Below are 55822 nucleotides of genomic sequence, written 5' to 3'. Positions count from 1 at the left end.
CGAGCCGGCCGGGTACGGGCTGTTCGCCGCGGGGGCGGTCCTCGGCGGGCTCGCCGGTGGGCTAGGGGCGGGTCGGTTGGCCGCCCGGCTCGGCACAGTGCCCGCGTTGCGCGTCGTGCTCGCCGGCCAGGCCGTCGCGCTGACCGGGCTGGCGCTGGCCCGGCACCCGGTGCCCGGCGGGCTGGCGCTGGCCGTGTTCGCGGCCGGCACCACGGTGTGGAACGGCCTGTGGGCCTCGTACGGGCAGCGCCACGTGCCGCCCGCCCTGCTCGGCCGGGTGGGCGCCGCCCAGCGGATGGTCGGCCTGCTCACCGCGCCGGTCGGGGCGGCCCTCGCGGGCATGGCCGGCGCGGCGTACGGAGTCGGACCGGTGGCGGCGGCGGTGGCCGGGGTCTTCGTGCTGGTCACCCTCGCGGCGTGGCGGACGCTGCGACCGGCCGCGCCGGCACCGGCCGCCGGGCCCACCAGCGTCGCGACAGCAGCCCGGCCAGGGCGGCGCCCGTCGCGTTGAGCAGCACGTCGTCGGCCGAGGAGACCCGGCCGAGGTCGAGCGCGTACTGGAGGGACTCGACCAGCACGGAACCGGCCGCCCCGAGCAGGAACAGCCGGCCGACGCCGGCGAGCGCGGCCAGGCGTACCGGGGCGAAGAAGCCCAGCGCGGCGAAGACCAGCAGGTTGCCGACGACCTGGACCACGGCGGTCACCGGCGGCCCGGTCAGCAGGTCGGCCAGGTCGCGCAGCGGCACCGGGTCGACCTGCCGGGGCGCGGGCCGGGGGGTGAGGATCATCCACACCCACGGCAGGGTGCCGGCCACCGCGCCCACCTCGGCGACGCTGCGCCGCCACGACTCCCCGACCGTCGCGGCGTCGCGCCGGTGGCGCGCCAGCACGGCGGTGAGGAGGGCCAGCAGGGGCAGCCCGGCGGCCACGGCGAGCAGCACGCCACCCCAGTCACGCCAGACCTGACCCACCGGGGCAGCCTAGCCGCGCGCCCCCGTCGCGCCTGATCCACCGGGCGGCCCGGCCGCGCGATCCGCCGGGCAGGTCAGCCGCGCGTCCCGTCGCGGTGGTGCAGGCCGGAGAGGCGCATCGCGATCCGGTGCCGGGCCGGCGGCACGGCGCCGAGCAGGCGGAACAGCAGGTTCCGGGCCGGCCGGGCGGCCGGTGGCAGGGTGGCGAGCCGGGTCAGCCGGGCGGCGAGGGACACCACCTCCCCGGCCATCGGGCGGCGCCGGGCCGCGTACGCGGCGAGCAGCCCGTCGGGCGCGCCGGCCAGCACGTCGGCGAGCGTGTCACCGAGGTCGACCGCGTCCACGATGCCGAGGTTCATTCCCTGCCCGCCCGCGGGGCTGTGCACGTGCCCGGCGTCGCCAGCGAGCAGCACCGGCCCGTTGCGGAAGGTGTCGGCGATCCGGTGGTGGATCCGGAACCGGGAGCCCCAGAGCACCTCCGTCACCCGGTCGGGGCGGCGGGCCGGCCCGCGCTCGTCGAGCAGCGCCTGGAGGTGGGCCTGGTCGGGCGCGGCCGGAGCCTCCGCCACGGCCGCGACCAGCCGGACCACCCCGTCGGGCAGCGGCGCCCAGACCAGCGGGCCGGAGCGGGCCAGGAAGAGGGACACCCGGTCGCGGGGCAGCGCGCTCTCCAGTCGGACGTCGGCGAGGACGAACGACTCCTCGCCGCCGGCCGGGCCGGAGAAGCCGATCCCGGCCCGCTCCCGAACCGTGCTGTGCATCCCGTCGGCGCCGACCAGGTAGCGGGCCCGGACCGTCGCGCCGCCCGCGAAGTTGACGACAACGCCGGCCGCGTCGGGGGCCAGCCCGGTCATCTCGTACGGGCGCAGCACCGGGACGCCGAGCGCGGCGAGCTGCCCGGCGAGCACCTCCTCCGTGACCGACTGGGACACCATCAGCGCGTAGGCGTGCCGGGAGGGCAGCGTGTCGAACGGCACGGTGAGCAGCGCCCGGTCGCGGTCGCGGACCGTGAAGCCCGGCGACCGCAGGCCGCGCGCCACCAGCGGGGCGCCGGCGCCGATCCAGTCCAGCGTCTCCAGGGTGTACGCGTGCACCACCGCCGCCCGGGAGGTCCGCGCCGGCCGGTCCAGCCGGTCGACCACGGTCACGCCGACCCCGCGCCGGGCGAGGGTCAGCGCGGCGGTCAGCCCGGTCGGGCCGGCACCCACCACCAGGACGTCCGTGCTCGTGGGCAGCATCGCCGACCTCCGTCAGGTAATGCCAACGTCTGTTGGCAAACGCTTGTTGGCAACGGTAGTTCTCCCGGCACTGGAGTGTCAACAGGCGTTGGCTTACGGTCGTGGGCATGACCGACGCCGCGCCGACCCGTACCCGCCGCTCCGACGCCACCCGGGCGGCGATCCTCCGCGCCGCCCGCGAACGCTTCGCCGCCGACGGCTACGACCGGGCGACCATCCGGGCCATCGCGGCGGACGCGCGGATCGACCCGTCGATGGTGATGCGCTACTACGGCAGCAAGGAGGGGCTCTTCGCGGCGGCGGCCGAGTTCGACCTGCGGCTGCCCGAGCTGGCCGACACGCCACCCGAGCGGCTCGGCGAGCTGCTGGTCCGGCACTTCGTCGACCGGTGGGAGACCGACGGGACGATGGCCGCGCTGCTGCGTACGGCCGCCACCAACCACGCCGCCGCCGAGCGGATGCGGGGCATCTTCGCCGACCAGCTCACCACGGCGGTGGCCCGGGTCGTCCCGGAACCGGCGCAGGCCCCCCGGCGGGCGGGGCTGGTCGCCAGCCAGATGCTCGGCCTGGCGCTGACCCGGTACGTGCTCCGGCTGCCCCCGGTGGTCGACGCCGACCCGGCCGAGCTGGTCACCTGGGTCGCGCCGACCGTCCAGCGCTACCTGTGCGGTGCGCCCGACGCCTGACCGGGCGCCGCCCATCAGCGCGGGATCCGGGGCGTGACCGTCGGTACCGCGTCGGTCGCGCCGCCGCAGTCCGGATTCCGGCAAACGGCCACCCAACCTTCTCCGGCCCCGGTGCGTCTGTCTTGTGACACGCGACGGCCGGCCGGAGGGGAGGGCGGATGGGACCGCCGACGACCGACGACGGGCGGGACGGCTACGTCACCTTCGTCGAGTGCCACCAGCACCGGCTGCTGCGCGCGGCCTACCTGGTCTGCGGCAACCGGCACCAGGCCGAGGACCTGCTTCAGGACGCACTGCTCAAGCTCGCCCTGCGCTGGCCCTCGGTGCGGCACGGTGACCCGGCCGCGTACGTGCGGACCATCCTCTACCGCGACGCCGTCTCCTGGTGGCGCCGACGCCGCCGGGAGTGGCTGAGCGAGTACCCGCCGGAGCGGGCCACGACCGAGGGCGACGGGGCACTGCGGCTCGCGCTGCGCGACGCGCTCGGTCACCTGCCGCCCCGGCAGCGGGCCGTGCTGGTGCTGCGCTACTTCGAGGATCTCACCGAGGCCGCCACCGCCGAGGCGCTCGGCGTCACCGTGGGCACCGTCAAGAGCCAGTGCCACGCGGCGCTGCGCCGGCTCCGGGAGATCGCGCCGGAGCTGGGACGCGACGAGGGGCGGCCCGGCGGCGGCCTGGTCACCGGAATGGAGGTGAACCCGTGAGGGAAGAGGAACTGCACCGGCTGCTCACCGTCGCCGCCGAGGACGTCCGGCCGGCGCACCCGGCGGCGACCGGCTGGGAACGGGCCCGCCTGGTACGTCGTACCCGCCGTGCCGCCAGCGCCACCGTGCTCGCGGTCGCCCTGCTCACCGGCGGTACGGCACTGGCCCTGCGCCCCGCCGCGCCGCCACCATCGGCCACCACCGCGACACCGGACCGGAACCCGACCCCGCACCCCGTACCCGTGCAGACGCCCCCGGCCGACCTGGCCTATCCCGGGCACCCGCTGGGTCGCCTCGGCGACCCGGTCGGCGCGACGCTCTCGGCCCGCCCGGTACGCAAGGCGCTGGCGCTGCACCAGCCGATCGACCCCGGGACCGGCGTCGCCGGCCGGATCCGGGTGCTCGGCGACGACGGCGTCGTACGCGACCTCGACGTGGTCACCCCCGCCCCGACCCGCGACTCCGGGGGCAACGAGGCGGTGCCGCTGAAGAGCGGAAGCCTCTCCCCGGACGGACGGACGGCCGCCTTCGCCCAGACCGACGAGGTGATCGTGGTCGACCTGACCACCGCCGCCGTACGCCGCCACCCGCTCAAGGGTTACCTGGAGCACGTCCTCTGGTCCGGCGACCGGCTGCTCGTCGGCGACGACGACACCACGTACGAGCTGGACCGTGGCACGGGCGCCGCCCGGAAGCTGCCCGTGTCTCCCTGGGACGCGGTCACGCCCGACCCGGCGGCCCCGCCCAACGTCCCGCTCGAACTGGGCGGCACGCCGCCGAACCTGACGGAGATCCGGTGGAGCCACGACGAGACGTACCGGAGCATCCGCCGGGTCGACTTCCGCGCGCTACCGCCCGGTCACCGGGTCGACGAGTTCTACGGGCGGGGCTGGCAGCGCGGAAACCGGGTGACTCGCGCCGGCTGGATCACCACCGGCACGATGGGCGGGCTGGAGGGCGTCGCGCTGCTGAACGCCGACACCGGCATCGTGACCCATCTGCTCGACCTGGGCCGGGACCGCTGGAAGGGCTGCTGCGAGGTGCTCGGCTGGGACTCCGACGGCGCGGTGCTGCTGCGCCACAACCCGGGCGGACTGTTGCGCTGGCGGCCGGAGACCCGCGAGATCACGGGCGTGACGCGGAACCTGTTCGGGGCAGTGTCGCTCTCCGCCGGCTGACCTGTCCCGTACCACGGCACGGCCGATCCCCGTGCGACCGTGGCGGGCGCGCGGGGACCGGCCGACGCGTCAGCCCGCCAGGCCGCCGGGCTGGTCGCCCTTCACGACGGGGGCCCGGACCAGGTTGCCCCACTCGGTCCACGAGCCGTCGTAGTTGCGCACCTGCGGGTAGCCCAGCAGGTGCCGCAGCACGAACCAGGTGTGGCTCGACCGCTCGCCGATGCGGCAGTAGGCCACGATGTCGTCGTCCGGGCTCAGCCCGAGCTGGTCGGCGTAGATCGCGCGCAGCTCGTCCGCCGACCTGAACGTGCCGTCGTCGTTGGCGGCGGACTTCCACGGCTTGCTGACCGCGCCCGGGATGTGCCCGCCGCGCAGCGCGCCCTCCTGCGGATAGTCCGGCATGTGCAGCATCTCGCCGGTGTACTCGCCCGGCGACCGGACGTCGACCAGCGGGCGGCCCGCCGCCACGTGCGCCATCACCTGCTCGCGGTAGGCCCGGACCGGCGCGTCGTTGCGCTGCGGCACCGGATAGTCGGCGCGGGTCCGGGCCGGCTTGTCCCGGGTCGTCTCGCGGCCCTCGGCGACCCACTTCTGCCGGCCGCCGTCGAGCAGCCGCACGTCCGGGTGGCCGAAGAGCGTGAACACCCACAGGGCGTACGCGGCCCACCAGTTGAAGTTGTCGCCGTAGAAGACGACCGTGTCGCCCCGGCCGATGCCCTTTGCGGCGCACAACTCGGCGAAGCGCTCGGCGTCCAGGTAGTCCCGGGTCACCTGGTCGTTCAGCTCGGTGTGCCAGTCCACCTTCACGGCGCCCGGGATGTGGCCGGTGTCGTAGAGCAGCACGTCCTCGTCGCACTCGACGACGACGAGCCCTTCGTCGCCCAGGTGCTCGGCCAACCATTCGGTGGTGACCAACCGCTGCGGGTCCGCGTACGACTGGAGTCGGGGATCGGGATCGCTCGGCACAGACATGATCCCCAAGGTACGCCGCATCCCGGGCCAGTGACCGACCATCGGGAACGGCGTCGCCGGACGGTCAGGCGCGGCGGTGGGCGATCCGGCCGGCGACCACGGTCACCAGGCAGGCGCCGTCGGCGGCGAGGACCGCCAGGTCCGCGCGCCCACCGGGAGCCAGCGTCGGCGGTGCGGTGGCGGGCAGCACCAGCAGGTCGCTGCGCTCCACGGCGGCCCGCAGCGCCGGATCGGTCAGGTGGCCGGCCAGCACGGCGGTCACCCCGAGGCGCAGCAGCACGTGCACCCGCTCGCGGGGAGTGTCGGCGGCCGGCAGCGGCCCGTCGTGCACCAGCCCCGGCCCGAGCGTGCCGGGCCAGCGGCGGATCCGGGCCCCGGCGTACGCCTCGGTCAGCTCGGCCAGCGGTCCGACCGCGACGATCCGGTCGGCCCGGACCGCGACGGCGGCCCCCGGGGTGGGCGGGGCGTCGGGCGCGGTCCGCAGCAGCGGCGCGATGTGCAGGGTGAGCACGAGTCAGTCGGTGATCGGGCCGAGCGACGGGCGCTTGGCGGTGACCGTGTCGCCGGAGGAGCGGCCGGTGAGCCGGCGCTTGATCCACGGCGCCAGGTGCCGCCCGGCCCAGCGCAGGTCGGCGGCGCGGGCGGCCAGCCAGGGCGTCGGCGCCGGGTGGGGCGGCACCATCAGCCACTCCTCGTCGCAGCCGACGCCCAGCGCGTTGAGCACCTGCGCGGCCACCCGTCGGTGCCCGGCCTCCGACAGGTGCAGCCGGTCGGTGCTCCAGAGCATCGGGTTGAGGTACGCGTCGTCGGCGTACAGGTCGACCAGAATGGCGCCGTGCCGCTCGGCGGTCTCGCCGACGGCCCGGTTGAGCAGTTGCACCCGGGGCGCGACGAGGCGCTGGCCGGGCAGCCGGGCCATCACGTCGGCGAACCGGAAGAGGACCACGTCGGCGCCGCCGGAGCGCAGCCTGCGCACCACGTCGTCGAAGCGGGTGACCAGGGCATCCGGGTCGAAGGTGCGGCGGAGCACGTCGTTGCCGCCGGCCGCGAAGCTGATCAGGTCGGGCTTCATGGCAAGCGCGGCGGGCACCTGCTCGGCCACCACGCCGGGGAAGAGCCTGCCCCGGATGGCCAGGTTCGCGTACCGGAAGTCGGGGCCGGCCCCGGCGGCCAGCCGGGTGGCCACCAGGTCCGCCCAGCCCCGGTAGCTGCCGTCCGGGTACGCGTCGTCCATGCCCTCGGTGAAGCTGTCCCCGACCGCCACGTAACTGCGCCAGCGCACCTGATCATCCCTCCGACATGCGGCAGGGAAGGGCGCCTCGTCATCGCTTCCGGTGGGGCAAGGGTCCTTCCCGACGCGGGACAGTCTTCACCAGGAGGGCCGGTGGCGGGGGGACCGAGGAACAAACGTGGCGGAGGTCATCGTGGACGGCGGGATCGTGGCAGGATGCACCGGCCGTGCCCCGCCCGAGCTGAAAAGTTCGATGGCGCTGTCGGCCATCCGTCGGAGCGTCCTATTTGCGGGGACTGCCGGCCGACCGGCACGGTCCGGTCAGGTGGATGGCGTTGCCAGCAGGTGCGCTGCGGCCTCCGGTGTGCGAGCCTCGTCCAAGCCTTTTTAACGAGGTTGTAACACTTGTCACCGCCGTGTCACCCTCTGCACTGCAGACGGCGACGCCGCCCGCACGTCCTGGGAGAATGCAGCGTGTCGAACCTCGACCTGGCACTGAAGACCGCGATGAGCATCGACGGCGCGATCGGCGCCGCACTCGTCGACTACAACAGTGGGATGACCCTCGGCGTGGCGGGCGGAACCGGGGAGATCGACCTGACCGTCGCCGCCGCCGGCAACACCGATGTCGTCCGCGCCAAGCTGCGCACCATCGAGATGCTCAACCTGAACGACGAGATCGAGGACATCCTCATCACGCTCGGCACCCAGTACCACCTGATCCGCCCGGTGACCAGCCGCACCGGCAAGGGACTCTTCCTCTACCTGATGGTGAGCAAGAGCCGCGCCAACCTGGCGATGGCGCGTCACCAGCTGCGCAGCATCGAGGAGAGCCTGGAGCTGTGAGCGGGATCGACGACACCGAGACCCCACTTCCCCGCCGCACCGCACGCACGGGCACCCTTCCGCCACCCCGGTCGTTGCCCCCGTCGCTCGCCGGGAACACGTCGCTGCCGTACCCGGCGATCGGGCACGAGCTGTCGGAGCTGCGCCTCCAGATCCCCGGGGTGCACGGCTGCGTCCTCGGCGGCGTGGACGGCCTGCTCATCACCCACAACCTGCAGACCGACGTCGACCCGAACGACCTGGCGGCGCTCGCCGCCACCACGTACGGGCTGGGCCGGCAGGTCGGGCTGCGGCTGGGACAGGGCGACTTCCAGCAGTCCACCGTCCGCAACGCCGGCGGCTACCTGAGCGTCTACGCGGTCAGCTCGCAGGCGCTGCTCGCTGTCGTCGGCGAGGACAGCATCAACGTGGCCCGGCTGCACCTGCACGCCCCGCCGGTGGCCAAACGGCTCGCCGGCCTGCTGGATCAGGTCACGCTCGCCGGTCACGGCGCCCGCTGAGCCGGCCGGGCGGAACGCGGCGTTCCGCCCGGCCGCCGGTGCCCTGTCCGTCCCGCTGGAACAGTCGGGGGGGGGTGCGCGGGCCGCGTCGACCGGGTCAGGTCGCCGACGACCGCTGCCCGCCGCGCCGGCGGACGGCGAGCAGGAACCGGGCTGACGCCGTACCCGAAATGGATCGTCGTCCCGCCACCGGCCCCCGTACGCTGCGCCAATGCTGCTACGCATGTCGACCCTGCTGCTCCGGACCCTGCGCGAGGACCCGGCGGACGCGGAGGTGCCGAGCCACCGGCTCCTGCTGCGCGCCGGCTACATCCGTCGCGCCGCACCGGGCGGCTACACCTGGCTGCCGCTGGGCAAGCTGGTGCTGGACCGGGTCACCGATGTGGTCCGGCAGGAGATGACGGCGATCGGCGACCAGGAGGTGCACTTCCCGGCGCTGCTGCCGGCCGAGCCCTACCGGACCAGTGGCCGGTGGACGGAGTACGGCGACGACATCTTCACCCTCGCCGACCGGCGCGGCGCGGAGCACCTGCTGGCGCCCACCCACGAGGAACTGGCCGCGCTGCTGGTCAAGGACCTGTTCACCTCGTACCGGGACTTCCCGGTGACGCTCTTCCAGATTCAGACGAAGTTCCGGGACGAGGCCCGGCCGCGCGCCGGGCTGCTGCGCGGGCGCGAGTTCCTGATGAAGGACGCCTACTCGTTCGACCTCGACGAGGCGGGCCTCGCGGCGGCGTACGAGCGGCACCGCGGCGCGTACCGACGGATCTTCGACCGGCTCGGGCTGGAACACACGATCGTGCGCGCCACCTCCGGGGCGATGGGCGGTTCGGCGTCGGAGGAGTTCCTGGCGGCGACGCCCGTCGGCGAGGACACCTTCGTCGGCTGCACCGCCTGCGACTACGCCGCCAACACGGAGGCGGTGACCACGCCCGCCCCGCCGGCCGGCGACCCGGACGCCCAGCCGCCGGCCGAGGTGCACGACACCCCCGAGACCCCGACCATCGCCAGCCTGGTCGAGCTGGCCAACGCCCGCCGTCTGGGCGGTCGGGACGACTGGACCGCCGCCGACACCCTGAAGAACGTGGTGCTCGCCCTGCGCCGTCCCGGCGTGCAGGAGGCCGAGCTGCTGGTGGTGGGGCTGCCCGGCGACCGCGAGGTCGACCTGAAGCGGCTCGGCGCGGCGGTCGCCCCGGCCACCGTGGACGTCTTCGACGGCTGGGACGCCCGACCCGAGCTGGTCCGTGGCTACATCGGCCCGCAGGTGATGGCGAAGCTGGGCATCCGCTACCTGGCCGATCCCCGGGTCGTGCCGGGCAGCGCGTGGCTGACCGGCGCGAACGAGCCGGGCCGGCACGCGACGGGCGTGGTCTGCGGCCGGGACTTCGAGCCGGACGGCACGGTCGAGGCCGCCGAGGTGCGCCCCGGCGACCCCTGCCCGGCGTGCGGCACCGGCGAGCTGACCATGCGGCGGGGCATCGAGATCGGGCACATCTTCCAGCTCGGTCGCCGCTACACCGACGCCTTCGCCGTCGACGTGCTCGGTCCCGCCGGCAAGCCCGTCCGGCCGACCATGGGCTGCTACGGGATCGGGGTGTCCCGCGCGGTCGCGGCGATCGCCGAACAGCACCACGACGAGCGGGGACTCGTCTGGCCGACGGCGGTCGCGCCGTGCGACGTACACCTGGTGGCTGCCGGGAAGGGGCCGCAGCTGGACGCGGCGCTGGAGCTCGGCGGGCGGCTCGCCGCCGCCGGCCTGCGGGTGCTCGTCGACGACCGGACGCACGTCTCCGCCGGGGTGAAGTTCACCGACGCCGAGCTGATCGGCATCCCCCGCGCCGTCGTGGTCGGCCGCCGTCTCGCCGAGGGGTACGTCGAGCTGCGTGACCGGGCGTCCGGCGAGCGCGTCGAACTGCCGGTCGACGGGGTGGCGGACCGGCTGGTCGACCAGGTACACCGGGAGCGCGGGAACGTGGTGTAGCGAACGTGTCACGGGGTACCGCAGTCCGATCGACTGAATGCGTTCTGGAGGCTCTCATGACCGGTTACCGGGTCAGCGACGTGATGACGAAGCAGGTCATCTACCTGCCGGCCGAGACCACCCTGGACGAGGCGGCCAGGGTGATGAAGGAGGCGGACATCGGCGACGTGGTGGTCACCGACGGCGCCACCCTCGCCGGCATGCTCACCGACCGGGACATCGTCGTCCGGGCGGTGGCCGAGCGCAGCGACCCGGCCACCACCACGATCGGCTCGATCATCACCCGCGAGGTGGTGATGATCGAGCAGCACTCGACCGCGGCGGAGGCGGCGGCCCTGATGCGGGAGCGGGGCATCCGGCGGGTGCTGGTCTGCGACAGCGAGCGCAAGCTGGTCGGCATCGTCTCCCTCGGTGACCTCGCGATGCAGCTCGACCCCCACTCGGCGCTGAGCGACATCAGCGAGCAGGCACCGACCGTCTGAGGTGCGAGGAAGGGTCCCTTACCAACGCCTGCGGCATAGGAAGGGTCCCTTCCTTCGGCGGTAGCCTCGGAGGCATGTCATCCATGCCGGCCAGGCTTTCCGAGATCGTCGACGAGTTCGCCGCCGCGCCCCGCGACGTGGTGCTGGAGATGTTGCTGGAGTACGCCGACGTCATCCCGCCGCTGCCCGCCGACGCCGCCGACCGGGAGGGCATGGAGCAGGTGCCGGAGTGCCAGACGGCGTTCTTCCTGCGCGCCCGGGTCACCCCGGAGAAGACGGTGGAGACGCTGTTCGACTGCCCGCCGGAGGCGCCCACCACGCGCGCGTTCGCCGGCATCCTCGCCGAAGGGCTGGCCGGGGCGACCGCGGACGAGGTGCTCGCCGTGCCCGACGACCTCTACCAGCGGATGGGCCTGGCCCAGGCCATCAGCCCGCTGCGGGTGCGCGGCGGCACGGCCATCCTGGCCCGGCTCAAGCGGCAGGTCCGGGAACAGACCAGCTAGACGGAGGGTTGTCACCCGACATGGAGATCGAGATCTACGCCGACGTCGTGTGCCCCTGGTGCTACATCGGCAAGCGTCGGCTGGAGCAGGCCCTGGAGTCGTACGACGGCGAGGTGACCGTCCGCTACCGGCCGTTCCAGCTCGACCCGTCGCCGGTGCCGGAGCCGCGTCCACTTGTCGACGCGATGGCCGCGAAGTTCGGCGGGCCGGACCGCGTCCGGCAGATGTTCGGCCAGGTGACGGAGGTGGGGGCCCAGGTCGGCCTGAAGCTCGACTTCGACCGCGCGGTCGCGGCGAACACCTTCGACGCGCACCGCCTGGTCGCCTGGGCCACCGACCGGGGACGCGCCGCGGAGACGGTCGACGCGCTCTACCGCGCCCACTTCACCGACGGCGTCGACGTCGGCTCCCGCGACGCGCTCGCCGCGCTCGCCGCCGAGGTGGGCCTGGACGCGGCCGAGGCGCGCCGCTTCCTCGACTCCGACGAGCGGGTGGCGGAACTCTCCGACGAGCTGGCCACCGCCCGGCAGATCGGGGTGACCAGCGTGCCCACCTTCGTGCTGGCCGGCCGGTACGCGGTCACCGGCGCCCAGGAGCCGGAGACGCTGCTCGCCGCCCTGGCCGAGGTGGACCGCCGCGAGGCCGAAGCCGACTGAGCCGTCCACGGCGGCGGTGGGGTCGACCTCGACGACGGACATCGACATGGGTGATGTTTCACGTGCAACGACATCGACGTCCGTCACCGGTCAGGCCGGCCTGGCCAGCCCCTCCACCACGCGCGCGCCGGGCAGCGCGCCGAGCGCCGGCCCGGGCAGCGCGATCTTGCTGTGCCGTACGCCCGACCCGATGATCACGTGCGGGGCGGCGATCACCCGCGCGTCGACCAGGATCGGCCACTGCTCCGGCAGGCCGATCGGGGTGATGCCGCCGTACTCCATGCCGGTCAGCTCCACCGCCTCGGCCATCGGCGCGAAGCTCGCCTTCCGCACGTCGAGCGCGCGGCGGGCCACCCCGTTGACGTCGACGCGGGTGGTGGCGAGCACGACGCAGGCCGCGTAGCGCACGACCCCCTCACGCTTGCCGGCCACCACCACGCAGTTGGCCGACTCGTCCAGCCCCACCTCGTACGCGGCGCAGAAGGCGGCCGTGTCGGCCAGCTCGGCGTCGATCGGCGCCACCAGCACGTCGTCCACGTCCACCGGCGCCTCGGCGGGCCACTGCCCGACGGCGGCGGCGACCGGCGGAGCGAGCAGGTCGAGCCGACTGCGGGCAGGTTCGGTCTTCAGCGTCCCCATCACGCCTGCGATCCTCGCACCCGCCCGGGCCCGGCGTTCCACCACCTGACCAGCGGGCGGAACCGTCGTCGACAGGGGTCACCCCTATCGATCCGGAGACGGGTCCCGACGGCGTGTGGAAGCGGGCGATGCCGGGTACCGGCGATCGGCATGAGTGAACTTCCGCTGCACATCCTGACCGACGCAGGCTTCACGACCGACGAGGCGAACTCCATCGTCGACCACCTCCTCAAGGGTGTCGACACCCACGACGGAAGAGGCGAGACCGACCGGATCGACGTCGAGTCGCTCCCGGAGGAGAAGAAGGCCGCCGTCGACAAGTTCAACCTGGCCGTGGCCGCCGACTTCTAGCCACCCGGAGCACCGGCCCGTCCCGGACCGCCCTCCCGGACCGCCGGGACGGGCCGGTCGGGACGGGCCGGTCGGACGGAAACCCCGGGCCGGCCAGGACTGGGCCGGTCAGTTTCCGGTGAGGAAGCCGTTCTCGCGGAGCAGCGCGCGGTCCCGGACGGAGGCCAGTTCCTCCGCCCGTTCGGCCTGGACCCGGCGCACCTCCATCTCCTCCAGGGCGTGGCGGATGGCGAGCCGGATCACGCCGTAGAGGAAGACGAAACCGGCGACGTACAGGATGACGGTGGCGACCATGGCGAACATGGCGTCACGGTAGGCCGGACGTGAACGCGCAGGCCGTTCATCTTGCGCCCGTTCCCCCGTACGTGTCGGCGAGGTGGTCGGCCCAGGTCCGGACGCCCTTCGGGGTCGCCTCGGTGACCAGGCCGCCCGAGCGCAGGGCACGGCCGATCCCACCGGGTATCCGGACCGGGAGCAGCGGACGGCGGGACCGCCGGGCGGCCGTCCACGCGCGGGCCGCGTCGTCGAAGCGGAGCACCTCCGGGCCGCCGTACTCCTCGATGCCGTGCAGCGGGCCGGCGGTCAGCCGCCGGACGAGGCGGTCCGCGACCTCGCCGGGATCCACCGGCTGGGCGAGTACGGCCGGATCGCCGATCACCGGGCCGAGGCGGCTCGCCCCGCGCAGCAGCCCGTCGAGGAACTCCGGGAACTGGGTCGCCCGCAGCACCGTCCACGGCACCGTGCCGGCCGCCACGACCTGCTCGGCGGCGAGCTTGTGCCGGTAGTAGGGGATCGGCACCCGGTCCACCCCGACGATCGAGACGTAGACCAGGTGCCGTACGCCCGCCTGCCCGGCGGCGACGACCAGCCGGCGGGTGCCGAGCACGTCGACCCGGTGGGTCTGCCGCCCCCGGTTCGGTGCCGAAGCCAGGTGCAGTACGGCGTCCACGCCGGTCACCGCCTCGACCACCCCCTCCCCGGTGGCCAGGTCGGCGACCACCCACGAGCCGGTACGCGCCCGCCGGCTCGTCGCCCGCACGTCCCAACCCTCGGCACGCAGCCCGGGCAGCACCACCCGCCCGAGCCGACCGCCCGCCCCGGTAACCAGCACCCGCATGGTTCCCTCCCTCTCCGGCCGTCGCGCGCCCGCCACGCGACAGTGGTGGTGACGGCGCCCGGCCCACGCGTGTGACCGGCTGTGCGACGGCTCACCGCGACAGGCCGGCTCACCGGAGCAGGTCGGCCGCTGTCAGCACCACGGCCACCGGCAGGATGGTCAGGAAGTTCATCGCCCGCCCATCCTCCCGGGCCGACGGCCGCCACCGGATCGGATCGGCACATCGCCGCCGGCCGTGCCGGAGTCGGGCACCCGGCGGGCAGTCAGCCGGCGCGGATCCCGGACGCGCCGGGCACCACCCGGCCGGCGAGCACGACACCCAGCAGGGCCAGCCCCGAGGCCACCGCGAGCGTGCCGGCGTAGCTGGCCGGTCCCGGGGCCGCCCCGGCCGCGAGCACCGCGCCGGTGAGCGCCAGCACGGTCGCCGCGAAGAGCGAGTCGCCCAGTTGCAGCGAGGAGCTGTTGCGGCCCTGCTCGCCTGGGGCGGACAGCTCCAGCGTGAGCACCGACAACGACGGATAGAGCAGCCCCATGCCGAGACCCGCGCCGGCCCAGCCCAGCACGCCGACCCAGACCGGCACCGCCGGCGCGACAGCGAGCGTGACCACGGCCGTACCGGCGGCGATGCAGGTCAGCCCCGCCCTCGGCAGGGTGGCCCGGGAGCGCGGCGGCGGCAACCGCCCCTGCAACCAGGAACCCGCCGACCAGGCGAGCGCGCCCGTGGTCAGGACCAGGCCGGCGGCGGTCGCCGACAGCCCGCGCTCCCGCGAGAGCATCAGCGGGATCACCACCTCCGCGCCCACGAACACGGCCGAGGCGAGACCGCGCAGCCCGATCACCGTGGGCAGGCCCCGGCCGGCGCGCAGAAACCCGGCCGGCAGCAGCCGGGGCGCGCAGACCAGCAGCCCGATCAGCGCCATGGCCACCAGCCCGACGGCGGCAGCGCCGCGCTGCTGCCCCCCGATGTGCAACAGTGCGGCGCTCACCCCCGCCCCGCAGGCCCAGCCGATCCGGGCCGCCGCGCCCGACGGCAACCGGGTCACCGGAGGCACGCCGATCGCCCGCAGGCCGGGGTGGATCAGCAACACCGCCGGCACCGCCACCACCGGCACCGCCAGGAAGACCCAGCGCCAGCCGAGGTGTTCCACGATCAGTCCGGCCAGCGCCGGCCCGACCAGCGACGGTACGACCCACGCGGCGGCGAACGCCGCGAAGATCCGCCGGTGCAGTGCCTCCGGGTACGCCTGCCCGACGATCACGTAGAGCGCCACCGAGAGCAGGCCGGAGCCGAGGCCCTGCACGATCCGGCCGGCGACCAGGACGCCCATGGTGGTGGCGCCACCGGCGAGCACCAGCCCCAGCACGAACCAGCCGAGCCCGTGCCACATCGGCGCCCGGGGGCCCCGCGAGTCGCACCAGATGCCGGAGGCGACCATGGCGAGCACGCCGGCGGCGAACGGCCCCCCGAAGGCGATCCCGTATAGGGCCAGCCCGTCGAGGTTGCGGGCGACGGTCGGCATGGCGGTGCCCACCGCCAGCGCCTCGAAGGCGAGCAGCGAGATCAGCGCGACGCTGCCCACCGTCATCGCGCGCAGCCGGGGCGCGAAGAGCCCGGCCTCGTCGGCGACCGGGGCGGCGTGCGTCGCCGTTCCGGTCACCTCCGGCCCGCCGGGCCCGGCAGCCACAACGGTCGGTGGCCGAGGCGGGCCCGCGGGTCCGACGGACCCGTCTCGCAGCGGAGCAGTTCGATCAGCATGCGACAAGCCTCGGACCTCAACCCGGCTTCAGGTCAAGGGAGACCCGACTCTCTCCGGCCCATCCGGGGAACTTCCGCTGCTCGGAGCGCATAACGGACGATCAGCCGGGAAGCCAGGCCGCCGGAGCTTCGGGCGTGGGAGGCGAGATGGCGTACGGCGGGAGCAGCGGCAGCGAGGGGCCTGACCGGCGCCTGTCCGGTCGTACGCCTCGATGATCTCACTGGTCCGCACCGCCGGCCGGCTCCTTCCGCCGGTGACGGTGCCGCCGGTCGTCGGCGAGGCGTCCCGGAACGTCGGTGCCGTCGCGGCCCGGCTGGCGCGGGCGGCCGGGCTGGGCCGGCGTCGGGTCTGGTCCCGCCCCGGGCGGCACCACATCGAGGTGCTCGGGGTCTGCCAGGACGGCGGCGACGTCCTCGCGCGGCAGGTCGAGGCGGCGCTGGAGCGGATGCCCGGCGTGGAGTGGGCGCGGGTCAACGCCCCGTCCGGCCGGGTGGTCGTCGCCGTCGGTACGCCGGAGCCCGCCCTGCGGGACCTCATCGCGACCGTCGCCCGCACCGAACACACCTGTCCGCACGAGCCGGACCCGGAGATCCCGCCGCCGCACCCGCCCGAGGAGGGGCCGCGCACGCCGCGCACCCTCGGCGCGCTGGCCTCCGACGCCCTGGGCCTGACCCTCTCCGCCGCCACCCGGATCCTGCCGTTCACGCCGGTGCCCGGGGAGGTCGCCGGGCTGCTCGGCGCGGTCGACCTGCACCCGAGGCTGCACGCGCTGGCGGACCGGGGGCTGCGTGCCGACCCCCGGGCCGAACTGCTGTTCCCGCTCGCCGAGGCGGTGGTGCAGGGCCTCACGGGTAGCTGGACCGGGCTCGTGCTCGACAGCGCGCACCGGGTGGTGCAGTGGGGCGAGGCGCGCGCCCAGCTCCGCGCGTGGGAACAGGCCGAGCCTCGGCTGACCGGGCATCCGGAGCGGGCCGCCGCCTCCGTGCCGAAGATCGAGCGCCCCCGGCCGAAGCCGGACGGCCCCGTCGAGAGGTACGTGGCCCGGACGCTCGACGCGGGCGCCGTGGCGGCGGCCGCCGCGACGCCGGTCGTGGGTGGGAAGCGGGCCGCCGCGCTGGGCCTCTCCACGCTGCCCAAGGCTCCTGGCAGCGGGCGCGAGGGTTATGCCGCGCAGCTCGGCCTGATCCTCGCCCGGCGCGGGGTGATCGCGATGGACCGCAGCGTGCTGCGCGAACTCGACCGGATCGACACCCTGCTGCTGGACGCCGCCGTACTCGGCTCCGACCGGGGCGTGCTGGCGGACCTGGCGCCACTGGCCGGTGCGGACACCGGGCGGGTGGCGGCGCGCGCGTTCGCCCTCTTCGACCCCGCCGCGCCCCGGGAGTTGCGGCACGCCGACGGCTGGCGGCTCGGGCCGCTGGACGCGCTGGACGTCGAGGACCCGGGCGACACCGACGACAGCCGGCGGCTGCGCGACGCGGGCGCCCCCGTGCTCGGCCTGGCCGACGGCGACACCCTCGCCGCCGTACTGCGGGTCGAGCCGGAGCCGGCGCCGGGCGTCGACGCGCTGCCGGCCGCCGCCCGCCGGGCCGGCCTGCGGCTGGTCGTGGCCGGCGACGACGAGCGGCGGTACGACTTCGCCGACGCCCACCTGCCCGGCCGCGACCGGCTGGTCGAGTCGGTGCGGGAGCTGCAACGCGACGGGGCCGTGGTGATGGTGGTCTCCGGTGACCGGGCCGCGCTCGGCGCCGCCGACTGCGGGCTGGGGATCGCCGCCCCCGAGGACCTGCCGCCCTGGGGCGCGCACCTGCTGGTCGGCGCCGACCTGCGGGTGGCGGCGCTGGTGGTCGAGGCGGCCGGGGTGGCCCGCCGGATGGCCCGGCAGAGCATCGGCCTGGCCATGGCCGGCACCGGCCTCGGCGCGCTGAACGCGCTCACCGCCCCCCGCGAGCGGCTGCCCGGACGCGCCCTCATGGCCGTGAACGGGGCGGCGGCGCTGGCCTTCGCCCACGGCGTCCTGCGGGCGCACCGGCTGCCCGGCCCGGCGAACTCCCCGGCGCCCGACATCACCGCGTGGCACCTGATGCCGTCCTCCACCGTGCTCGACCAGCTCGACACCGGCCCGGACGGGCTCGCCACCGACGAGGCCGAACGCCGCCGGGGCAACCGGGACGCCCGGCCCTCGGGGCCGACGGGGCTGCTCCGCGCCTTCGTCGACGAGCTGGCCAACCCGCTCACCCCGGTGCTGGCCGCCGGGGCGGTGCTCTCGGCCACCTTCGGCTCGCCCGTCGACGCCGCCCTGGTCGGCGGCGTGGTCGGCGGCTCGGCGCTGCTCGGGGCGGTGCACCAGCACAACACCGAGCGGTCGCTGGCCGAACTGCTGTCCCGCTCGGCGGTGACCGCCCGGGTACGCCGCGACGGCGCGGAGCGGATCCTGCCGGCCGAGGACCTGGTGCCGGGGGACGTCGTCCTCCTCGAATCGGGGGACGCCGTCCCGGCCGACTGCCGGGTGCTGGAGTCGGCCGGGCTGGAGATGGACGAGTCATCGCTCACCGGCGAGTCGCTGCCGGTCGGCAAGACCGACCAGCCGGTGGTCGCCGCTGCTGTCGCCGACCGGCGGTCGATGCTCTACGAGGGCACCAGCGTCGCCGCCGGCCACGGAACGGCGGTGGTGGTCGCGACGGGTGCGGGCACCGAGGCGGGGCGGAGCCTGGCGATGGCCCGGCAGGCCCCGCCGTCGAGCGGTGTGGAGGCACGGCTGGGCCGGTTGACCCGGGCGGCGATCCCACTGGCCGCCGGCTCGGCGGTGGCGGTGGCCGGCGCGGGCCTGCTTCGGGGCGTACCCCTGGCCCAGACCGCCGCGACCGCCGCGAACCTGGCCGTCGCGTCCGTCCCGGAGGGGCTGCCCTTCCTGGTCAGCGCCGCACAGCTCGCCGCCGCACGGCGGCTGGCGGAGCACGGCGCGCTGGTCCGCAACCCGCGCACCATCGAGACGCTCGGGCGGGTGGACGTGCTCTGCTTCGACAAGACCGGCACCCTCACGGAGGGGCAGCTGATGCTCGCCGGGGTCGGCGACGACGGCCGGTACGCACCGGTCGACCGCCTCGACGACGGCCTGCTGCGCACCCTCTCGGCCGCGCTGCGCGCCACCCCGGGCGCCGACGACCCCCACGACCTGGCCCAGCAGACCGACCGGGCGGTCCGGTCCGGCGCGCAGGCCGCCGGGGTGACCGAGCAGACCGGCGCCCAGGGATGGGAGCCGGTGGGTGGGCTGCCGTTCGAGCCGTCCCGCGGCTACCACGCCACCGTCGGCCGGGCCGGGGACCGGCTGCTGCTCAGCGTGAAGGGGGCACCGGAGTCGGTGCTGCCCCGGTGCTCAAGCTGGCGTACGCCGGGGGGACGCGACGAGCCCCTCGACGACGAGGGCCGAGGCGGGTTGCACGCCGTGCTCGCCGACCGGGCGGGGGCGGGACACCGCATCCTCGCCGTGGCCGAATGCCGGGTCTCCTCGCCCGGAGTCACCGACGATCAGGTGCACGACCTGACCTTCGTCGGCTTCCTGGCCCTCGCCGACGGGGTACGCGAGAGCGCCGCCCCCGCCGTGCGCCGGATCCGCCAGGCCGGCGTGCACACCATCATGATCACCGGTGACCATCCGGCGACCGCCGAGGCGATCGCGGCCACCATCAGCGACCACGAGGAGCAGCGGGTCGTCACCGCAACGGAACTCGACCAGCTCGACGACGAGGCCCTCGCCGCGCGGCTCGCCGCCACGGACGTGGTGGCCCGGTGCACCCCGGCGCACAAGGTCCGGATCATCCAGGCGTTGCAGCGGTGCGGACGTACGGTGGCGATGACCGGCGACGGCGCCAATGACGCCGCGGCGATCCGGCTGGCCGACGTGGGCATCGCCCTCGGTCAGCGGGGCACCCCGGCGGCCCGGGCGGCGGCCGACCTGGTGGTCACCGACGACCGGCTGGAGACCATCATCGCCACCCTGGTCGAGGGCCGGGCGATGTGGTCCTCGGTACGCCACGCGCTCAGCATCCTGGTCGGCGGGAACCTCGGCGAGATCGCGTTCAGCGTGCTGACCGCCGCCGCGACCGGCCGCTCGGCGCTCACCGGCCGACAACTTCTCCTGGTCAACCTGCTCACCGACCTGGCACCGGCGTTGGCGATCGCGATCCGGCCACCCGACGCGGACCACGCCGACGGCCTGCTCCGGGAGGGCCCCGACACGTCGCTGGGCGAGACGATGACCCGGGAGATCGGGCTGCGCGCCGCCGCCACGACGCTGGGCGCCACCGCTGGCTGGACGTTGGCCCGCTACACCGGGCGACGCAGGCGGGCGGGCACCGTCGCACTGGTCTCGCTGGTCGGCACCCAGCTCGGGCAGACGGTGCTGGCCGGCGGCACCAGCCCGGCCGTACTGGCCTCCACCGCCGCGTCGCTCGGGGCGCTGGTGGTGGTCGTCCAGACACCGGGGGTCAGCCACTTCTTCGGCTGCACACCGCTCGGCCCGGTCGGCTGGACCATCGCGACGGGCTCCGCGCTCGGCGCCACCTTCGCCAACGGCGCGCTCACCCGCCTCGTGGAGCGCCTGCCCGGCTCCGGGTCCGGCACGGACGACGAAGCGGCGTGAGCGGGCCCGGCGTCCGCAGTCGACCAGCACGCCGTGACCCCGGCCCGAATGGGCCCGCCGATCACGGGTAGGGCTACCGGTGGAGGTGCACATGTCGACGACACAGCCCGAGGTCACGTTCATCGGCACCGCCACCACGGTGCTGCGGATCGGCGGGTTCACCCTGCTCACCGACCCGAACTTCCTGCACCGGGGCCAACGCGCGTACCTGGGCAAGGGGCTCTGGTCGCGACGGCGCACCGACCCGGCGCTGCGGATCGCCCAACTGCCGTCGCTGGACGCGGTCGTCCTCTCCCACCTGCACGGCGACCACTTCGACCGCGTGGCCCGCCGGGAACTCGACCGGGAGTTGCCCATCGTCACCACTCCCGCCGCCGAGCGGAAGCTGCGCCGCTGGGGCTTCCGGGCCGCCGAGGGGCTGCCCACCTGGAACTCCCGGGAGCTGCGCCGCGACGGCGAGACGCTGCGGCTGACCTCGATGCCGGGCAGGCACGGGCCGGGCGCGCTGGACCTGCTGATGCCCGACGTGATGGGCACGATGATCGACCTGGAACGTGACGGCAGCCGCCGGTTCCGCCTCTACGTCACCGGCGACACGCTCAACCGGCCGATGCTGGCCGAGATCCCCGAGCGGTACCCGGACATCGACGCGATGCTGATCCACCTCGGCGGCACCCGGATCGCCGGCATCCTGCTCACCATGGACGCGCGGCAGGGCGCCGACCTCGTCGAGTTGGTCCGGCCGAAGCTCACCGTGCCGATCCACTACGACGACTATCCGGTGTTCCGCTCGCCGCTGGGCCACTTCGTGGCGGAGGCCCGGCGGCGCGGCCTCGCCGGAACCGTCCGCACCATCGCCCGCGGCGAGACCGTCCCGCTGACCCCGCCGGACTGAGCCGCCGGCCCCCGGCCCATCCGGTCCCGCCAGCGCCTCCTCCCGCGCATCCGGCCCACCCGGTCCCGCCAGGGCCGCCTCCCGCGCATCCGGCCCGTCGGTGCCCCGCGTACGCCGATCGCCGCCTCCCAGCCGGGGCCGGAGGGCGGCGATCGGTCGTGACGTGCGGTCAGACGCGCTCGGAGATGGCCTCGATGAGGTCCCCCACCGGGCGCTCGGGCAGGGAGCGGGCCACGTCGGCGACGGCCACGATGCCGACGAGCTCGTGCCCGTCGATCACCGGCAGCCGGCGCACCTTGTGCTGGCTCATGGTCCGCAGGATCTCCGCCGCGTCGTCGTCGGCGCCGATCGTCACCGCCTCGCCCTGGGCGAGTTCACCGGCGGTGACGCCGCCCGGGTCGCGGCCCTCGGCGAGGACCTTCACCACGATGTCGCGGTCGGTCAGCATTCCCTTGAGGCGGTTGTCGTCCCCGCAGATCGGCAGCGAGCCTACGCCCAGCTGGGCCATCTGCTTGGCGGCCGTCTTGAGGTCGTCCTGCTCACGGATGCAGGTCACGTCGTTCGTCATGATCTCGCGTGCGGTCGGCACTGGCTGACACCTCACTTCCAGGGGGTCGTTGCCGTTTCTCCTACCCCCGTCCTCCCGGCCCATGCGCCCGGGAGGAACCGCCGGCACCGACAGCGTTCGCGCCCGCCGGGAGGCGGCGCCGCCCGACCCGGGTGCCCGCGTCAGGCCGTCGGGTGCCAGGTGGCGGCGGCGCGGCGCAGCCGGTCGTTGACCGCGCGGCCGACGCCCACCTCGGGAACCGGCTCGACCAGGATCTCGCCGACCCCGGCGGCGTCCAGCTCGTGCAGCGCGTCGAACAGCCGCGCGGCGGCCTCCGTCAGGTCGCCGGCGGCGGAGAGCACCTCCACGGCCGCCCAGTCGCCCGCCGGCCGGTCCCGGAAGGCCAGGAAGCCGCGCCGGACCCCGTCGGCCGCCGGCGGCTCGCCGCCCGAGGCCAACCGCAGCGGCGTACGCGGGGCGTAGTGCGCCGCCAGCGTGCCGGGCGCGACGGGCTGACCGGAGCTGCCCGGGCGTACGGTCACCGGGCCGGCCGCCTCCTCCAGCGCCTCCACGGGCAGCGCGCCGAGGCGCAGCACCACCGGCCGCCCGCCCCGGGCGTCCACGATGGTCGACTCGATGCCGCACCGCGTCGGCCCACCGTCGAGCACCACGTCCACGGCGGCACCCAGGCCCCGCACCACGTGCTCCGCCCGCGTCGGGCTGAGCTGGCCGAACCGGTTCGCGCTCGGCGCCGCCACCGGCACCCCGGCCTCGGCGATGAGCGCCCGCGCGTACGCGTTGTCCGGCACACGGACCGCCATCGTCGCCAGCCCGGAGGTGACGATCGGCGGGATCGCCGCCGGCCGGTCCACGATCAGCGTGAGCGGCCCGGGCCAGAAGCGCTCGGCCAACGCCGTCACCGCCGCCGGCACCGCCCCGACCAGCTTCTCCAGCTCGGCCGCGTCCGCGAGGTGCGTGATCAGCGGATCGAAGCTGGGCCGCGCCTTCGCCTCGAAGATCCGGGCGGCGGCCCGGGCGTCCAACGCGTTCGCGCCGAGCCCGTAGACGGTCTCGGTGGGAAAGGCCACCAACCCGCCGGTACGCAGGACGGAGGCCGCCTCGGCGATGCCGCTGTCGGCCGGGAGCACGCGTGGGGATCCGGTGGTCACGCCTCCGACGCTAACCTGCCGAGGCGGGCGGCTCGTGGGCGGCCGGGCGGAACCGCGGTGCCCTGCGCCGGCCGCGCCCACGCGTGAGCCGACAGGAAGGATCGTGGCGTGTCCAGCGACCGTCTGATGCGTATCCACAGCCCCGAGTTCCAGGCCATGGCCGAGCGGGTCCTGCGGGTCACCGAGCTCACCTCCCGTCTGAACGTCCTGCCCTTCGAGGACGAGGCGGGCAAGGCGAAGCTGTTCGCACAGATCCTCGGCAGGCCGCTGCCGAAGAGAGTCACGATCTATCCACCCTTCTACACCGACCACGGCCTCCGCCTGGACCTCGCGGAACGCGTGTTCGTCAACCAGAACTGCACGTTCCTGGACTACGCCGGCATCCGGCTCGGTCAGGGAGTGATGGTCGGGCCGAAGGCCACCTTCATCACCGTCGGCCACCCGGTCGATCCGGAGGAGCGACGGGGCTGGCTCAGCGGAGGGCCCATCGACGTGGCGGAGAACGTGTGGATCGGCGCCGGTGCCACGATCCTCCCCGGCGTCAGCATCGGCCGGGACGCGGTGGTCGCCGCCGGCGCGGTCGTGGCCGAGGACGTACCGCCGGCCAGCCTGGTGACGGGCGGCAAGGCGACCGTGTATCGACAGTGGTGACGCCTGTCCCGGTGCGCGAGGATGACGGGCATGCTTCGTCCCCCTCGGGCTCTCCTGCTGGACTTCGGCGGCGTCCTGGCCGACGCGCCACCCCAACCGCCGGCCCCGCCGGGTCTGGTGCGGCGCCTCGCCGAACTCGTCGACGGCGCCGTACCGGACGAGCAGATCACCCGTGACCTGGGCGAGGGCTCGCGGGCCTACGCCCTGTGGCGCGACGACGTGGGCAGGACGGACGACCCGGTCGAGCTGCCGCACGCCCAGGTGTGGGCCGACTTCGTGACCCGGTCCTGGCCGCAGGAGGCCCGCGCCGCCGTCGAGCGGGAGGCGACCCCGCTGGCGTACGCCTGGACCTGGCGCCGGGAGTGGGCGGTGCGTCCCGGCATCGGCGAGGCCCTGCGGCACGCCGCCGACGCCGGCCTGCCGATGGCGGTCGTCAGCAACACGCTCTGCGGCGCCGCCCACCGGGACTTCCTGGCCGCCGCGGGGCTCTCCGGGCTGTTCGGGGCCGAGTTCTACAGCGACGAGGCCGGGCCCCGGAAGCCGAACCCGGAACTGGCGCTGCTGGCGGCACGCGCCATCACGGTGCCGATCGGCGACTGCTGGTTCGTCGGCGACACCGTGCACCGCGACGTCGTGTGCGCCCGTCGCGCCGGCACGGGCGCCGCGATCCTGATGCGCTCGCCCCGCACCGACCGGGAACCGGCGCTCCCGGGAGTCGAACCGGACGCGCGGATCGAGGACGGCCACGGGCTCCTCGCGCTGCTGCGTGAGCACGCCCGCCCGTGACCGGCGGTACCGACTGGCAGGCGTGGCACGAGCCGTACGCCGACGTGGACTCCCCGCTGTCGCGTCGGCTGCGGCTGGTGCAGCAGCACATCGCCTCGTGGCTCGACGAGCGCTCCGAGGAACGGCTGACGGTGGTCAGCGCCTGCGCGGGGCAGGGCCACGACCTCATCGGCGTCCTCGCCGCACGGCCCGCCTCCCCGCGCATGCACGTGACCCTGCTCGAGTACGACGCCGGCAACGTGGCCGCCGCGCGGGCCGCCGCCGACCGGGCCGGCCTCTCCCACCTCGTGATCAGGCAGGCGGACGCGGGCCAGCTCTCCTCCTACGCCGGGACGGTTCCGGCCGACCTGGTGCTCATGGTCGGAGTCTTCGGCAACATCCCGGACGCCGACGTGCAGCGGACGGTCGCCGCCCTGCCCCAGTTCTGCGCGGCGGGTGCCACCGTGATCTGGACCCGGGCGCGGCGGGCACCGGACCTCACGCCGGCCGTACGGGGGTGGCTTCGCGACGCCGGCTTCGTTGAGGAGGCGTTCCACGCTCCGGCCGACGTGCGGTTCTCCGTCGGCGTCCACCGGTTCGAGGGCACACCGCGACCTCTGGACGCCACGGGAACGCTCTTCACCTTCCTGCGCTGACCGGTGATGCTGTCGCGAGCGTCAGGAACGAGATCAACCAAGGGAAGTGCTGGTGGAGCCCAGGGGACTCGAACCCCTAACCCCTGCCTTGCAAAGGCAGTGCTCTGCCAGTTGAGCTAGGGCCCCGGGAGGCGGACGAAGCCGCCGGTGCCGGCAGTGCCAGCGAGATCAGCGCAGGTCGGGCGCGGTGGTCGCCTCGTGCCACAGGGCGCGCTCGTCGTTGGAAGCCTTGACCTTCCTGGCCACCACGGCTGCCACACCAACGACGCCGGCCAGGATCAGAAGCTTCTTGAACATGGGGCCTACCCCTCGCGCTCGACTGCCGTCGGACGAATGTGCGGTGGGGCTAGCTGGAATCGAACCAGCGACCTCAGAGTTATCAGCTCTGCGCTCTAACCGACTGAGCTATAGCCCCGCGTGGCGACGAGCAAGGTTAACCCATCCGTCCGTCCGGCCCCAAATCGGGGGCCGCCGCGACGTCCGGGCGTTGCCGTCGCTTCTGAACCTACCGGAGGCTTCCCGCCCGGCCCAGCCGATTACGTCGCCCGCACGCCCCGCCCGAACGCCCGGTGACGTGCTCCGGACGCACGGAAGCCGGGGCTCCGCGCTCGGCGGTGCCCCGGCTTCCGAGGTGGTTCAGTCGCGCTCGGCGAGGGTCAGCTCGATGCCGCCGACCAGGTCCGCGCAGACGTTGTAGACGAAGGCCCCGAGCGTGGCGAGCGCCGTGAACAGCACGACGTTGACCAGGCCGATCAGCGCCGAGCTCAGGATCACGCCCTTGGCGGTGATCTGGAAGCCGCTGGTGCTCTGGCCGCCGCCCGCGCTGACCAGGTCGGTCAGGCTGTCGTTGACGCTGGTGAACACGCCCATCGCGTCGAGGGCCAGGTAGAGCACCGAGGTGGCCACCACCACGACGATGAAGAGCACCACCGAGACCGCGAACGCGAACTTCATGACGGACCAGGGGTCGATCCGCTTGAGGTTCAGCCGGGCCCGGCGCGGCCCGCGCGACGCGGCCGAACTGACCGACGTACGCGCGGCGCGTACCGCATCACCCACACGGGCCGCCCCGACGGCGGCGGCGCCGCTGATACCCGGCGGCAGGCCGCCCCCGTTGGCGGGGCGGCCGGCGCCGGCCGGGCCGCCGCCGTCCGGCTGCGGCTTCGCGGTGCCCGTCACGCGGGGCTGTGTGCCGGTGGAGCCCGTGATCCGCGGCTGTGTCCCGGTGGTGCCGGTCGACTGGGCGGCACCGACCTTCAGCGGCTGCGTCGTCGTCGGTGTGGCGGCGGCCGGCTTGGCGGCGGGGGCCGGCTTGTCGACCCCCACCGCCTCGGTCCGGTCCGCCGCGTCGCCGTCCTCGGAGGGCTTGTCCGGAGGCGGTGTCATCCCGGGCGCCCGGGTGAATTTCGGGGCAGGCGCGTCGGCGGGGACGGTCGCCCGACCCACGGCCGCGCGGCCGGTCGCTGGTGTGCCGCTCTTCGCGGCCTCCTCGTCGACCGGGGTGGCCGAGGTCCCCGTGTTCCCCGACTTCGCCTGTGTCTCCGTCATTCAACTAGTCCTGTTCGTCAGGCTCGTCGGCATTGCGAGCAATCGCCACGATAGTCACGCCATCCGGAAGGTCCATCAGCTTGACCCCCATTGTGTTCCGGTCACGCGTACGGCGTACAGGCTTCACCGGAGTCCGGATGACACCACCGTTGCTGGTGATCGCGAACAGCTCGTCGTCCGGGTCGATCACCACCGCGCCGACCAGACCACCGCGCCGCTCGGTGATCTTCGCAGTCAGCACGCCCTTACCTCCCCGGCCCTGCACGGGGTATTCCTCGATCGGGGTGCGTTTCGCATATCCCCCGTTCGTGGCCACCAGAACGTCCAGCCCCTCGCGGACCACCTCCATGGCCAGCAGGACGTCTTCCTCGCTGAAGCGCATGCCGATCACGCCCGAGGTGGCCCGCCCCATCGGGCGCAACGCCTCGTCGCTCGCGTTGAACCGGATCGCCTGCGCGTTCTTCGAGACCAGCAGCAGATCCTCCTCCGGCGCGACGAGCGCCGCCCCGACCAGCTCGTCCTCGTCGCGCAGGTTGATCGCGATGATGCCGCCGGACCGGGGGGAGTCGAACTCCTCGAGCCGAGTCTTCTTCACCAGGCCGTTCTTCGTGGCAAGTACCAGGTAGGGAGCCACCTGGTAGTTCGGAATCTCGATGATCTGCGCGATCTGCTCGTCGGGCTGGAACGCGAGCAGATTGGCCACGTGCTGGCCCTTGGCCACCCTACTGGCCTCCGGCAGTTCGTACGCCTTCGCCCGATAGACGCGCCCCTTGTTGGTGAAGAAGAGCATCCAGTCGTGGGTCGAGCATACGAAGAAGTGGCTGACGATGTCGTCCTGTCGGAGCGTCGCACCGCTGACACCCTTGCCGCCGCGCCGCTGTGACCTGTAGAGGTCGACCTTGGTCCGCTTCGCGTAACCCGTACGGGTGATCGTGACCACCACGTCCTCGCGGGCGATGAGGTCCTCCATGGAGACCTCGCCCTCGAACGGCACGATCTTGGTGCGCCGCTCGTCGCCCCACTTGGCGACGATCTCGCCCAGTTCCTCCGAGACGATCCTGCGCTGCCGCTCGGGCTTGGCGAGGATGTCCTTGAGGTCGGCGATCTCCACCTCCAGCTTTGCCAGGTCGTCCAGGATCCGCTGCCGCTCCAACGCGGCGAGCCGGCGCAGCTGCATGTCGAGGATCGCGGTCGCCTGGATCTCGTCGATCTCCAGCAGCCGGATCAGGCCCTGCCGGGCGTCCTCGACCGTGGGCGAGCGCCGGATCAGGGCGATCACCTCGTCGAGGGCGTCCAGCGCCTTGGACAGACCGCGCAGGATGTGCGCCCGCTCCTCCGCCTTGCGCAGCCGGAACGCCGTCCGCCGGCGGATCACGTCGATCTGGTGCTCGACGTAGTAGCGGATGAACTGGGCCAGGTTGAGCGTGCGCGGCACCCCGTCGACCAGCGCCAGCATGTTGGCGCCGAAGGTCTCCTGGAGCTGGGTGTGCTTGTAGAGGTTGTTCAGCACCACCTTGGCGACGGCGTCGCGCTTGAGCACGAGCACGATCCGCATGCCGGTACGCCCGGAGGACTCGTCGCGGATGTCGGCGATGCCGGCGAGCTTGCCCTCCTTGATCAGCTCGGCGATCCGCTCGGCCAGGTTGTCCGGGTTCACCTGGTAGGGCAGCTCGCTGACGACCAGGCAGGGGCGACCCCGCTTGTCCTCCTCGACCTCCACCACGGCCCGCATCCGGATCGACCCGCGCCCGGTGCGGTACGCGTCCTGGATCGCCTGCGTGCCCACGATCAGGCCGTGGGTGGGGAAGTCCGGCCCCTTGACGATCTCCAGCAGCGCGTCGAGGGTGGTGGCCTCGTCCTCCTCCGGGTGCTCCAGGCACCACTGCACGGCCGCGCCGATCTCGCGCAGGTTGTGCGGCGGGATCTTGGTGGCCATGCCGACCGCGATGCCCTCGGAGCCGTTGACGAGGAGGTTCGGGATCCGCGACGGCAGGATGGTGGGCTCCTTGGCCCGGCCGTCGTAGTTGTCCTGGAGGTCGACGGTGTCCTCGTCGATGTCCCGCAGCATCTCCATGGCCAGCGGGTCCAGCTTGCATTCGGTATATCTCATCGCGGCAGCAGGATCGTTGCCCGGCGAGCCGAAGTTGCCGTTGCCGTCGACCAGCGGGTAGCGCAGCGACCAGGGCTGCGCCATCCGGACGAGCGCGTCGTAGATCGCCGAGTCGCCGTGCGGGTGGAACTGACCCATCACGTCGCCGACCACACGGGAGCACTTCACGTAGCCCCGGTCCGGCCGGTAGCCGGAGTCGAACATGGCGTAGAGGATCTTGCGGTGGACCGGCTTGAGCCCGTCCCGGACGTCCGGCAGCGCCCGCCCGACGATGACGCTCATCGCGTAGTCGAGGTAGGAGCGCTGCATCTCCACCTCGAGCCCGACCGGTTCGATGCGGTCGTGCGCGACGACGGCGGCAACGGTCTCCGGGAGCTCGGGCTCGTTGGGTGTGGACTCGGGGATATCGGTCACTGTTAACCCTTATCAGACTCAGAGTCGTTTTCGTGCTGTGGATAACGGCTGTGGATACCGGCCGTGCTGTGGATAACTCTGTGGACAGGCGGGTCGGCCGGTGGATGACCGGCCGGCCCGCCGGGACCCGTCAGATGTCCAGGAACCGGACGTCCTTGGCGTTGCGCTGGATGAACGAGCGGCGCGCCTCGACGTCCTCACCCATCAGCACGCTGAACAACTCGTCGGCGGTGGCCGCGTCGTCGAGCGTGACCTGACGCAGCGTACGCGTTGCCGGGTTCATCGTGGTCTCCCACAGTTCGGGGTAGTTCATCTCGCCGAGGCCCTTGAACCGCTGGATGTCGTCCGGCTTCGCGTTCGGCTTCTTCTGCTGGCGCAGCGCGATCAGGCCGTCCCGCTCGCGGTCCGAGTACGCGTACTGCGCGTCGTCGCCGCGCTTGTTCCACTTGATCTTGTAGAGCGGCGGGGCGGCCAGGTAGACGTGCCCCATCTCGACCAGCGGGCGCATGAAGCGGAAGAGCAGCGTGAGCAGCAGCGTCTGGATGTGCTGGCCGTCGACGTCGGCGTCGGCCATCAGCACCACCTTGTGGTAGCGCAGCTTCTCCATGTCGAAGTCGTCGTGGATGCCGGTGCCCAGCGCGGTGATCAGCGCCTGGACCTCGTTGTTCTTCAGCACCCGGTCGATCCGGGCCTTCTCCACGTTGAGGATCTTGCCGCGGATCGGCAGGATCGCCTGGGTTCGCGGGTCGCGGCCCTGCTTGGCGGAGCCGCCAGCCGAGTCGCCCTCGACGATGAAGACCTCGGACTCGCGCGGGTCGGTGGACTGGCAGTCGGCCAGCTTGCCCGGCATCGAGCCGGACTCCAGCAGGGACTTGCGCCGGGCCAGCTTGCGCGCCTGCTGCGCGGCGATCCGGGCCCGGGCGGCCTGGGACGCCTTCTGGATGATGATCTTCGCCTCGGCCGGGTTGCGGTCGAACCAGTCGACCAGCCGGTCGTTGCAGACCCGCTGCACGAAGCTCTTCACCGGGGTGTTGCCCAGCTTGGTCTTGGTCTGGCCCTCGAACTGCGGGTTGGCCAGCTTGACCGAGATGATCGCGGCCAGGCCCTCGCGGATGTCCTCGCCGGAGAGCTTCTCGTCGCCCTTGAGCAGCTTCTTGTCGGTGCCGTAGCGGTTGACGACGCTGGTCAGCGCGGCCCGGAAGCCCTCCTCGTGGGTGCCGCCCTCGTGCGTGTTGATCGTGTTGGCGAAGGTGTAGACCGACTCGCCGTACGACTCGTTCCACTGCATGGCGATCTCGACCGACATGCCCTCCTCCTCGGCGCCGAACTCGACCACGGTCTTGTGGATCGGGTTCTTCGAGGCGTTGAGGTGCCGGACGAAGTCGGCGATGCCGCCCTTGTAGCAGAAGGTGACCTCGCGCGGCTTGCCCTCCTCGCCCTCCGGGACCCGCTCGTCGAGCAGGTGGATGGTGAGGCCCCGGTTGAGGAAGGCCATCTCCTGGAGCCGCCGGTAGATGGTCTGGAAGTCGAAGTCGACCGTCTCGAACACGTCGGCGTCGGGCCAGAAGGCCACCGCGGAACCGGTGCGGTCGGTCGACTCGCCCTTCTCCAGCGGGGTCGGCTTGGAGTTGTGGTACTGCTGCCGCCAGACGAAGCCGGACTTGTGGATCTCCACCGCCATCTTGGTGGAGAGGGCGTTCACCACGGAGACGCCGACGCCGTGCAGACCGCCGGAGACCGCGTACGCCTTGCCGTCGAACTTGCCGCCCGCGTGCAGCACGGTCAGCGCCACCTCGACACCCGGCTTCTTCAGCTTCGGGTGCAGGTCGACCGGGAAACCCCGGCCGTTGTCGGTGACCCGGACCCCGCCGTCGGCGAGCAGCACCACGTCGATGGTGTCGCAGTGGCCGGCCAGCGCCTCGTCCACCGCGTTGTCGACGACCTCCCACACCAGGTGGTGCAGACCGCGCTCACCGGTCGACCCGATGTACATACCGGGGCGCTTCCGGACCGCCTCCAGCCCCTCGAGAACGGTGATCGACCCGGCGCCGTACTCCTGCTTGTCCTGCGCTGCCACCTTCGGCCACTTTCTCGCGCCGTCCGCACCTGGTGGCGCGTCGGGCGCGGGTTCGGCGGACAGGACGCGACGTCGACGCGCAGACCGGCACCGGGGACAATTCCGGGGTACGGGTCGAACGCGCCGGTCGCCGCGGTTGCCCGCGGATCGCGATCGGCTCGACCCGACGTGGACAATGATCGCGGGCCCCGCTCCGGGCCCGTGTCTCGTCGCTCCGCACCGGGTCTTCGTCTCAGGGTCAATCTTACTGTGCGCGGACGACAGAACCACCACTCGGCACCCCTGCGAGGCGGCTGAGACCGACGTAGCCGGCCGAACCGCGCCGCCCGCGACTCCCCCTACACGCCAGGGTGCGTTCGGGGGCGGCGCCGCCTGACGATCGGTGCGGGTCGGACGGCGGGAACGCCACCGCCGCCACGCCGTCGGCCCGGCCTTGATCTTTTCGGGCCGGAACCGGACGATCGAGCCGTTACGAACTATCCGTGCTCTCGAAGAGGTGACGCCCGATGGGGCTGGACAACGTCGCGGTGCAGTGGCCGCGGACCGGCCGCTTCTACGATCCGGTCGCGCCGGCCGAGTTCGTCGACTTCGGCGACATCGTCGACATGCCCCGCATCTCCGCGCCCACCGCGGCGCTCGCCGAGCTGATCGCCAAGACCGGCACCGTGCGGGCGACCGTGTACACCGAACTGGTCGACCTCCTGCTCGGCCTGGAGGGTGTGCTCTACGCCACTGACGCGGCGGCCGAGGACGAGGATCCGGTGATCGATCCCGACGGCTGTGCCTGGGTCGCCGGCGGCATCGAGCGGTTCGTGACCGGCCACCGCCCGCACGGCGAGGCCGTCACCTTCGACTCGGTGAGCCAGGTGCTGCGGTCGCTGCTCGCCGACGGGCGGTTGGCCGAGCAGCAGCTGCGCTGGCTCGACAGCCGCCTGGACGCGCTGCGCGACGAGAGCGGCGAGCCGCCGCAGTGGAACTTCACCTGCGCCGAGCTGGCCGTGCTGGCGGCCTTCTACCGGCGCTGCGCCGACCGCGGCTTCGCCGTCTACGCCGACGCCTGACCCCGCTCGGCGGCGGACCCGCGGTTGGCGGCGTCGATGACCCGGGTCAGCACGGCGTGCAGGTGGCGCAGGTCCTCGACCGGCATGCCGAGCCGTTCGACGATCGCGGGCGGGATCTGCTCGGCCCGCGCCCGCAGCGCCTGGCCGGCTGCGGTCAGCGTCACCGCGAGGCTCCGCTCGTCGGCGGGGTCGCGTTCACGCCGGACGTAGCCGGTCGCCTCCAGCCGCTTGAGCAGGGGCGACAGTGTGCCGGGGTCGAGCTGGAGCAGACGGCTGAGGTCGCGTACGGACAGCGGCGCGTGCTGCCAGAGGGCGAGCATCACCAGGTACTGCGGATGGGTGAGCCCCATCGGCTCCAGCAGGGGCCGGTAGACGGCGACGACGCCGCGTGCGGCGACGGAGAGCGCGAAGCACACCTGCTGTTCCAGCGCCAGGGGATCCCCGTCGGGCTGGTCGGTCACGGGCGGGCCTCCTCGTCGTCGTTGCGAGCGTACCAATGATTGGTGTACCAATGATTTGTACGCCAATCGTTCCCGTCGCACCGGAGGCCAGGCGATGACCGAGGAGAAGCCCACCCCGAAGGCCCCGGGCGAGGGCGGCCGCCTGATGGCCTGGGCGTTCCGGCGCCTCGCCGGCCCGCCGGAGGTCCAGGGCGCGGTGCAGGGCGGCTCGAACCACGCCCGGGAGGCGTGGAAGCGAGACCTGGAGCGGCGCAAGCAGTGGAGTCGCGAGCAGCGCGAGCGCAAGCGCGCCGAGCGGGAGGCCCGACGCGAGGGTCGCTGACCGTCAGCCGTAGGTGTCCCGCGGGCCGCGGCCACGGACCCGGCGCGGGCCCTTCGACCAGGAGGGCGCTGCCGGGCCGTGGATGTGCAGCTTGCGCACCACGTTGTGGCCGACCTCGCTGGCGATCTGCTTGAGCAGCGAGCCGGCCAGCAGCCGCAGCTGGGTGGCCCACGCGGTCGAGCGGGCCTCCACGGTCAGCTCGCCGTCCTCCAGCTTCACCGGCCGGCTGTGCTGGGCCACCTCCGGGCCCACCACCCGCTCCCAGGCGCCGAACACCGTCGCCTCGGCCGCCGGCTGCTGCCAGCCACGCGCCTTGACGAGCCGGTTGAGCACCGCGCCGAGCAGCTGCGGATCGCGCGGGTCCGGCCCGGGGCCGGAGTAGCCGCGCAGCCGCCGCTGGCCGCCCTCGCCGTCGCCCCCGCCGGAGGTACGCCGACGCGTACGGGCCGCCGACTCCCGGCGGGCGCGCGCCGCGTCCAGCACGGCCCGCGCCAGCTCTGGGCCGCTCGCCCCGGCCGGCGCGTCGCCGCCCGTCGCGCCGCCGCCCGTCGCGCTGCCGGAGTCGCCGCCGGTCGCTCCGCCGCCACGGCCCGGGCCGAGCCGGGCCGGCGGAAGCTGCTCATCCGGCACGTCGCACCGTCCCCTCGCCCACGGCGTACCGGGCGCCGCGCAGGGACACCGGCACGTCCTCGTCGACCGCGCAGGTCACCAGCAGCTGGCTCGCCCCGCCGACCAGCTCCGCCAGCCGCTCCCGCCGCCCGGCGTCCAGCTCGGCGAAGACGTCGTCGAGCACCAGCACCGGCTCGATGCCGTCGGAGCGGAGCAGGTCGTAGGCGGCGAGCCGCAACGCCAGGGCGTACGACCAGGACTCACCGTGGCTCGCGTACCCCTTGGCGGGCAGCGGGCCCAGGGTCAGCGCCAGTTCGTCGCGGTGCGGGCCGACCAGGGTGGTGCCCCGCTCGACCTCGGCGGAGCGGGACTCGACGAGCGCGGCGGTCAGCGCCGCCGCCAGGGTCTCCCGGTCGGTGGTGGGCTCCCCCAGTTCCACCGACGGCCGGTACGCGATCCCGGCGGCCCCCCGTCCCGCCGCGACAGCGTCGTACGCCTTCGTCACGTGCGGGCCCAGCGCGGCGACCAGTTCCAGCCGGCCGGCGAGCAGCTCGGCGCCGTGCCGGGCCAGGTGGGTGTCCCAGACCGCGAGGGTCGACAGGTCCCCGCCCCGCGACCCGCCCGTCTTGCGGGCCAGGTACGCGGTGCGCAGCAACGCGTTGCGCTGCTTGACCACCCGCTCGTAGTCGGCCCGCACCCCGGCGAACCGGGGCTGGCGGCTGACCAGCAGGTCGTCGAGGTAGCGGCGGCGCTCGGCCGGGTCGCCCCGGACGAGTTCCAGGTCCTCCGGGGCGAACAGCACGAGCCGGAGCGCGCCGAGGACGTCCCGCGCCCGGCGGGCCGGCGACCGCCCGAGCCGGGCCCGGTTGGCCTTGCCCGGAACGATCTCCAGCTCGACCAGCAGCTCGCGCCCCTCGTGCACGACCGCGCAGCGGATCACCGCCGAGGAGGCGCCCATCCGGACGAGGGGGGCGTCCGTGGCGACCCGGTGCGAATCCAGGGTCGCCACGTAGCCCAGCGCCTCGACCAGGTTCGTCTTGCCGACGCCGTTGGCGCCGATCAGGACGTTCGCCCCCGGCTCCAGGTCCACGCCGACCCGCTCGTACGAGCGGAAGTCGACCAGTTCGAGCCGGCGGACGTACACAGGCGCGGGGATTCCGGTCAGCGCTTGCGGACGGCGTGACCGCCGAACTGCTGGCGCAGCGCGGCGACGGCCTTCATGGCGGGCGAGTCGTCCTGGCGGGAGGCGAAGCGGGCGAAGAGCGAGGCGGTGATCACGTTCAGCGGCACGGCCAGCCGGACCGCCTCGTCGACCGTCCAGCGGCCCTCGCCCGTGTCCTCCGTGTAGCCGCTCAGCTCGGCCAGCTCCGGGTCCTCGTCGAGGGCCCGGTCCAGCAGGTCGAGCAGCCAGGAGCGGACCACGGTGCCCTCGCGCCAGGACTTGAACACCCCCGGCACGTTGGTGACCAGCTCGGACTTGGCCAGCAGCTCGTAGCCCTCGGCGTAGGCGTGCATCAGGCCGTACTCGATGCCGTTGTGCACCATCTTGGCGTAGTGCCCGGCGCCGACCGGCCCGGCGTGCACGAAGCCGAACTCGCCCTCCGGCTTCAGCGACTCGAAGATCGGCATGAGCCGGTCGACGTGCTCCTGGGCGCCGCCGACCATCAGCGCGTAGCCGTTCTGCCGGCCCCAGACGCCACCGGAGACGCCGGCGTCGAGGTAGCCGATGCCGCGCTCGTTCAGCCGCTCGGCGCGGGGCGCGTCGTCGCTGAAGCGGGAGTTGCCACCGTCGATGATGATGTCGCCCTCGCCGAGAACGTCGGCGAGTTCGTCGATGGTCGCGTCGGTGACACCGGCGGGAACCATGACCCAGATCGCGCGGGGCGACTCCAGCTTCTCAGCCAGCTCCGCCAGGGTCGCGACATCGCTCAGCTCCGCGTTGTGGTCGAAGCCGACCACCTCGTGCCCGGCGGCGCGCAACCGCTCGCGCATGTTGCCGCCCATCCGGCCGAGCCCTACCAGGCCGAGCTGCATGTGTTCCTACCTCCGTGCGTCGGGGTCTTCTCGGGGTGCGATCAGCGGGAGACGCGGATCGGCATGATGAGGTACCGGTACCCGGGGATGACCTCGCCATCCTCGCCGGCGGGCGAAATCACCGCGGGCTTGAAGGCGTCGACGAACGAGAGCACGGCGAACTGGGCCCCCAGGTTGGTCAGGCCGTCGATCAGGTACTGGGGGTTGAAGCCGATGGTCAGCGGGTCACCGGTGAAGGTGGCCTCCATGGCCTCGCTGGCCCGCGCCTCCTCGGTGCCGCCGGCCTCGACCACCAGGCCGTCGGTGCTGAAGCTGAGCAGCACCGGGGTGGTCCGCTCGGCCACCAGGGCGACGCGCTTGACGACCTCGATCAGGGTGCTGACGGGCACCCGAGCCTCGGCGTTGTGGCTGGCCGGGAAGAGCGAGCGCACGGGCGGGTAGTTCGCGCCGTCGAGCAGCCGGCTGGTGGTGCGCCGGGTGCCGCCCGCGAAGCCGATCATGCCTTCGCCGGCCGCGCCCTGGGAGAGCGCCATGACGACCTGGCCGCCGATCGGGCCGAGGGCCTTGGCGGTGTCGTGCAGGGTCCGGGCCGGCACGAGGGCGTTGACGCTCACCTCGGCGTCGTCCGGGTTCCACTCCATCTCGCGCAGGGCCAGCCGGTAGCGGTCGGTGGCGAGCATGGCCAGCGTGCCGCCGGAGAGCTCGATGCGTACGCCGGTCATCATCGGCAGCGTCTCGTCGCGCCCGGCGGCGATGGCCACCTGCGCGACCGCGGCGGCGAAGGCGGCGGCGTCGACGGTGCCGGTGCTCTCCGGCATCTCCGGCAGGGACGGGTAGTCCTCGACCGGCATGGTGGGCAGGGTGAACCGGGCGCTGCCGCAGACCAGCTCGAGGTGCGCGCCGACGGCGGCGATGTCCACCGGCTTGGCGGGCAGTGCCTTCGTGATCTCGGCCAGCAGCCGGCCGGAGACCAGGGCGGCGCCGTCGGCGTCCCCCTGCACCTCGACGGTCACCTGGCTGGAGACCTCGTAGTCGAAGCCCGAAACCTGCAGGTTGCCGTCGGTGACGCGCAGCATCACGCCGGCGAGCACCGGTACGGACGGCCGGTTGGGCAGGCTCTTCGCGGTCCAGGCCACGGCCTCGGCGAGCGCGTCGCGCTCCACTCGGAACTTCATCAATGCCTCCGCGTCGACGTCAGCGACAACTCTCTCATGCCGACCGCTGCCTACCGACCCGCCTGTCCGTGCGGGTACCCATCGCACCTTAGGGCGCATGGGCATCGGCTGTGCGCCCGACCCCGTGGACTCCTGGTGCCGGGAGGCCGTCCACGACGGCGTTCCGGCCAATCCACAGGAAGTCCAACGGTGATGATTGGTTTTTGTTCTCTTAGAAGAGATAACTCGTCATCTTCATCGCACCTGTGCAAACTGTGGAGAACCCGCGTTTGCCCAGCTCAGACACGTTATCCACCGGTGGTTTACCTGTGGAGAACCCGGGGTAAAACTCGCGTCCCGGTCCACAGGCGGCCGGCGACCCCGAGTTGTCCACCGTCGTCCACCGGTTATCCACCGGTTATCCACCGACTTTCTCCCCAGACCTGTGGACAGGCGGAAGCCGCACCGACGGCGTCATCCCCAGAACCTTCAACAGGTTTCCCACAGGTAGATCGTCGTCGGTGGACAACCAACCGGTTGTCCCCAGGCGTCCACAGGCTCGTCCCCAGGGTTTGTCCACAACCTGTGGGTAACTGAGAGTGGACGGACCGTAGTTTCCCACAGGCTGTGGACAACGAGATGTGGACAACGATCCGGGCGGTGGACGGTCACGGCTCAGATGCTGTGGCCTAGACCATGTCGAGGGTCAAGCCGGGACCGGCTGTGGAGGACGAAAAAGCGCCCGACCGATGGTCCGGTCGGGCGCGTCCGTTAGCCGTCGCTCAGGTGTTCTGCTTGATCCGGTTGGTCAGCTCGGCGATCTGGTTGTAGAGCGACCGGCGCTCGGCCATCTGCTGGCGGATCTTGCGGTCGGCGTGCATGACCGTGGTGTGGTCCCGGCCGCCGAAGGCCTGCCCGATGCGGGGCAGCGACAGGTCGGTCAGCTCCCGGCACAGGTACATGGCCACCTGGCGGGCGTTCACCAGCACCCGGGAGCGGGAGTGGCCGCGCAGGTCCTCCAGGCTGACCCCGAAGTAGTCGGCGGTGGAGACCATGATCTGGTCGGCGGTGATCTCCGGCCCGGCGCCGTCCGGGATGAAGTCCCGCAGCACCTCCTCGGCCAGCGCCAGCTCGACCGTCGAGCGGGTCAGGCTGGCGAACGCGGTCACCCGGATCAGCGCGCCCTCCAGCTCCCGGATCGAGTTCGACACCCGCGAGGCGATGAACTCCAGCACGTCCGGTGGGGCGTAGAGGCGCTCCTGCGCCGCCTTCTTCTGCAGGATCGCGATCCGGGTCTCCAGGTCCGGCGGCTGGATGTCGGCGAGCAGTCCCCACTCGAAGCGGGTACGCAGCCGGTCCTCCAGGGTCGCGAGCTGCTTCGGCGACCGGTCCGAGGTGATCACGATCTGCTTGTTGGCGTTGTGCAGGGTGTTGAACGTGTGGAAGAACTCCTCCTGCGTACGCTCGCGGTTCTCCAGGAACTGGATGTCGTCGATCAGCAGGATGTCGACGTCGCGGTAGCGCCGCTGGAACGCACTGGTCTTGTCGTCCCGGAGCGAGTTGATGAAGTCGTTGGTGAACTCCTCGGTCGAGACGTACCGGACCGAGCGCGCGTTGCCCAGCGTCGTGGCGTAGTGCCCGATGGCGTGCAGCAGGTGCGTCTTGCCCAGCCCCGAGCTGCCGTAGATGAACAGCGGGTTGTACGCCTTCGCCGGCGACTCGGCGACCGCGACGCTCGCCGCGTGGGCGAAGCGGTTGGACGAGCCGATGACGAACGTCTCGAACATGTACTTCGGGTTGAGCCGGTTGCCCCCGCCGTCGGCGCCGGGCATGCGGCGGTCGTCCCGGCCACCGGGCCGGTGATCCGCGCCACTCCGTCCGGGCCCGTTGTCCGTGCCGGTGTCGCGGGGCAGGGCCCGGATCACGTGCTGGTCCCGGGGGGAGACGGCGTCCTCGCGGTAGCGCGGCTCGTACCCCCGGGTGTCGGCGGTCGGCCGGTCCAGCCGGGCGGCCTGCTCGTCGTAGCCCCGGCGCTCGGACGGGTGCCGGGGCGGCCCCGACCGGTCGGGGCGCGGCGGCTCGGCGAAGGCGGTGCTGAACAGGGCCTCCTGCCCGTCCCGGTCGTCCGGCCGGTGCCCGTCGTCGCCCGGCGACGACGTGTCGGGCCGGCGCCGGGGGTGCGCCTGTTCGGGGATGAGCGGCGACTGCCCGGCGTCGTGGTCCCCGCCGTCGCGCTGCCCGGGCAACCCGTCGTAGCCGGCGTCGGCGTAGCCGGGCGGCCCGCCGTCGTGGTCGGCCGGCCCCGGCTCGGGAACACTGCGGTAGACGGTCCCCGCCGGGCGGCCGGAACCGTCGTCGGGCACGCGTACGGTCACCGCGACCTGGATCGGCCGGCCCAGTCGGCGGGTGAGCGCCTCCGTGATCGCCGGGCGCAGGCGGGACTCGATCACGTCCCGGGTGAAGGCGTCCGGGACGGAGAGCAGCGCCGTGTCCTCGACGATGGCCCGCAGCCGGGTCAGCCGCAGGTACGCCCGCTGCTGCGCGGAGATGATCTCGTCGGCGAGCTCGTCGGTCGTTGCTGTCCACACCGCGGCAAGGTCGGTCGTACCGGTCACCGTCGTGCCACCCCCTCGCCTCTGCTCCGCCGACGCCGCCGTCTTCTCCGGTCGGCCGTCCCGGGCCCGCCGCGTACGCGCGGGTGGAACGACACCCACCGGACGGCCGACCGGTCCTCGTCCACAAGTTATCCACAGCCTGTGTACGCACCGATTGTGGCCGCCCGCCGGACGCGGGTCGGACCTGCCCCCTGCCTGAACGGGCGCTGAAGCGGGTTCACCGTGCCGAACGATTCACTACCTTGTCCGGTCTTGCCCGCCGGCGACGACCGGACCTTTCGACGCTGACCGCAATCGGGCACGGTAACAGCGTTGTCGGCGCGCCATCAACCGCCGACGCGCGGCGACCCTCGTCGACATCAGCGAAAACCGCCGCTCCGGTCGCCGGAAGGGCCCGGTGTCCGCCCTGCTGAGGGTGTTTGACGGTCGTTGCCGCCCTGCGTAGGCTGGAACGGCTGCTCTCTCGCCCTCTGCTAGGGTGTTAGGTGCTTGCTGTCCGCGGTCGCTTCCCCGCATCGCCGAGGTCCCGCGCCGCCGGGCAGCACCGATCGGGGCCACCGCCGAGGTGGCCTGGACCACCACACGATCCCGGCGACCCCTCGCCCGGGGCGTACGAAAACGGAGAGCCTGACGTGAGCAAGCGCACCTACCAGCCGAACAACCGCCGGCGCGCGAAGACCCACGGCTTCCGGCTGCGCATGCGCACCCGTGCCGGCCGCGCCATCCTTTCGACCCGTCGCTCCAAGGGCCGCACCCGCCTGTCGGCCTGAGGCCGACCGGGTCAGGTCCGGGGGACGTGGGCAGTCGTGCTGGCGGCCGCACAGCGACTGCGGCGCAGCACTGACTTCGCCGCAGCGGTCCGGGGTGGTCGACGCGCCGGCCGTGGCGCGGTCGTCGTCCACCTGAGTCTGCCGACAACCCCCGACGCCGCGACAGCAACCTCGCCGGAGCCGGCGCGGAGCAGCGGTGCGGAGCAACCCTCCGCACCGGCCCGCGCCGGCTTCGTCGTGTCCAAGGCCGTCGGGAACGCCGTGGTCCGCAACCGGGTCCGGCGTCGCCTGCGGCACCTGGTCCGCGAGCGGCTGGCGGCTCTGCCCGCGGGAAGCACCCTGGTCGTACGCGCGCAGCCCGCTGCGGCCGACGCCTCGTACCCGCGACTCGGCGCCGACCTGGACGCGGCGATCGTCGCCGCGAAGGCGCCCCGCGGGCGGCGGTCCCGGTGACCAGCGGACCGGCCGAGCCCCGGCCGACGACGATCGGTGCCCGGGTGCTGAGCGGGCCCGTCATCGCGTACCGTCGGTGGATAAGTCCGGCTCTGCCGGCCCGCTGTCGGTTCTACCCGTCGTGCAGTGCCTACGCCCTGGAGGCGGTGGCGGTGCACGGCGCGATCCGGGGAGCTGGCCTGACGGCCCGGCGGCTGTTGCGCTGCCACCCCTTTCACCCAGGTGGACACGACCCGGTGCCGAAGCCGGGCGGCCGCCGCCGCGCCGATGTGACTGGAGCCTGAGAATTGAGTCTCGACTGGATCTACTACGCGATTTCGTGGATCCTGCTGGTCTGGCACGGGGCCTGGGACTTCGTCGGGGTGCCGGATCCGGCGGTGATCGGCACCAACTGGGCCTGGATCCTCGCCATCATCTTCCTGGTGGTCACCGTCCGGGTGATCCTCTTCCCCGTCTTCGTCAAGCAGATCAAGTCGCAGCGGGCGATGCAGGCGCTCCAGCCACAGGTGAAGGCCCTGCAGGAGAAGCACAAGGGTGACCGGGAGACGCTCCAGAAAGAGATGATGGAGCTCTACCGGAAGGAAAAGGCCAACCCGCTCATGGGCTGCCTTCCGATGTTCCTCCAGATTCCCGTCTTCCTGGGCCTCTTCCACGTGCTCCGTCGGCTCAACCCGGACAAGAGCGAGGCCGGTAAGACCCTCTACGGCTGGACGATCAGCCAGTTCGAGAGCGCCTCGTCCGCGAAGCTCTTCACCGCCCCGATCGCCGGCAAGTTCGGCTCCACCGCCGAGGAGCTGACGCGGCTCGGCGCCAACGGCACCACCGTGAAGATCATCGCCGGGATCCTCGTCCTGGTGATGATGGGCACCACCTACCTCACCAGCCGCCAGATGATCCTGAAGACCGGCTGGGCCGAGGACCCGCAGCAGCGGATGATCCAGAAGCTGATGCTCTACGGCATCCCGCTGTCGCTACTCATCTCCGGTGCCATCTTCCCCATCGGTGTGATCATCTACTGGGTCACCAACAACCTCTTCACCCTCGCGCAGCAGCAGTGGGTGCTGCGGAAGTTCCCGCCGCCGCCCACCGCCACCAGCAAGCCGGGCACCTCGTCCCGCAACCCGGTGCAGCCGGCGAAGACGGGCGGCCTGCTGGGCCGCACCAAGTCGGCCCCCCCGGCCCCGGCCAAGCCGGTCGCGCCGAAGGTCGCCGGCCCCAAGCCGGGCGCCAAGCCGGTCAACCCGAAGAAGGGCCCCGCCAAACGGCAGGGCTGAGAACGTCCGGGCCGCCGTCGGGAGACCGGCGGCGGCCCGTTCCGCACCGCGCAGCCGCCGTACGGCCGGCGCCGGGCGGAACCGCCGCGCGCGGCGCGGCCACGGGCGAGACTGCCCTACGACAGACGTGCCCGTGGGCACCGGCGACCTCCCGCCGGCCCCGGGAAACCAGCGGACCCGACGGTCCGGCCGAGCGAGTACGGAGATGAGACCGTGACCGACACCAGCACCCCCCGCGCCGACGAGTCCCTGGACGAGGAGGGGACCGAGCCGACCGCGGTGAACGGCGAGACCGAGGAGACCGACGAGGAGTCGGGCACCCGGGAGAAGAAGGCCGTCGGCGAGAGCGAGCTGTTCCGGCAGAGCGAGATCGCGGCCGACTACGTCGAGGGCCTGCTCGACATCCTCGACTACGACGGCGACATCGACGAGTTGGTCTCGGCCGGTCGTCCCGTCGTCGAGGTGGTCGGCGGCCGGCTGCAGAACCTCGTCGGCCAGCGCGGCGCCACCCTGGAGGCGCTCCAGGAGCTCGCCCGGCTGGCCGTCTTCCGGCAGACTGGCACCCCGAGCCGGCTGCTGCTCGACGTCGGCGGCTACCGGGCGACCCGCCGCAAGGAACTCGCCGCCGTCGCCAAGAACGCCGTGGAGAAGGTCAAGGAGCACGGCGAGCCCGTGCGCCTGGAGCCGATGTCCGCGTTCGAGCGCAAGTGCGTGCACGACGTGGTCAACGCGATGAGCGGCGTGGAGAGCGAGTCCGAGGGCGTCGAGCCGAACCGGCGCATCATCGTCCGGCCGGCGGACTGACCGGGTGACCCACGACGACACCACGGCCGGTGCCGTGGACGGCCCGGGTGGCACGCCGCCCGGGCCGTCGCCTGTCCGGCCCGAGCCGACCGTGACTTCCGACGCCGCGCCGTCGATCGACGCCCCTGAGGGCGCCCCGTCCTCGACCGTCGCCCCTGAGAACGCCCCGTCACCGACTGACACCTCCGAGGACGCCCTGTCCTCGGCCGTGACGGCGGAGGACGCTTCTCCGGCCGTGGCGGTGCTGCCGCCGGAGTTGGCCGCTGCGGCGCGCACCCTCTTCGGCGACCGCCTCGACCTGGCCGCCGCGTACGCCGAACTGCTCGCCACCGACGGCGTGGTCCGCGGCCTGATCGGCCCGCGCGAGGCGCCCCGGATCTGGGATCGCCACCTGCTCAACTGCGCGGCGGTCGCCGAGCGCATCCCGGAGGGCGCGACGGTGCTCGACGTCGGCTCCGGGGCCGGGCTGCCCGGCCTGGTGCTGGCCATCGCGCGACCCGACCTGACGGTGACCCTGATCGAACCGCTCTCCCGGCGCACCTCCTTCCTCATCGAGGCGGTGCAGCACCTCGGGTTGGCGAAGATGGTCCGGGTGTTCCGGGGGCGCGCCGACGAGGCGGCGACCGGGTCGACCGGCATCGGTCCGCTGAGCGGGGACGTGGTCACCGCGCGCGCCGTCGCACCGCTCGACCGGCTCTCGACGTGGTGCCTGCCGCTGGCCGTGCGCGGCGGTCGGCTGATCGCGCTCAAGGGGGCGTCCGCCGCGGAGGAGATCGCCGAGCACGCGCAGACCGTGGCCCGACTCGGTGGCGGTGAGCCCGAGGTGCACCGCTGCGGCGAGGGAGTGATCGACCCGCCGACGACGGTGGTGGAGATCGTGCGGGAGCGGATGATCGGACCGGCCCGGCCGAAGGCCGCGAAGAGCGCTCGCGGCGGCCGCTCCCGGCGGCGGTGAGTCCCTCTCGGACACCCACGCGGGATGTCCGCCTACCGGCTTCCCGGCCGGCGGTTGCGTCGTTGAACCGGTACGGGTGGACGGAAGGATGAGAACCCGACGTGGACCGGTCGCGCCCGTGAGCCGTAGGCTGGCTGCGCGTCGATAGTGTGGAGCGGGCGGCAACGGACGTTCACCGGTCCCGCCGCTCCCGCCGGGCCGTACGCTCCGCGGTGCGATCGCGTACGGCCAGTTGACGGGGTGCGGACCGACCATCCGAAGCGGGCAGGGATGACAGGTGCATGACGACGGAAGGTACGACGATCCACGCGTGACGGGGCCAGCGGGCGACCCCGTTTCACGTGAAACCGACTACCCGAGCTGGTCGCCCGACGGGCCGACGAACCCGCCGCAGGACGGGGACGCGGCCGTTCGGTCGGGCGGCGCCGAGCCGGACGTGCCGGAGCCTCCGGCGATCCGCGCCACGGCCGACGTGCCGCGGGCCGGCAATTCGGCCGGCGGCCGGGTGATTGCCGTCCGGCGCAACCCGTCGGCCTCGGCGCGGTTCGAGTCCGCCGTGCCGCAGCAGCCCACCCCGGACTCCGTGCCGGACGCGACTCCCGAACCCGTTCCCGTCACCGACCCGTTCGCGCCCCCGGCCGGCTCCCCCGGAGCCACCGTCGCCGAGGCCGCGTACGTTTCACGTGAAACCCCGACGCGCGAAGAGGATGACCCACCGTTGGCTATGGAGGCGATGCGCGCCGTGCAGATCCTTAATCCGAGTGGCGAGGTGACGATGCCTCGCCCGGAACGGACCCGGGTCATGTGCGTCGCGAACCAGAAGGGCGGCGTGGGAAAGACCACGACCACGGTCAACCTTGCGGTGGCGCTAGCCCTGCACGGCAACCGGGTGCTGGTGGTCGACCTGGACCCGCAAGGGAACGCCTCCACCGGGCTGAACGTCCCGCACCACACCGGTGTGCCGGACGTCTACGACTGCCTCATCAACAGCGTGCCGCTGGAGGAGGTCGCCCAGGGCGTCGAGGGGATCCCCAACCTCTGGTGCGTACCGGCGACGATCGACCTCGCCGGCGCGGAGATCGAGCTGGTGTCGGTGGTGGCCCGCGAGTCCCGGCTGGCCCGGGCGATCGCCGCCTACCCCGGCCACTTCGACTACGTCTTCATCGACTGCCCGCCCTCGCTCGGCCTGCTTACGGTCAACGCGCTCGTGGCCGCGCAGGAGGTGCTAATCCCGATCCAGTGCGAGTACTACGCGCTGGAGGGGCTGAACCAGCTGATCAACAACATCAACCTGGTGCGCCAGCACCTGAACCCGAAGCTTGACGTCTCCACCATCCTGCTCACCATGTACGACCGGCGCACCCGGCTGGCCGACGCCGTCGAGCAGGACGTGCGGAACCACTTCGGCGACAAGGTGCTCCAGGCGGTCATCCCCCGCAACGTCCGCGTCTCGGAGGCACCCAGCTACGGCCAGTCGGTGATGACCTACGATCCGGGATCGCGGGGGGCGACGAGCTACTTCGAAGCTGCCCAGGAGATCGCCGAGCGTGGCGTCAAGGAGCCGGTGGGCCGGAATGCGTAGTGCGGAACAGTCGCTGGGAGGCGTGGCATGAAGAACCGTCCTCGGGGCGGTCTGGGGCGGGGCCTGGGGGCGCTCATCCCGACCGGGCCGGCGCCGACCGCCGTAGTTGAGCCGATCACCGCAGAGGAGTCGCCAGCTCCCGTGGAGGCGGCTGCTGACACTGCCGCGGCTGCGCCGGCGGGACCGGTGCCCACCGGCCCGGTGCCGGCCGTGGCGATCCCACCGGTGGTGGCACAGCCCGAGCCGCAGGCCGAGCTCAGCCCGGTGCCGGGTGCCCGGTTCGCCGAGATCCCGGTCGACGCCATCGTGCCGAACCCGAAGCAGCCGCGTCAGGTCTTCGACGAGGACGCCCTGGAGGAGCTGAAGACCTCCATCCAGGAGGTCGGCTTCCTCCAGCCGATCGTCGTACGACAGCTCGACGACGAGAAGTACGAGCTGGTCATGGGTGAGCGGCGCTGGCGTGCCGCGCAGGCCGTCGGGCGGGAGAACATCCCGGCCATCGTCCGGGACACCCACGACGACGCCATGCTCCGGGACGCGTTGCTGGAGAACATCCACCGGGCGAATCTGAACCCGCTGGAGGAGGCGGCCGCGTACCAGCAACTGCTGGACGAGTTCGGCGCCACCCACGAGGAACTCGCCCGGCGCATCGGGCGGAGCCGGCCGCAGATTTCGAACACCATCCGGCTGCTCAATCTGCCCGCGCAGGTCCAGACCCGGGTCGCCGCAGGGATCCTCTCCGCCGGGCACGCCCGTGCGCTTCTGAGCCTCGACGAGGCCGAGGCGCAGGAGCAGCTGGCGCGCCGGATCGTCGCCGAGGGGATCTCGGTCCGCGCGACCGAGGAGATCGTCGCGCTGGCCCTGAGCGACGGTACGAGCAAGAAGGAGACGGCCAAGCGTCGTCCGAAGCCGCATGCTCCCGCACTGACGGATCTCGCCGACCGCCTCTCCGACCGGTTCGACACCCGCGTGAAGGTGGACATCGGCCGGAGCAAGGGCAAGATCACCATCGAGTTCGCAACGGTCGACGACCTGGAGCGGATCGTGGACCTCATCGGCGTCGGTCAGGAAGAGGAGCCGGAGGCCTGACACCCCGGTCGGCGGTCCTGCGGGACAACGCCGCCGCGTTGCGCGACGGGGCTCGGCGTCACGATCGGGCCCAGCGTCGTTGCGAATGGCACCACTGCCGGCCGCGTGATCCCGGATCACGCGGCCGTTGCATGTGCTGCGGGTTGCGCATCCTCGATCAGCGCGTTCAGGAGATCCGGGCGGTGGCGGCGTTTCACGTGAAACCCGGGATCGGGTCAGGGCGATTCTTGAGCCGCCTCGACCGTTTCACGTGAAACCGCCGGGCCTGCGATCTGCGAAGCGGTGGGTCGGCAACGGCGAGGGCGGGACCCTGAGCCCGGAGGAGCCTGACCGGATCCAGAACCTGCCGCGCCCCTCGGTGAGCCGGTGGCGGAAACGCCGCCGAGGAAACCACAGCCGAGTCACCGACGATCCTCAGTGCCTGCGCCAGCGCCCTCAGCGCGCGTTGAGGGCGCTGGCGCTGGTATCGGTACCCGCAGGGCTGGGCCCGCTCGACAGGGCCGCTCAGCGCCGCGAGAGGGCGGGGGGAGTCGACCCTCCCGTCGCTACCAGGCCCGGCATCGGCACCTCCTCGCTGACGCGGGGAGGTGCCCGCTCAGTGCCCTGCCCGGCCGGCCGGGTTGTCCTGGCCGTTCCGTTGCGTGGCTGACTCCTTGTCTCAGCGGTTCCAGGCTTCTCGGTCTCCCGGCCTCTTCACCCTCCCCGCCCGGCAGCCCGGACGCGTCCTGCGTCGAGTGTCAGCCGGCATCCAGGTGGCCACGGCCGCTGCGGACACGCGTAAGTCGATGCTGCCGCCGTCCACCGCGTTCGGATGGTCGCTCGGCGGTTGCTGCCTGACCGATCAGGACTGGCCCGTCCCTACCTCCGTCCGTTCACCCCTCCGCTCCCAGACCCCCTCCGGACAGGCTGCACACGATGCACCCTCCCGCCGCACCGAACCGGCGTGGATGACAGCCGGTCATGACGCTCGTCGAACTATGCGGCCACGCCGATGAGTGCCTTCCGCCGCCACACGCCGGCCCGCGCCTCCGATCGCCTGCCGCCCTGCGCGGGGCGCGGTCCCCGGGCGGCGCGGCACTGGCCGGGGTTCGGTGCATGTCGCGCTGCGGAAGCGGTGGACGGCCCAGGTCGTTCGCGCGGCGACGACCTGGGACAGCAGGGCCAAGATCCTGAAGGCAACGGTGAGTCCGAACCACGGCGATGCCGACCACGGCGTCCAACGGCGGCGGGAGCGATGACGGAACCCACCCGACGTGCCTCCGTTTCACGTGGAACCGACGACTCCACCCCGGCGGTGGATCCGTGCTCGCGCGCCCGAAAGTTATCCACAGCGGTTATCCACAGGCAGCCTCGTTTCACGTGAAACCCCGCGTGAAATGGGGTGACAGCCTGTGGATGACGGCCTGTGTCCGGCGTCTCATCAACCTGTGGGCGCCTGTGGATACCTGTGGACAGAGCCACTCTCGGTCCTCCCGTCATGGCTGAACTGGGGCCGTCCGGCCGATCGTTCGGGTAGGGACAGCGGTGCCGAGACCGGTTAGTGTCAGCGTCGTGCACGACACCCCTCCCTCCGTTCCGGACTTCACCCAGTGGCCGTCCTTTCCCTTCGAGGGCGACCTTCGTGTCAAGCAACTCGATGACCCGGTCCCGGTCGAGCCGCCGCGCAAGGGCGAGGGGAACCGGGACTGCACCGCCTGCAACGCCCCCGACGACGCCTACATCTGGGTGGGTGAGCGATGGCGGGTACGCGCCATGGACCGCCCTACCGGGCTGCCGATGGTGCTGATCCTGGAATCCCGCTCGCATCTCGACCTCGGCGACCTGCCGAATCTGCTCGCCGCCGAACTGGGCGTGATGACCGTACGGCTGGAGCGGGCCATCCGGTCCCTCGACGGGGTCGCCCGGGTGCACGTCAACCGCTGGGGCGACGGCTCGGCGCACCTGCACATGTGGTTCCTCGCCCGGCCCTACGGTCAGCTCCAGCTGCGGGGGACCTTCCTCTCCCTGTGGGACTCGATCCTGCCGCCCATCTCCGAGGCGCGGTGGCGGGAGAACCTGGCCATGGTTGCCGCCTGGCTGGCGGAGTTCGGGGGCCGACCGCTGGCGGAGCCACCGCGCATCCAGTGGCAGGCGCCTTCCAGCTTCACCGGGCAGCCCCCGGCGGAAGACGCTCCGACGGAGGGCGAGGCGGTGTCCGTGATCGAGTCCGCCGAGGAGACCCCGCCGGCGCAGGAGTCGGAGGGCGAGGCGTCCCCCACGGACGCCGGACGGTCGGGCAGCCAGCCGTAGAACCGGGGCGGCCACCCGAGGAAGTACCTACGGGTGGCCGCGCAGCGGACAGCCCGGCCAGCGCGGCGAGCCAGGTGGTCACCGCCAGTCCGGCAAGCGAGGCGGCGGACCGGACGGGGCGACGGCCGGCGGCGGCACCCCAGCGCCGAACCCCCGCCCGGAAGGTGGGCCGGTGGACCGGTCGGTCAGGGGTGGCGGGCTGCGGCGCGGGCCACCAGGGTGCCGACCATCCTGCCGAAGTCCAGTCCGGCGGCCTGGACCGCGAGCGGCAGCAGCGAGGTCTCGGTCATCCCCGGCGAGACGTTGACCTCCAGCACGTGCGGCTGGCCGGCTGAGTCCACGATCAGGTCGACGCGGCTCAGGTCGCGCAGCCCGAGCGCGGTGTGCGCGGCCAGCGCGACGTCGGCCACCGCACCGGCCACCGCCGGCTCCAGCCGGGCGGGGGTGTGCCAGGTCGTCCGGCCGGCGGTGTAGCGGGCGGCGTAGTCGTACACCCCGTTGCGGGGCACGATCTCCACCGCGGGCAGGGCGCGCGGCCCGTCGCCCAGGTCGACCACCGAGACCGCCACGTCCATGCCGGGCACGTACCGCTCGACCAGCGCCGTGGGGTCGTACGCGAAGCAGCCGACCATCGCGGCCGGCAGGGACGCGGCGTCCCGGACCACCGCGGCGCCCAGCCCCGAACCGCCCTGGGCGGGCTTCACCATGAGCGGCAGCCCCAGCCGCTCGACGATCCGGTCCAGCACCGCCACGGCGCCCAGCTCGGAGAACCGGTCGTGCGGGAGGGCGACCCAGTCCGGGGTCGGGATGCCCGCCTCGCGGAGCACCGCCTTGGCCGAGGGCTTGTCCCAGGCGAGCCGTGACGTGCGGGCGTCGCACCCCACGTACGGGACGCCGCAGAGGTCGAGCACGCCACGCAGCGATCCGTCCTCGCCGGTGGCGCCGTGCAGGGCGATCACGACGGCGTCCGGCGGATCGGCGCTCAGGGCCGGCAGCAGCGCCACGTCGGCGTCCCGCAGCTCGGCGTCCATCCCGACCGCGCGGAGCGCGTCGAGCACCCGGCGACCGGACCGCAGCGAGACGTCACGTTCGTAGGAGAGCCCGCCGGCGAGCACCAGCACCCGCAGGTCGGCGGTGACGGCGGAGTCGGTCACGACGGAACGGTCGGCAGCGGTGGGAACCATGCCGGAATCATGCCAAGTCGGGTCCCGGCGTGTCCGCGCCGGCCTGCCCGCGCCGCGCTCCGGGGCGGCCGACCGTGCCGAAGACCCGCCGCATGGCAATGTCCTGCTCCATCACGCCGGCCAACCGGCGCACGCCCTCGCGGATCCGCTCCGGGGACGGGAACGAGAAGTTGAGCCGCATGTTGCCGGTGCCGGTGCCGTCGGCGTAGAAGCCGGTGCCCGGGACGTACGCCACCCGGGCGGCGATGGCCCGCGGCATCATCGCCTTGGAGTCGAGGCCGTCGGGCAGGGTCGCCCAGACGAAGAGGCCGCCGGCCGGCGTCGTCCACGTCGTGCCGGCGGGCATCAGGTCGTCCAGCGCGGCGAGCATCGCGTCGCGCCGCTCCCGGTAGACCTCGCGGTAGACCTTGAGCTGCTCCCGCCAGGGCATGGTGCCGAGGTAGGTGGAGACGGCGGCCTGCGCGTAGCCGCTCGGGCAGAGGATCTGCGCCTCGCTGGCGATGACCAGCTTGTCGCGGACGGCGTGCGGCGCGAGGATCCAGCCGACCCGCAGGCCCGGGGCGAAGGTCTTGGAGAAGGTGCTGAGGTAGAAGACCCCGTCGCGGCGCCGCGCGCGCAGCGGCGCCGGCGCGTCGCCCTCGAAACCCAGCTGACCGTACGGGTCGTCCTCGACCACCAGCAGGCCGGCGCGCTCGCAGATGTCGAGCACCCGCTCCCGCCGCTGCTCGGTCAGCGTCACGCCGGTCGGGTTCTGGTAGGTCGGGATGGTGTAGAGGAACTTGACCCGCCGGCCGGCGCGCGCCTGCTCGGCGATGGCCGCCTCCAGCGCCTCCGGGATCAGCCCGTCGTCGTCCATCGGCACGTGCACGACCTGCGCCTGGGCGGCCTGGAACACCCCGAGCGCGCCGACGTAGGTCGGGCCCTCGGCGAGCACCACGTCTCCGGGGTCGAGGAAGAGTCGGGCCACCAGGTCGAGGGCCTGCTGCCCGCCCACGGTGACCACCACGTCGTCCGGGGAGGCGCCGCAGGCGGCGTCGATGCCGGAGAGCGCCATCACCTCGCAGATCCGCTCGCGCAGCTCCAGGGTGCCCTGGCCGATGCCGTACTGGAGGGTGGTGGCGCCGTGTTCGGCGCCGAGCCGGCCGAGCATCTCGCCGACCGCGTCGAGCGGCAGCGCCGCGATGTAGGGGGCGCCACCGGCGAGCGAGACCACCTCCGGCCGACTGGCCACCGCGAAGAGCGCACGGATCTCCGAGGCGGTCATGCCCCGTACGCGGCGGGCGTACCGGTCGGTGTAGTCGTCGAGCGTCGTGCCGGTCATGACATCACCTCGATGGCTGCTCGGGTGGCTCCCGCCCCGGCGTACCCGGGACACCTGCGACCATGGCGACGCGGGACGCCGAGTGTCGATCCTAGTCGCCGTCTGCCAGGGGCGTAACCGCGAAGTGACCGGCGTCCACATCGCGGACCCCGGCCGGCGCCCCGGAAGGAGAGGCATTCGCGAGTCCCCTCCCGCAGCGTCCGTTTGCGGCGTACGATCGCTCGTCGGGGGCAGGTAGGCGGTGTTGTCGTTCCGTGCCGGTCTCACCTCCGAGCCTAATGTGGGGATACACCAATGTCGCGACGTCTGGTCAGCTTGACCCTCGACACCCTGGAGGACCTGCCCCGCCCGTGCCGGCAGTGCGTCTACTGGGAGCTTGATCCGGTCTCGGCGGACCGGGCCTGTGCCGCGGGCGACCCGGGGCTGGAGAAGGAGGCCTGGGTCTCGCAGACGCTCCTGGAGTGGGGCTCCTGCGGCAAGCTCGTCTACGTCGACGGCATGCCGGCCGGCTTCGTCCTGTACGCCCCGCCGGCCTACGTGCCCCGCTCGATGGCCTTCCCCACCTCCCCGGTCTCCGCCGACGCCGCGCTGCTGATGACGGCCAACGTGGTGCCCGCCTTCGCCGGCGGCGGGCTGGGCCGGATGCTGGTCCAGGGCGTCGCCCGGGACCTCACCAAGCGCGGCATCAAGGCGATCGAGGCCTTCGGCGACGCCAAGTTCGGCGACGCGGCCGACCCCGCCGGCGCCTGCGTCGCCCCGGCCGACTTCTTCCTCTCCGTGGGCTTCAAGACGGTCCGCCCGCATCCGCGCTTCCCCCGCCTGCGACTGGAGTTGCGTACCGCGTTGAGCTGGAAGTCCGACGTCGAGTACGCGCTGGAGAAGCTGCTCGGCTCGATGAGCCCCGAGACGCTGCTCCGCCCGGTCCGTCCGGCCCCGGCCACCCGCTCGACGGCCGGCTGATCCCGCGCCGGCGCGTCCGGCCCCGGCGGCGGAGCCCGGTCGGGAGTCGGCAGGCGGCTCAGTCGACGACCGTGCCGGCGGCCACCACCGCCCGCAGTGCGCTCACGTCGATCGAGCCGGTGGGGACGTCGCGCTCGACGGGGAAGTACATGCGCTGCACGGCGGCGACGACGGCCTCCACCACCCTGTCCCGGAACCGGGGGTCGACCAGTCGGGCCCGGTCGGTGGGCGAGGTGAGGTAGCCGACCTCGACGCGTACGGCCGGCATCCGGGTCAGCCGGAGCAGGTCCCACGCCTTCGCGTGCGTACGGCAGTCGCGCAGCCCGGTGCGGGCGACGATCTCCCGCTGCACCAGCCCGGCCAGCCGCTCCCCGGTCGCCGAGGTCACCCCGTTGTCGGTGCCGTAGTGGTAGGTCGCCACCCCCTCGGCCTCCGGGTTGACGTGCTCGTCTACGTGCAGCGAGATGAACACGTCGGCGCCGAGCGAGTTGGCCAGCTCCGCCCGGTCGACGTCGGGCAGGCAGTCCTCCTGGGCCGGCCCACGGGTGAGCTGCACCCGGACGCCCGCGGCGGCGAGCCTGCCCTCCAACCGGCTGGCCAGGTCGTACACGAGATCCGCCTCGGTCCACCGCAGCGATCCGTCCGGCACCACCACGCCCGGGTCGGTGCCCCCGTGCCCGGGGTCGATGACGACGGTCCGGCCCACCAGCGCCGGGCCGGACTGCCGGATGGCGTCGGACTCGCGCAGCCACTGCGGCCGCCCGCCGACGACCTTGCGGCCGAGTCGGCGCAGCGCGTTCATGGTGTGCGGACCGCACGAGCCGTCGGGCGTCAGCCCGACCTCGCGCTGGAACTGGGCGACCGCCCGGGAGGTCCGTACGCCGTAGATGGCGTCCGCGCGCCCGACGTCGTACCCCATCTCCAGCAGCCGCTCCTGGAGCGAGCGGACGTCCTCACCGGTGAGCGGCTCCGGAACCGCGTGGTAGAGCGTGCGGGCGCCCAGCCGCCAGCGGGCGGCGTCCAGGGCCCGCCAGGTCTCCGCACCGACCCGGCCGTCCACGCTGAGCCCACGCGACTGCTGGAAGGCCCGCACGGCCCGTTCGGTGTGCGTGTCGAACTCGTCCGCGCCCGGTGCCGTCGGGACGAGCAGGTCGAGGCCGGTCAGCACCGTACGGATCTCGGTCACCGCGGGTCCACGGTCACCGGGTCGGATCGGACGCACGCACGACCCCCTCTGCACGGACGGTTGCTGGCCGGGCGGCCCCCGCTTGAGGCTATGCGTTCCGGGGGCTCCGGGTGCCCCACGTCGGGAAAAACGCGTCGACCCCGTGCCCGGCGGACCGGGTACGGGGTCGATGCGCGTCGGCGCTGCTCAGAGCGCCGATTCGATGAGCCTGACGAGCTCGCCCTTCGGCTTGGCGCCGGCGATCGACTGCACCGGCTCGCCGTTCTTGAAGACGGTGAGGGTGGGGACCGACATCACCCGGTAGGTGCGGGCGGTCTCCGGGTTCTCGTCGATGTTGAGCTTGACGATGGTGACCTGGTCGCCCATCTCGCCGGCGATCTCCTCCAGCAGCGGCGACACCTTGCGGCACGGGCCGCACCACTCGGCCCAGAAGTCCACCAGAACCGGCTTGTCGGACTTCAGTACGTCGGCGGCGAAACTCGCGTCGGTGACCGACTTCGTTGCTCCCACTATGACCCTCCTCCGGGATGTGTTTCGGTTGTTCAGCCCTGCAGCGTGGCGATGAAGCGCTCGGCGTCCAGCGCGGCGGCGCAGCCGGTGCCGGCGGCGGTGATCGCCTGCCGGTACGTGTGGTCCACCAGGTCGCCGGCGGCGAAGACACCGGGCACGCTGGTCCGGGTGCTGGGCGCCTGGACCTTCACGTAGCCCTCGTCGTCGAGCTCCACCTGCCCCCGGAAGAGCTCGCTGCGCGGGTCGTGACCGATGGCCACGAAGACGCCGGTGACGTCGAGGACCTTGGACTCGCCGGTGTGCGTGTTGCGTACCCGCACCCCGGAGACCTTGCCGTCGTCGCCGAGGATCTCCTCGACCGTGGTGTTCCACTCGACCTTGATCTTGTCGTTGCTCAGTGCCCGCTCGGCCATGATCTTGCTGGCCCGGAAGGAGTCCCGGCGGTGGATGATGGTGACCGAGTCGGCGAACCGGGTGAGGAAGCTGGCCTCCTCCATCGCCGAGTCACCGCCGCCCACGACCACGATGTGCTGGTTGCGGAAGAAGAAGCCGTCACAGGTCGCGCAGGACGAGACGCCGTGGCCCAGGTACTCCTGCTCGCCGGGCACGCCGAGCGGACGCCACGCGGAGCCGGTGGAGAGGATGACCGCCCTGGCCCGGTAGGCGGTCTGGCCCACCCAGACGGTGCTGACGGCGTCGGAGCCCACGCTGCCGGTGTCCTTCAGCTCGACCCGCGTCACGTCGTCGGTGAGGAACTCCGCGCCGAACCGCTCGGCCTGCTTGCGCATGTTGTCCATCAGCTCGGGGCCGAGGATGCCGTCGGCGAAACCGGGGAAGTTCTCCACCTCGGTGGTGGTCATCAGCGCACCGCCGGACTGCACGCCCTCGATGATGAGCGGCTTGAGGTTGGCGCGCGCCGCGTAGACCGCCGCCGTGTAACCGGCTGGCCCGGAGCCGATGATGATCAGGTTGCGGACCTCGTCCACTGCCGTCTCCCGATTGTGTTGTTCGCCATCGGCGCGCACCGATGCCGATCCGATGCCGACGCCGCTCGGTGCCGGCACTTCGATGTGCAGAACGTCATCGTACGAACCGGGGATTCCCGAGCCGGTCATCCGGTGGGTCAGGTCACGTGGACGGCCAAACGGCCGGTGACCGCGAATTCACCCTACCCGCGTGCGGTAGCGGCTGTCCGAGCCGGACCCGGGCACACCGCATTCCGGCCCGCTCGCCCAGGCCCAGTGCGCTCCCGTGGCGTCGGTGAAGCGCACGATCAGCGCCGGACGCCCCTGGAACCGGGCGTAGTCGACCACGTCGACCACCAGCGGACCGTTGCCGTGCTCGGCCTTGATCTCAGCGATGCAGGCGCCCAGCGCGGCGGGGTCGGCGAGCCGGTCGAGCCCGGTGACGGAGCCGGGCAGCCGCCCGCCCTCCGCCTGGACGCCGGGCTGCTCCCCGGGCGGGCCGCCGGTGAACGGCCGTGCCTTCGGCGACGACGGAAGGGCGGCCAGGGACTCCTGCGTGTAGTCCGTTCCGCTGCGCACCGACGGCTCGCCGGCGATCCGGAAGGGCGTGGCGGCGGGGGCGGCGTCCTCACGGCTCGTCGTCGCGGGCAACGCCGTGTCCGCGGCGCCGCCCATCTGCTGGTCCCTGGTGAGCTGGTCGACGCCGAGCCCGACCGCCGCGATCGACACGGCGGCCAGCGCGACCGGCCCGGCCAGCCGGGACCAGCGGCGCCGTCGTCGCCCGGGCCCGGTGGCCCCGCTGCGGCCCGGCTCCGACCGGGGTACGCCGGCAGGACGTCTCCCGGACCCGCCGAGCGGCTGTGCCGGCACCGCCCCGATGCCTGTTCTGACCGTTGGTTGACCCTCCGCCGGCCGTTCCTCGGCGGACGTCGCGTCGT

At 73.1% G+C, this 55822-nt stretch carries 54 protein-coding genes, 2 tRNA genes and 1 pseudogene; 28 read left to right on the top strand and 29 right to left on the bottom strand.

Annotated elements, in window-relative coordinates; genetic code table 11:
• Positions 1 to 511, top strand: a pseudogene (locus tag F6X68_RS02960) (MFS transporter); the annotation flags it as partial.
• On the opposite strand, the gene F6X68_RS02955 reads toward F6X68_RS02960, so the two are convergent.
• Together F6X68_RS02955 and F6X68_RS02950 are read right to left on the bottom strand one after the other, a co-directional pair.
• On the bottom strand, positions 405 to 971 hold the full coding sequence (locus F6X68_RS02955; RefSeq protein ID WP_151452787.1) for a VanZ family protein: 567 nt from the start codon (positions 969 to 971) through the stop codon (positions 405 to 407). The pseudogene F6X68_RS02960 and the gene F6X68_RS02955 overlap by 107 nt on opposite strands.
• A gap of 74 nt (positions 972 to 1045) precedes the next feature.
• Complete coding sequence (locus tag F6X68_RS02950) at positions 1046 to 2209, bottom strand: FAD-dependent oxidoreductase (protein ID WP_151452786.1); 1164 nt, start codon at positions 2207 to 2209, stop codon at positions 1046 to 1048.
• A 107-nt stretch (positions 2210 to 2316) separates the two neighbouring features.
• Between F6X68_RS02950 and F6X68_RS02945 the strand changes: the two genes are divergently transcribed.
• From F6X68_RS02945 to F6X68_RS02935, 3 genes are all read left to right on the top strand, one after another.
• Positions 2317 to 2895 carry a TetR family transcriptional regulator gene (locus tag F6X68_RS02945; RefSeq protein ID WP_192581255.1) on the top strand — a complete coding sequence of 193 codons (579 nt, stop codon included), beginning with the start codon at positions 2317 to 2319 and terminating at the stop codon, positions 2893 to 2895.
• Between the two features lie 158 nt (positions 2896 to 3053).
• Positions 3054 to 3599: a SigE family RNA polymerase sigma factor gene (locus F6X68_RS02940; protein WP_151452784.1), complete on the top strand. Its 546-nt coding sequence runs from the start codon at positions 3054 to 3056 to the stop codon at positions 3597 to 3599.
• The gene (locus F6X68_RS02935; protein ID WP_151452783.1) at positions 3596 to 4777 is read left to right on the top strand and encodes a hypothetical protein; all 1182 of its coding nucleotides are present in this window, start codon (positions 3596 to 3598) and stop codon (positions 4775 to 4777) included. Before F6X68_RS02940 ends, F6X68_RS02935 begins: the two co-directional genes overlap by 4 nt.
• A gap of 69 nt (positions 4778 to 4846) precedes the next feature.
• Here the strand turns inward: F6X68_RS02935 and F6X68_RS02930 are convergent, their stop codons facing one another.
• From F6X68_RS02930 to F6X68_RS02920, 3 genes are all read right to left on the bottom strand, one after another.
• On the bottom strand, positions 4847 to 5749 hold the full coding sequence (locus F6X68_RS02930) for a sulfurtransferase (RefSeq protein WP_151452782.1): 903 nt from the start codon (positions 5747 to 5749) through the stop codon (positions 4847 to 4849).
• Positions 5750 to 5813: 64 nt separating this feature from the next.
• Positions 5814 to 6260 (bottom strand): hypothetical protein, encoded by a 447-nt coding sequence (locus F6X68_RS02925; protein WP_151452781.1) that lies wholly within the window; start codon positions 6258 to 6260, stop codon positions 5814 to 5816.
• Positions 6261 to 6263: 3 nt separating this feature from the next.
• Positions 6264 to 7031, bottom strand: a complete 768-nt coding sequence (locus F6X68_RS02920) for an SGNH/GDSL hydrolase family protein (protein ID WP_151452780.1) — start codon at positions 7029 to 7031, stop codon at positions 6264 to 6266.
• A 423-nt stretch (positions 7032 to 7454) separates the two neighbouring features.
• Here F6X68_RS02920 and F6X68_RS02915 point away from each other — a divergent pair, with 423 nt between their 5' ends.
• The 6 genes from F6X68_RS02915 to F6X68_RS02890 all read left to right on the top strand — a co-directional run bounded on the left by F6X68_RS02915 (position 7455) and on the right by F6X68_RS02890 (position 11948).
• Entirely contained in the window at positions 7455 to 7826 is a 372-nt protein-coding gene (locus F6X68_RS02915) for a hypothetical protein (protein WP_151452779.1), read from the top strand.
• Positions 7823 to 8326 carry a roadblock/LC7 domain-containing protein gene (locus F6X68_RS02910; RefSeq protein ID WP_151452778.1) on the top strand — a complete coding sequence of 168 codons (504 nt, stop codon included), beginning with the start codon at positions 7823 to 7825 and terminating at the stop codon, positions 8324 to 8326. Before F6X68_RS02915 ends, F6X68_RS02910 begins: the two co-directional genes overlap by 4 nt.
• 211 nt (positions 8327 to 8537) lie before the next feature.
• Positions 8538 to 10307 (top strand): proline--tRNA ligase, encoded by a 1770-nt coding sequence (locus F6X68_RS02905; protein WP_151452777.1) that lies wholly within the window; start codon positions 8538 to 8540, stop codon positions 10305 to 10307.
• A gap of 56 nt (positions 10308 to 10363) precedes the next feature.
• Entirely contained in the window at positions 10364 to 10789 is a 426-nt protein-coding gene (locus F6X68_RS02900; RefSeq protein WP_132235410.1) for a CBS domain-containing protein, read from the top strand.
• A gap of 74 nt (positions 10790 to 10863) precedes the next feature.
• Entirely contained in the window at positions 10864 to 11292 is a 429-nt protein-coding gene (locus F6X68_RS02895) for a SufE family protein (protein WP_151452776.1), read from the top strand.
• 20 nt (positions 11293 to 11312) lie between these two features.
• Positions 11313 to 11948: a DsbA family protein gene (locus F6X68_RS02890; protein ID WP_151452775.1), complete on the top strand. Its 636-nt coding sequence runs from the start codon at positions 11313 to 11315 to the stop codon at positions 11946 to 11948.
• Positions 11949 to 12038: 90 nt separating this feature from the next.
• Here F6X68_RS02890 and F6X68_RS02885 read toward each other — a convergent pair whose 3' ends face one another.
• Positions 12039 to 12587 (bottom strand): YbaK/EbsC family protein, encoded by a 549-nt coding sequence (locus F6X68_RS02885; RefSeq protein ID WP_151452791.1) that lies wholly within the window; start codon positions 12585 to 12587, stop codon positions 12039 to 12041.
• Positions 12588 to 12737: 150 nt separating this feature from the next.
• On the opposite strand from F6X68_RS02885, the gene F6X68_RS02880 reads away from it, so the two are divergent.
• Positions 12738 to 12938: a hypothetical protein gene (locus tag F6X68_RS02880; protein ID WP_151452774.1), complete on the top strand. Its 201-nt coding sequence runs from the start codon at positions 12738 to 12740 to the stop codon at positions 12936 to 12938.
• Positions 12939 to 13046: 108 nt separating this feature from the next.
• Here F6X68_RS02880 and F6X68_RS02875 read toward each other — a convergent pair whose 3' ends face one another.
• The 3 genes from F6X68_RS02875 to F6X68_RS02865 form a co-directional block, all read right to left on the bottom strand.
• A complete protein-coding gene (locus tag F6X68_RS02875) occupies positions 13047 to 13241 on the bottom strand; it encodes a hypothetical protein (protein WP_132235413.1) in 195 nt (64 codons plus the stop codon).
• A gap of 37 nt (positions 13242 to 13278) precedes the next feature.
• Positions 13279 to 14055 carry an SDR family oxidoreductase gene (locus F6X68_RS02870; RefSeq protein ID WP_151452773.1) on the bottom strand — a complete coding sequence of 259 codons (777 nt, stop codon included), beginning with the start codon at positions 14053 to 14055 and terminating at the stop codon, positions 13279 to 13281.
• Positions 14056 to 14318: 263 nt separating this feature from the next.
• Entirely contained in the window at positions 14319 to 15641 is a 1323-nt protein-coding gene (locus F6X68_RS02865) for an MFS transporter (RefSeq protein WP_151452790.1), read from the bottom strand.
• 382 nt (positions 15642 to 16023) lie between these two features.
• Between F6X68_RS02865 and F6X68_RS02860 the strand changes: the two genes are divergently transcribed.
• Positions 16024 to 20454, top strand: a complete 4431-nt coding sequence (locus F6X68_RS02860) for an HAD-IC family P-type ATPase (protein ID WP_151452772.1) — start codon at positions 16024 to 16026, stop codon at positions 20452 to 20454.
• Positions 20455 to 20545: 91 nt separating this feature from the next.
• The gene (locus tag F6X68_RS02855; protein ID WP_151452771.1) at positions 20546 to 21349 is read left to right on the top strand and encodes an MBL fold metallo-hydrolase; all 804 of its coding nucleotides are present in this window, start codon (positions 20546 to 20548) and stop codon (positions 21347 to 21349) included.
• Positions 21350 to 21518: 169 nt separating this feature from the next.
• Here the strand turns inward: F6X68_RS02855 and F6X68_RS02850 are convergent, their stop codons facing one another.
• Both F6X68_RS02850 and F6X68_RS02845 read right to left on the bottom strand, forming a co-directional pair.
• Positions 21519 to 21938, bottom strand: coding sequence for a CBS domain-containing protein (locus tag F6X68_RS02850; RefSeq protein ID WP_151452770.1), 420 nt, complete (start codon positions 21936 to 21938; stop codon positions 21519 to 21521).
• 140 nt (positions 21939 to 22078) lie between these two features.
• A complete protein-coding gene (locus F6X68_RS02845; protein WP_151452769.1) occupies positions 22079 to 23065 on the bottom strand; it encodes an L-threonylcarbamoyladenylate synthase in 987 nt (328 codons plus the stop codon).
• 108 nt (positions 23066 to 23173) lie between these two features.
• On the opposite strand from F6X68_RS02845, the gene F6X68_RS02840 reads away from it, so the two are divergent.
• From F6X68_RS02840 to F6X68_RS02830, 3 genes are read left to right on the top strand one after another with little or no spacing between them, the layout of a single operon-like run.
• The gene (locus F6X68_RS02840) at positions 23174 to 23716 is read left to right on the top strand and encodes a DapH/DapD/GlmU-related protein (protein ID WP_151452768.1); all 543 of its coding nucleotides are present in this window, start codon (positions 23174 to 23176) and stop codon (positions 23714 to 23716) included.
• A 30-nt stretch (positions 23717 to 23746) separates the two neighbouring features.
• Positions 23747 to 24502 (top strand): HAD family hydrolase, encoded by a 756-nt coding sequence (locus F6X68_RS02835; protein WP_192581254.1) that lies wholly within the window; start codon positions 23747 to 23749, stop codon positions 24500 to 24502.
• Positions 24499 to 25137, top strand: coding sequence for a class I SAM-dependent methyltransferase family protein (locus F6X68_RS02830; RefSeq protein WP_151452766.1), 639 nt, complete (start codon positions 24499 to 24501; stop codon positions 25135 to 25137). Before F6X68_RS02835 ends, F6X68_RS02830 begins: the two co-directional genes overlap by 4 nt.
• 50 nt (positions 25138 to 25187) lie before the next feature.
• Here F6X68_RS02830 and F6X68_RS02825 read toward each other — a convergent pair.
• The 6 genes from F6X68_RS02825 to gyrB form a co-directional block, all read right to left on the bottom strand.
• Positions 25188 to 25263, bottom strand: a tRNA-Ala gene (locus F6X68_RS02825).
• A 42-nt stretch (positions 25264 to 25305) separates the two neighbouring features.
• Entirely contained in the window at positions 25306 to 25434 is a 129-nt protein-coding gene (locus F6X68_RS33950) for a DLW-39 family protein (protein ID WP_210834795.1), read from the bottom strand.
• 44 nt (positions 25435 to 25478) lie between these two features.
• Positions 25479 to 25552, bottom strand: a tRNA-Ile gene (locus F6X68_RS02820).
• Between the two features lie 221 nt (positions 25553 to 25773).
• A complete protein-coding gene (locus F6X68_RS02815; RefSeq protein ID WP_151452765.1) occupies positions 25774 to 26685 on the bottom strand; it encodes a DUF3566 domain-containing protein in 912 nt (303 codons plus the stop codon).
• A 4-nt stretch (positions 26686 to 26689) separates the two neighbouring features.
• Complete coding sequence (gene gyrA, locus F6X68_RS02810; protein WP_151452764.1) at positions 26690 to 29209, bottom strand: DNA gyrase subunit A; 2520 nt, start codon at positions 29207 to 29209, stop codon at positions 26690 to 26692.
• Between the two features lie 130 nt (positions 29210 to 29339).
• Positions 29340 to 31286, bottom strand: coding sequence for a DNA topoisomerase (ATP-hydrolyzing) subunit B (gene gyrB / locus F6X68_RS02805; RefSeq protein ID WP_151452763.1), 1947 nt, complete (start codon positions 31284 to 31286; stop codon positions 29340 to 29342).
• 506 nt (positions 31287 to 31792) lie between these two features.
• On the opposite strand from gyrB, the gene F6X68_RS02795 reads away from it, so the two are divergent.
• Positions 31793 to 32347 (top strand): hypothetical protein, encoded by a 555-nt coding sequence (locus F6X68_RS02795; protein ID WP_151452761.1) that lies wholly within the window; start codon positions 31793 to 31795, stop codon positions 32345 to 32347.
• Here the strand turns inward: F6X68_RS02795 and F6X68_RS02790 are convergent.
• The gene (locus tag F6X68_RS02790) at positions 32332 to 32808 is read right to left on the bottom strand and encodes a MarR family winged helix-turn-helix transcriptional regulator (protein ID WP_151452760.1); all 477 of its coding nucleotides are present in this window, start codon (positions 32806 to 32808) and stop codon (positions 32332 to 32334) included. The two genes, F6X68_RS02795 and F6X68_RS02790, sit on opposite strands and share 16 nt — an antisense overlap.
• Positions 32809 to 32902: 94 nt before the next feature.
• Here F6X68_RS02790 and F6X68_RS02785 point away from each other — a divergent pair, with 94 nt between their 5' ends.
• A complete protein-coding gene (locus F6X68_RS02785) occupies positions 32903 to 33130 on the top strand; it encodes a hypothetical protein (protein WP_132235445.1) in 228 nt (75 codons plus the stop codon).
• A 3-nt stretch (positions 33131 to 33133) separates the two neighbouring features.
• Here F6X68_RS02785 and F6X68_RS02780 read toward each other — a convergent pair whose 3' ends face one another.
• From F6X68_RS02780 to dnaA, 5 genes are all read right to left on the bottom strand, one after another.
• The gene (locus F6X68_RS02780) at positions 33134 to 33760 is read right to left on the bottom strand and encodes a DUF721 domain-containing protein (RefSeq protein ID WP_151452759.1); all 627 of its coding nucleotides are present in this window, start codon (positions 33758 to 33760) and stop codon (positions 33134 to 33136) included.
• On the bottom strand, positions 33750 to 34883 hold the full coding sequence (gene recF, locus F6X68_RS02775; RefSeq protein WP_151452758.1) for a DNA replication/repair protein RecF: 1134 nt from the start codon (positions 34881 to 34883) through the stop codon (positions 33750 to 33752). Before recF ends, F6X68_RS02780 begins: the two co-directional genes overlap by 11 nt.
• 17 nt (positions 34884 to 34900) lie before the next feature.
• Positions 34901 to 35773 carry a phosphogluconate dehydrogenase (NAD(+)-dependent, decarboxylating) gene (gene gnd, locus F6X68_RS02770; RefSeq protein ID WP_132235451.1) on the bottom strand — a complete coding sequence of 291 codons (873 nt, stop codon included), beginning with the start codon at positions 35771 to 35773 and terminating at the stop codon, positions 34901 to 34903.
• A gap of 41 nt (positions 35774 to 35814) precedes the next feature.
• Positions 35815 to 36948, bottom strand: a complete 1134-nt coding sequence (dnaN, locus tag F6X68_RS02765) for a DNA polymerase III subunit beta (RefSeq protein WP_151452757.1) — start codon at positions 36946 to 36948, stop codon at positions 35815 to 35817.
• A 761-nt stretch (positions 36949 to 37709) separates the two neighbouring features.
• Complete coding sequence (dnaA, locus tag F6X68_RS02760) at positions 37710 to 39542, bottom strand: chromosomal replication initiator protein DnaA (protein WP_151452756.1); 1833 nt, start codon at positions 39540 to 39542, stop codon at positions 37710 to 37712.
• 632 nt (positions 39543 to 40174) lie between these two features.
• Between dnaA and rpmH the strand changes: the two genes are divergently transcribed.
• The 9 genes from rpmH (at position 40175) to F6X68_RS02715 (ending at position 48758) form a co-directional block, all read left to right on the top strand.
• On the top strand, positions 40175 to 40312 hold the full coding sequence (rpmH, locus tag F6X68_RS02755) for a 50S ribosomal protein L34 (RefSeq protein WP_088959667.1): 138 nt from the start codon (positions 40175 to 40177) through the stop codon (positions 40310 to 40312).
• A 36-nt stretch (positions 40313 to 40348) separates the two neighbouring features.
• A complete protein-coding gene (gene rnpA, locus F6X68_RS02750) occupies positions 40349 to 40765 on the top strand; it encodes a ribonuclease P protein component (RefSeq protein ID WP_132235457.1) in 417 nt (138 codons plus the stop codon).
• A gap of 44 nt (positions 40766 to 40809) precedes the next feature.
• Positions 40810 to 41049, top strand: coding sequence for a membrane protein insertion efficiency factor YidD (gene yidD, locus F6X68_RS02745; RefSeq protein ID WP_207914193.1), 240 nt, complete (start codon positions 40810 to 40812; stop codon positions 41047 to 41049).
• Between the two features lie 3 nt (positions 41050 to 41052).
• The gene (gene yidC / locus F6X68_RS02740; RefSeq protein ID WP_151452754.1) at positions 41053 to 42039 is read left to right on the top strand and encodes a membrane protein insertase YidC; all 987 of its coding nucleotides are present in this window, start codon (positions 41053 to 41055) and stop codon (positions 42037 to 42039) included.
• A gap of 213 nt (positions 42040 to 42252) precedes the next feature.
• Positions 42253 to 42843 carry a R3H domain-containing nucleic acid-binding protein gene (locus F6X68_RS02735; protein WP_151452753.1) on the top strand — a complete coding sequence of 197 codons (591 nt, stop codon included), beginning with the start codon at positions 42253 to 42255 and terminating at the stop codon, positions 42841 to 42843.
• A gap of 91 nt (positions 42844 to 42934) precedes the next feature.
• Positions 42935 to 43798: a 16S rRNA (guanine(527)-N(7))-methyltransferase RsmG gene (rsmG, locus tag F6X68_RS02730; RefSeq protein WP_370518894.1), complete on the top strand. Its 864-nt coding sequence runs from the start codon at positions 42935 to 42937 to the stop codon at positions 43796 to 43798.
• A gap of 277 nt (positions 43799 to 44075) precedes the next feature.
• Positions 44076 to 45380 (top strand): ParA family protein, encoded by a 1305-nt coding sequence (locus tag F6X68_RS33375; protein ID WP_151452752.1) that lies wholly within the window; start codon positions 44076 to 44078, stop codon positions 45378 to 45380.
• A gap of 27 nt (positions 45381 to 45407) precedes the next feature.
• Complete coding sequence (locus F6X68_RS02720) at positions 45408 to 46469, top strand: ParB/RepB/Spo0J family partition protein (protein WP_151452751.1); 1062 nt, start codon at positions 45408 to 45410, stop codon at positions 46467 to 46469.
• 1551 nt (positions 46470 to 48020) lie between these two features.
• Positions 48021 to 48758, top strand: coding sequence for a hypothetical protein (locus tag F6X68_RS02715; RefSeq protein WP_225851936.1), 738 nt, complete (start codon positions 48021 to 48023; stop codon positions 48756 to 48758).
• 185 nt (positions 48759 to 48943) lie between these two features.
• On the opposite strand, the gene F6X68_RS02710 is transcribed toward F6X68_RS02715, so the two are convergent.
• Both F6X68_RS02710 and F6X68_RS02705 read right to left on the bottom strand, forming a co-directional pair.
• Complete coding sequence (locus F6X68_RS02710) at positions 48944 to 49942, bottom strand: D-alanine--D-alanine ligase (protein WP_151452750.1); 999 nt, start codon at positions 49940 to 49942, stop codon at positions 48944 to 48946.
• 7 nt (positions 49943 to 49949) lie between these two features.
• Positions 49950 to 51263 (bottom strand): PLP-dependent aminotransferase family protein, encoded by a 1314-nt coding sequence (locus F6X68_RS02705; RefSeq protein WP_151452749.1) that lies wholly within the window; start codon positions 51261 to 51263, stop codon positions 49950 to 49952.
• Positions 51264 to 51557: 294 nt separating this feature from the next.
• Between F6X68_RS02705 and F6X68_RS02700 the strand changes: the two genes are divergently transcribed.
• Entirely contained in the window at positions 51558 to 52223 is a 666-nt protein-coding gene (locus F6X68_RS02700; RefSeq protein ID WP_132235474.1) for a GNAT family N-acetyltransferase, read from the top strand.
• A gap of 58 nt (positions 52224 to 52281) precedes the next feature.
• Here the strand turns inward: F6X68_RS02700 and F6X68_RS02695 are convergent, their stop codons facing one another.
• From F6X68_RS02695 to F6X68_RS02680, 4 genes are all read right to left on the bottom strand, one after another.
• On the bottom strand, positions 52282 to 53445 hold the full coding sequence (locus F6X68_RS02695; protein ID WP_151452748.1) for an N-acetylmuramoyl-L-alanine amidase: 1164 nt from the start codon (positions 53443 to 53445) through the stop codon (positions 52282 to 52284).
• Between the two features lie 150 nt (positions 53446 to 53595).
• A complete protein-coding gene (gene trxA / locus F6X68_RS02690) occupies positions 53596 to 53919 on the bottom strand; it encodes a thioredoxin (protein ID WP_151452747.1) in 324 nt (107 codons plus the stop codon).
• A 32-nt stretch (positions 53920 to 53951) separates the two neighbouring features.
• Entirely contained in the window at positions 53952 to 54905 is a 954-nt protein-coding gene (gene trxB / locus F6X68_RS02685) for a thioredoxin-disulfide reductase (protein WP_151452746.1), read from the bottom strand.
• Between the two features lie 177 nt (positions 54906 to 55082).
• A partial coding sequence (locus F6X68_RS02680) for a hypothetical protein (RefSeq protein WP_225851935.1) occupies positions 55083 to 55822 on the bottom strand: 740 nt, incomplete at its 5' end.

Origin of the sequence: Micromonospora sp. AMSO12t, assembly GCF_008806585.1 — a bacterium.
In the GTDB taxonomy this organism is placed as follows: Bacteria; Actinomycetota; Actinomycetes; order Mycobacteriales; family Micromonosporaceae; genus Micromonospora; species Micromonospora reichwaldensis.
Note: the sequence above shows the minus strand (reverse complement) of the source record. Positions and strands in the feature narration are given on the sequence as shown.

Coding starts and splice junctions, on each gene's coding strand:
- F6X68_RS02720 (WP_151452751.1), top strand. CDS start 45,408: ATGAAGAACCGTCCTCGGGGCGGTCTGGGGCGGGGCCTGGGGGCGCTC.
- F6X68_RS02785 (WP_132235445.1), top strand. CDS start 32,903: ATGACCGAGGAGAAGCCCACCCCGAAGGCCCCGGGCGAGGGCGGCCGC.
- F6X68_RS02860 (WP_151452772.1), top strand. CDS start 16,024: ATGATCTCACTGGTCCGCACCGCCGGCCGGCTCCTTCCGCCGGTGACG.
- F6X68_RS02875 (WP_132235413.1), bottom strand. CDS start 13,241: ATGTTCGCCATGGTCGCCACCGTCATCCTGTACGTCGCCGGTTTCGTC.
- F6X68_RS02940 (WP_151452784.1), top strand. CDS start 3,054: ATGGGACCGCCGACGACCGACGACGGGCGGGACGGCTACGTCACCTTC.
- F6X68_RS02705 (WP_151452749.1), bottom strand. CDS start 51,263: ATGACCGGCACGACGCTCGACGACTACACCGACCGGTACGCCCGCCGC.
- gnd (WP_132235451.1), bottom strand. CDS start 35,773: ATGCAGCTCGGCCTGGTAGGGCTCGGCCGGATGGGCGGCAACATGCGC.
- F6X68_RS02700 (WP_132235474.1), top strand. CDS start 51,558: ATGTCGCGACGTCTGGTCAGCTTGACCCTCGACACCCTGGAGGACCTG.
- dnaN (WP_151452757.1), bottom strand. CDS start 36,948: ATGAAGTTCCGAGTGGAGCGCGACGCGCTCGCCGAGGCCGTGGCCTGG.
- F6X68_RS02865 (WP_151452790.1), bottom strand. CDS start 15,641: ATGACGGTGGGCAGCGTCGCGCTGATCTCGCTGCTCGCCTTCGAGGCG.
- F6X68_RS33950 (WP_210834795.1), bottom strand. CDS start 25,434: ATGTTCAAGAAGCTTCTGATCCTGGCCGGCGTCGTTGGTGTGGCAGCC.
- F6X68_RS02895 (WP_151452776.1), top strand. CDS start 10,864: ATGTCATCCATGCCGGCCAGGCTTTCCGAGATCGTCGACGAGTTCGCC.
- F6X68_RS02950 (WP_151452786.1), bottom strand. CDS start 2,209: ATGCTGCCCACGAGCACGGACGTCCTGGTGGTGGGTGCCGGCCCGACC.
- F6X68_RS02815 (WP_151452765.1), bottom strand. CDS start 26,685: ATGACGGAGACACAGGCGAAGTCGGGGAACACGGGGACCTCGGCCACC.
- F6X68_RS02945 (WP_192581255.1), top strand. CDS start 2,317: ATGACCGACGCCGCGCCGACCCGTACCCGCCGCTCCGACGCCACCCGG.
- F6X68_RS02905 (WP_151452777.1), top strand. CDS start 8,538: ATGCTGCTACGCATGTCGACCCTGCTGCTCCGGACCCTGCGCGAGGAC.
- F6X68_RS02855 (WP_151452771.1), top strand. CDS start 20,546: ATGTCGACGACACAGCCCGAGGTCACGTTCATCGGCACCGCCACCACG.
- F6X68_RS02930 (WP_151452782.1), bottom strand. CDS start 5,749: ATGTCTGTGCCGAGCGATCCCGATCCCCGACTCCAGTCGTACGCGGAC.
- F6X68_RS02880 (WP_151452774.1), top strand. CDS start 12,738: ATGAGTGAACTTCCGCTGCACATCCTGACCGACGCAGGCTTCACGACC.
- F6X68_RS02890 (WP_151452775.1), top strand. CDS start 11,313: ATGGAGATCGAGATCTACGCCGACGTCGTGTGCCCCTGGTGCTACATC.
- F6X68_RS02795 (WP_151452761.1), top strand. CDS start 31,793: ATGGGGCTGGACAACGTCGCGGTGCAGTGGCCGCGGACCGGCCGCTTC.
- F6X68_RS02870 (WP_151452773.1), bottom strand. CDS start 14,055: ATGCGGGTGCTGGTTACCGGGGCGGGCGGTCGGCTCGGGCGGGTGGTG.
- F6X68_RS02885 (WP_151452791.1), bottom strand. CDS start 12,587: ATGGGGACGCTGAAGACCGAACCTGCCCGCAGTCGGCTCGACCTGCTC.
- F6X68_RS02900 (WP_132235410.1), top strand. CDS start 10,364: ATGACCGGTTACCGGGTCAGCGACGTGATGACGAAGCAGGTCATCTAC.
- F6X68_RS02835 (WP_192581254.1), top strand. CDS start 23,747: ATGCTTCGTCCCCCTCGGGCTCTCCTGCTGGACTTCGGCGGCGTCCTG.
- F6X68_RS02710 (WP_151452750.1), bottom strand. CDS start 49,942: ATGGTTCCCACCGCTGCCGACCGTTCCGTCGTGACCGACTCCGCCGTC.